Annotated in this window: 48 protein-coding genes (2 of these 48 cut by a window edge); 22 read left to right on the top strand and 26 right to left on the bottom strand. The window is 45.1% G+C overall.

Annotated elements, in window-relative coordinates; translation table 11 throughout:
- The 11 genes from F551_RS0108820 to F551_RS0108770 all read right to left on the bottom strand — a co-directional run.
- Window positions 1-536, bottom strand: the 5' portion of a protein-coding gene (locus F551_RS0108820; protein ID WP_018997137.1) for a GNAT family N-acetyltransferase. The gene continues 73 nt to the left of window position 1, outside the view; 536 of the gene's 609 nt are visible here — the first part of the coding sequence; its start codon is at window positions 534-536; its stop codon lies off the left edge, out of view.
- A 146-nt stretch (window positions 537-682) separates the two neighbouring features.
- Complete coding sequence (rpmA, locus tag F551_RS0108815; RefSeq protein ID WP_018997136.1) at window positions 683-958, bottom strand: 50S ribosomal protein L27; 276 nt, start codon at window positions 956-958, stop codon at window positions 683-685.
- A 45-nt stretch (window positions 959-1,003) separates the two neighbouring features.
- Entirely contained in the window at window positions 1,004-1,636 is a 633-nt protein-coding gene (locus F551_RS0108810; RefSeq protein WP_018997135.1) for a 50S ribosomal protein L21, read from the bottom strand.
- Between the two features lie 309 nt (window positions 1,637-1,945).
- Entirely contained in the window at window positions 1,946-2,884 is a 939-nt protein-coding gene (locus F551_RS0108805) for a peptidoglycan-binding domain-containing protein (protein WP_018997134.1), read from the bottom strand.
- 149 nt (window positions 2,885-3,033) lie between these two features.
- Window positions 3,034-3,939: a 5-oxoprolinase subunit C family protein gene (locus F551_RS0108800; protein WP_233355244.1), complete on the bottom strand. Its 906-nt coding sequence runs from the start codon at window positions 3,937-3,939 to the stop codon at window positions 3,034-3,036.
- A gap of 23 nt (window positions 3,940-3,962) precedes the next feature.
- Window positions 3,963-4,586, bottom strand: a complete 624-nt coding sequence (locus tag F551_RS0108795; RefSeq protein ID WP_018997132.1) for a 5-oxoprolinase subunit B family protein — start codon at window positions 4,584-4,586, stop codon at window positions 3,963-3,965.
- Window positions 4,576-5,337, bottom strand: a complete 762-nt coding sequence (pxpA, locus tag F551_RS0108790) for a 5-oxoprolinase subunit PxpA (protein ID WP_018997131.1) — start codon at window positions 5,335-5,337, stop codon at window positions 4,576-4,578. Before pxpA ends, F551_RS0108795 begins: the two co-directional genes overlap by 11 nt.
- Window positions 5,328-6,548 (bottom strand): Nramp family divalent metal transporter, encoded by a 1,221-nt coding sequence (locus tag F551_RS0108785; RefSeq protein ID WP_018997130.1) that lies wholly within the window; start codon window positions 6,546-6,548, stop codon window positions 5,328-5,330. The genes pxpA and F551_RS0108785 overlap by 10 nt, the downstream gene beginning before the upstream one ends.
- A gap of 9 nt (window positions 6,549-6,557) precedes the next feature.
- Window positions 6,558-7,709: a DUF2891 domain-containing protein gene (locus tag F551_RS0108780; RefSeq protein ID WP_018997129.1), complete on the bottom strand. Its 1,152-nt coding sequence runs from the start codon at window positions 7,707-7,709 to the stop codon at window positions 6,558-6,560.
- A gap of 79 nt (window positions 7,710-7,788) precedes the next feature.
- The gene (locus F551_RS0108775; protein WP_026296743.1) at window positions 7,789-8,400 is read right to left on the bottom strand and encodes a histidine phosphatase family protein; all 612 of its coding nucleotides are present in this window, start codon (window positions 8,398-8,400) and stop codon (window positions 7,789-7,791) included.
- A 1-nt stretch (window position 8,401) separates the two neighbouring features.
- On the bottom strand, window positions 8,402-9,217 hold the full coding sequence (locus F551_RS0108770) for a 3-deoxy-manno-octulosonate cytidylyltransferase (protein WP_018997127.1): 816 nt from the start codon (window positions 9,215-9,217) through the stop codon (window positions 8,402-8,404).
- Window positions 9,218-9,380: 163 nt separating this feature from the next.
- On the opposite strand from F551_RS0108770, the gene polA reads away from it, so the two are divergent.
- From polA to F551_RS0108730, 8 genes are all read left to right on the top strand, one after another.
- The gene (gene polA, locus F551_RS0108765) at window positions 9,381-12,245 is read left to right on the top strand and encodes a DNA polymerase I (protein WP_018997126.1); all 2,865 of its coding nucleotides are present in this window, start codon (window positions 9,381-9,383) and stop codon (window positions 12,243-12,245) included.
- A gap of 527 nt (window positions 12,246-12,772) precedes the next feature.
- Window positions 12,773-13,282: a hypothetical protein gene (locus F551_RS0108760; RefSeq protein WP_018997125.1), complete on the top strand. Its 510-nt coding sequence runs from the start codon at window positions 12,773-12,775 to the stop codon at window positions 13,280-13,282.
- On the top strand, window positions 13,275-14,060 hold the full coding sequence (locus F551_RS0108755) for a nucleotidyltransferase family protein (protein ID WP_018997124.1): 786 nt from the start codon (window positions 13,275-13,277) through the stop codon (window positions 14,058-14,060). The genes F551_RS0108760 and F551_RS0108755 overlap by 8 nt, the downstream gene beginning before the upstream one ends.
- Window positions 14,061-14,433: 373 nt before the next feature.
- Window positions 14,434-16,464: a methyl-accepting chemotaxis protein gene (locus tag F551_RS0108750; RefSeq protein WP_018997123.1), complete on the top strand. Its 2,031-nt coding sequence runs from the start codon at window positions 14,434-14,436 to the stop codon at window positions 16,462-16,464.
- 260 nt (window positions 16,465-16,724) lie between these two features.
- Entirely contained in the window at window positions 16,725-17,417 is a 693-nt protein-coding gene (locus tag F551_RS0108745; RefSeq protein ID WP_018997122.1) for a response regulator transcription factor, read from the top strand.
- 43 nt (window positions 17,418-17,460) lie between these two features.
- Complete coding sequence (locus F551_RS0108740) at window positions 17,461-19,083, top strand: stimulus-sensing domain-containing protein (protein WP_018997121.1); 1,623 nt, start codon at window positions 17,461-17,463, stop codon at window positions 19,081-19,083.
- A gap of 80 nt (window positions 19,084-19,163) precedes the next feature.
- Entirely contained in the window at window positions 19,164-19,565 is a 402-nt protein-coding gene (locus tag F551_RS0108735; RefSeq protein WP_018997120.1) for a PTS sugar transporter subunit IIA, read from the top strand.
- 8 nt (window positions 19,566-19,573) lie between these two features.
- Window positions 19,574-19,843 carry an HPr family phosphocarrier protein gene (locus F551_RS0108730; RefSeq protein ID WP_018997119.1) on the top strand — a complete coding sequence of 90 codons (270 nt, stop codon included), beginning with the start codon at window positions 19,574-19,576 and terminating at the stop codon, window positions 19,841-19,843.
- A 15-nt stretch (window positions 19,844-19,858) separates the two neighbouring features.
- Here F551_RS0108730 and F551_RS0108725 read toward each other — a convergent pair whose 3' ends face one another.
- Complete coding sequence (locus tag F551_RS0108725) at window positions 19,859-20,449, bottom strand: EF-hand domain-containing protein (RefSeq protein WP_155825881.1); 591 nt, start codon at window positions 20,447-20,449, stop codon at window positions 19,859-19,861.
- A gap of 225 nt (window positions 20,450-20,674) precedes the next feature.
- On the opposite strand from F551_RS0108725, the gene ahcY reads away from it, so the two are divergent.
- The 5 genes from ahcY (at window position 20,675) to F551_RS17515 (ending at window position 28,368) form a co-directional block, all read left to right on the top strand.
- Entirely contained in the window at window positions 20,675-22,072 is a 1,398-nt protein-coding gene (ahcY, locus tag F551_RS0108720) for an adenosylhomocysteinase (RefSeq protein WP_018997117.1), read from the top strand.
- A 112-nt stretch (window positions 22,073-22,184) separates the two neighbouring features.
- Window positions 22,185-23,240: an acyltransferase family protein gene (locus F551_RS0108715; protein ID WP_018997116.1), complete on the top strand. Its 1,056-nt coding sequence runs from the start codon at window positions 22,185-22,187 to the stop codon at window positions 23,238-23,240.
- 156 nt (window positions 23,241-23,396) lie between these two features.
- Window positions 23,397-25,841 carry a sensor histidine kinase gene (locus tag F551_RS0108710; RefSeq protein ID WP_018997115.1) on the top strand — a complete coding sequence of 815 codons (2,445 nt, stop codon included), beginning with the start codon at window positions 23,397-23,399 and terminating at the stop codon, window positions 25,839-25,841.
- A gap of 348 nt (window positions 25,842-26,189) precedes the next feature.
- Window positions 26,190-27,980, top strand: coding sequence for a hypothetical protein (locus F551_RS17520; RefSeq protein WP_018997114.1), 1,791 nt, complete (start codon window positions 26,190-26,192; stop codon window positions 27,978-27,980).
- Between the two features lie 133 nt (window positions 27,981-28,113).
- Entirely contained in the window at window positions 28,114-28,368 is a 255-nt protein-coding gene (locus F551_RS17515; RefSeq protein ID WP_018997113.1) for a hypothetical protein, read from the top strand.
- A 191-nt stretch (window positions 28,369-28,559) separates the two neighbouring features.
- Here the strand turns inward: F551_RS17515 and F551_RS0108695 are convergent, their stop codons facing one another.
- The gene (locus tag F551_RS0108695; RefSeq protein WP_033404901.1) at window positions 28,560-31,373 is read right to left on the bottom strand and encodes an autotransporter outer membrane beta-barrel domain-containing protein; all 2,814 of its coding nucleotides are present in this window, start codon (window positions 31,371-31,373) and stop codon (window positions 28,560-28,562) included.
- A gap of 166 nt (window positions 31,374-31,539) precedes the next feature.
- On the opposite strand from F551_RS0108695, the gene F551_RS0108690 reads away from it, so the two are divergent.
- The gene (locus F551_RS0108690) at window positions 31,540-32,808 is read left to right on the top strand and encodes a hypothetical protein (RefSeq protein ID WP_018997111.1); all 1,269 of its coding nucleotides are present in this window, start codon (window positions 31,540-31,542) and stop codon (window positions 32,806-32,808) included.
- Here the strand turns inward: F551_RS0108690 and F551_RS0108685 are convergent.
- Genes F551_RS0108685 through F551_RS0108670 form a run of 4 tightly spaced genes read right to left on the bottom strand, consistent with a single transcriptional unit; the run spans window position 32,775 to window position 36,026 of the window.
- Window positions 32,775-33,305: a GNAT family N-acetyltransferase gene (locus F551_RS0108685; protein WP_018997110.1), complete on the bottom strand. Its 531-nt coding sequence runs from the start codon at window positions 33,303-33,305 to the stop codon at window positions 32,775-32,777. The genes F551_RS0108690 and F551_RS0108685 overlap by 34 nt on opposite strands.
- Window positions 33,305-34,390 (bottom strand): N-acetylneuraminate synthase family protein, encoded by a 1,086-nt coding sequence (locus F551_RS0108680; RefSeq protein ID WP_018997109.1) that lies wholly within the window; start codon window positions 34,388-34,390, stop codon window positions 33,305-33,307. Before F551_RS0108680 ends, F551_RS0108685 begins: the two co-directional genes overlap by 1 nt.
- A 2-nt stretch (window positions 34,391-34,392) precedes the next feature.
- Window positions 34,393-35,241: an SDR family oxidoreductase gene (locus F551_RS0108675; protein WP_018997108.1), complete on the bottom strand. Its 849-nt coding sequence runs from the start codon at window positions 35,239-35,241 to the stop codon at window positions 34,393-34,395.
- Window positions 35,241-36,026 (bottom strand): cytidylyltransferase domain-containing protein, encoded by a 786-nt coding sequence (locus F551_RS0108670; protein WP_018997107.1) that lies wholly within the window; start codon window positions 36,024-36,026, stop codon window positions 35,241-35,243. Before F551_RS0108670 ends, F551_RS0108675 begins: the two co-directional genes overlap by 1 nt.
- A gap of 186 nt (window positions 36,027-36,212) precedes the next feature.
- Between F551_RS0108670 and pseB the strand changes: the two genes are divergently transcribed.
- Window positions 36,213-37,373: a UDP-N-acetylglucosamine 4,6-dehydratase (inverting) gene (gene pseB / locus F551_RS0108665; protein ID WP_033404868.1), complete on the top strand. Its 1,161-nt coding sequence runs from the start codon at window positions 36,213-36,215 to the stop codon at window positions 37,371-37,373.
- A 54-nt stretch (window positions 37,374-37,427) separates the two neighbouring features.
- Here the strand turns inward: pseB and F551_RS0108660 are convergent, their stop codons facing one another.
- The 4 genes from F551_RS0108660 to F551_RS0108645 form a co-directional block, all read right to left on the bottom strand.
- Window positions 37,428-38,372 carry a hypothetical protein gene (locus F551_RS0108660; protein WP_018997105.1) on the bottom strand — a complete coding sequence of 315 codons (945 nt, stop codon included), beginning with the start codon at window positions 38,370-38,372 and terminating at the stop codon, window positions 37,428-37,430.
- 77 nt (window positions 38,373-38,449) lie between these two features.
- A complete protein-coding gene (locus F551_RS0108655) occupies window positions 38,450-39,112 on the bottom strand; it encodes a MarC family protein (RefSeq protein ID WP_018997104.1) in 663 nt (220 codons plus the stop codon).
- A 222-nt stretch (window positions 39,113-39,334) separates the two neighbouring features.
- Window positions 39,335-43,894, bottom strand: a complete 4,560-nt coding sequence (gene gltB / locus F551_RS0108650; RefSeq protein ID WP_018997103.1) for a glutamate synthase large subunit — start codon at window positions 43,892-43,894, stop codon at window positions 39,335-39,337.
- An 83-nt stretch (window positions 43,895-43,977) separates the two neighbouring features.
- Complete coding sequence (locus F551_RS0108645; protein WP_018997102.1) at window positions 43,978-45,426, bottom strand: NAD(P)-dependent oxidoreductase; 1,449 nt, start codon at window positions 45,424-45,426, stop codon at window positions 43,978-43,980.
- A 292-nt stretch (window positions 45,427-45,718) separates the two neighbouring features.
- Between F551_RS0108645 and F551_RS0108640 the strand changes: the two genes are divergently transcribed.
- Window positions 45,719-46,567 carry an undecaprenyl-diphosphate phosphatase gene (locus F551_RS0108640; protein WP_018997101.1) on the top strand — a complete coding sequence of 283 codons (849 nt, stop codon included), beginning with the start codon at window positions 45,719-45,721 and terminating at the stop codon, window positions 46,565-46,567.
- A 37-nt stretch (window positions 46,568-46,604) separates the two neighbouring features.
- Window positions 46,605-47,663, top strand: coding sequence for an ankyrin repeat domain-containing protein (locus tag F551_RS0108635; protein ID WP_018997100.1), 1,059 nt, complete (start codon window positions 46,605-46,607; stop codon window positions 47,661-47,663).
- Window positions 47,664-47,736: 73 nt separating this feature from the next.
- Here F551_RS0108635 and F551_RS0108630 read toward each other — a convergent pair whose 3' ends face one another.
- From F551_RS0108630 to F551_RS0108610, 5 genes are all read right to left on the bottom strand, one after another.
- On the bottom strand, window positions 47,737-48,741 hold the full coding sequence (locus F551_RS0108630) for a complex I NDUFA9 subunit family protein (RefSeq protein WP_018997099.1): 1,005 nt from the start codon (window positions 48,739-48,741) through the stop codon (window positions 47,737-47,739).
- A gap of 102 nt (window positions 48,742-48,843) precedes the next feature.
- Window positions 48,844-50,019, bottom strand: coding sequence for an OpgC family protein (locus F551_RS0108625; RefSeq protein WP_018997098.1), 1,176 nt, complete (start codon window positions 50,017-50,019; stop codon window positions 48,844-48,846).
- Window positions 50,012-51,826, bottom strand: coding sequence for a glucans biosynthesis glucosyltransferase MdoH (gene mdoH / locus F551_RS16550; RefSeq protein WP_018997097.1), 1,815 nt, complete (start codon window positions 51,824-51,826; stop codon window positions 50,012-50,014). The genes F551_RS0108625 and mdoH overlap by 8 nt, the downstream gene beginning before the upstream one ends.
- Window positions 51,827-51,905: 79 nt before the next feature.
- Window positions 51,906-52,064: a hypothetical protein gene (locus F551_RS17440; protein WP_018997096.1), complete on the bottom strand. Its 159-nt coding sequence runs from the start codon at window positions 52,062-52,064 to the stop codon at window positions 51,906-51,908.
- The gene (locus tag F551_RS0108610) at window positions 52,045-53,652 is read right to left on the bottom strand and encodes a glucan biosynthesis protein (RefSeq protein WP_018997095.1); all 1,608 of its coding nucleotides are present in this window, start codon (window positions 53,650-53,652) and stop codon (window positions 52,045-52,047) included. Before F551_RS0108610 ends, F551_RS17440 begins: the two co-directional genes overlap by 20 nt.
- Before the next feature lie 547 nt (window positions 53,653-54,199).
- Between F551_RS0108610 and F551_RS0108605 the strand changes: the two genes are divergently transcribed.
- The 5 genes from F551_RS0108605 to lptB form a co-directional block, all read left to right on the top strand.
- Entirely contained in the window at window positions 54,200-55,315 is a 1,116-nt protein-coding gene (locus F551_RS0108605; RefSeq protein WP_018997094.1) for a LacI family DNA-binding transcriptional regulator, read from the top strand.
- A 144-nt stretch (window positions 55,316-55,459) separates the two neighbouring features.
- Window positions 55,460-56,074, top strand: coding sequence for a ribonuclease D (locus F551_RS0108600; RefSeq protein WP_018997093.1), 615 nt, complete (start codon window positions 55,460-55,462; stop codon window positions 56,072-56,074).
- Between the two features lie 89 nt (window positions 56,075-56,163).
- A complete protein-coding gene (lptC, locus tag F551_RS0108595) occupies window positions 56,164-56,805 on the top strand; it encodes an LPS export ABC transporter periplasmic protein LptC (RefSeq protein ID WP_155825879.1) in 642 nt (213 codons plus the stop codon).
- Window positions 56,806-56,852: 47 nt separating this feature from the next.
- Window positions 56,853-57,389 (top strand): lipopolysaccharide transport periplasmic protein LptA, encoded by a 537-nt coding sequence (lptA, locus tag F551_RS0108590; protein WP_018997091.1) that lies wholly within the window; start codon window positions 56,853-56,855, stop codon window positions 57,387-57,389.
- 64 nt (window positions 57,390-57,453) lie between these two features.
- Window positions 57,454-57,671, top strand: the 5' end (the start) of a protein-coding gene (lptB, locus tag F551_RS0108585) for an LPS export ABC transporter ATP-binding protein (protein ID WP_018997090.1). The gene runs 553 nt beyond the window's last position; the window shows 218 of its 771 coding nt (coding positions 1-218); the start codon lies at window positions 57,454-57,456; its stop codon lies beyond the right edge, outside the window.

Genomic DNA, 57,671 nt, shown 5'->3' with positions numbered 1-57,671 from the left:
CCGCCACGAGCGAGCGAATACATTGGGATGGTTTCTTTCGGTCCACCAACTTGCTCAAACCCTAATTTATACAAAATACGGCCAGAAGCGGGATTGTCTTCAAAATGTCCGGCGACAATCATATCAGTATTTAGCGTTTGTGTAGCCCATTCCATGAGTTTTTTTGCGGCTTCTGTAGCATAGCCTTTGCCCCAGTGGGGCTTTGCCAGCCAATATCCAAGTTCATATGGAGATTTGGACTGTCGTTTGAATACACCAACACCGCCCACTAATTCATTGGTGGTTTTGTCTGTGATGGCAAAATCAAACATCTCTCCACGCAGATATTTTCCAGTGCGGGCTGCAATAGAACCAAATGCTGTGTTTGGAAGGTATGGATAGGGTTTGGAGCCTGTCATTTTGACAACATCTTCATCCGCAAACGCTTTATCTACAGCAGGTGCATCCTCTAGAGTCCAAGCGCGCAAAAGTAGTCTTTCCGTATTCAAGATGGAAAGTTTGGGCACAGTTTGTAGCTGTTTTGGATTTTCGGCCATTGGCTTTCCTTTCTTGAGATTAAGATGTTTGCAAAATGAAAGCAAAAAAAAGGGGAGGCGGTCACCCGCTTCCCCTTTTTGGGTCTTATCGCGAGCACGTACTTCAAATCAGAAGCGGCTCGGTCTTGTTTCTCAGACGTCTACCGCTATTCAGCCGCTTTGGGAGCGTCAGCTGGAAGAACGTTGATGTATTGGCGGCCACCAGCACGTTTACGGAAGTTCACTTGACCTTCCACTTTAGCGAAGATTGTGTGGTCTTTACCCATACCAACGTTTTCACCTGGGTAGTATTGAGTACCACGTTGACGAACAATGATGTTACCAGGGATAACAACTTCACCACCGTACTTTTTTACGCCAAGACGTTTGGATTCTGAATCGCGGCCGTTGCGGGACGAACCACCTGATTTTTTGTGAGCCATACCGGCTTCTCCATGTTTAGGTGCGCTGTCAGCGCGACGTTACACTTAAGCTAGGTCTTTAGACTCAGCTACGATTTGATCAAAAGGTACACGACCTTTGAAAACATTTGTGTCTAACTCAGCAAATTGTGCGTCTGTCAGAGCAGCTAGTTGAGCAAAGCTTGTGAAGCCAGCATCTACCAACTTACCAGCTGCAACTTTACCAACACCTGTTAGTTTAGTTAGGTCATCAGCTTTTGCAGCGGCAGGAGCAGCTTTAGGCGCTGCAGCTTTAGGAGCGGCCTTTGGTGCTTCTTTTTTCGCTTCTGCTTTAGGTGCTTCAGCTTTCTTAGGAGCAGCCTTAGCAGCGGCAACTTTCTTACCACCTTTAGCAAGAATGTCTGTAATACGGACAACTGTCTGGTGCTGACGGTGGCCAAGCTTACGACGGTAAGTGTTACGTTGACGCTTTTTAACAGTGACGACTTTGTCGGCACGTGTTTGCTCTACAACTTCACCTACAACTTGAGCACCAGCCAATGAAGGCTCGCCCATGTCTACTTTTTCACCTTCGCCAATCATCAGTACGTTATCGAATACGAATTCTGAACCAGCTTTAGCAGCTAGTTTCTCTACTGTGATGACGTCGTCTTGGGCGACTTTATATTGTTTTCCGCCCGTTTTGATGACCGCGAACATATCTTAACGACCTTTTGCCTGTCGGTTGACGCGCTCGGGAGGCCTCTTGCCAGCCAGCGCGAATTTATCCAAAAACTTGAGACACTCTAATCCCCAAAATTAGGCATAACACCATCAGGTTAAAGAGCGCGAAGCGCGCATATAGACGACAAGATACAAGAAAGTCAAACGTTTCGTGACAATGAATCACGATTATCTGCTGTTTTTATGAAAACAAGCAAAAAAAACCTTAGAATCGCTTATATAGAGCCGTCCAAATGCGCAAGACCTCAAATGAGTTTACATCAGAAAATTCTGAGTAAATCGATATTAACTGGGGTTCACGCCCAATCTTTCCAATGTGCTTAATGTAAGCCCACCTGTTGCCAGTCCTTCACGGAGTTGGAAGTCACGAACAGCTGTAAGTGTTCTGCGACCAACGCGGCCATCAACACCGCCCACATCATAGCCTTGATTTTGAAGTGCTTGTTGCAGACGGCGAATAGTGTCTGGACGCGTGTTTGTTTCACACAAAATTTCACGCCATTCCATACGTTCGCTACCTGTTTGAACGCGTTGTTCAATTTCGTCATAAACTGGAGGAATATATTCCACCTCGGTTCTTTCAGGTTGAACTAAACGACGCGATTTGCGCGTGTCGTATTTAGCTGGAATTTCTTTGCGTTGAACTGTCGCTTGCTCAACGACGACACGACGGCGAACAGTGTCGTATTTTGCAGGAACCAGTTCTTCGACAACACGTTCAGGCTCTATCACAACGAGACGTTCAACTGTTTTGTATTCTGCTGGAATTTCAACACGACACATAATTTCGCCTGTTGCGTCATCTATGCGTTCTAGTGCGCCGCGACCTGGTTTCCATTCAACCCGAGCTGGGCGAACCATGACTTTTTCTTCCACGGTTTCAGTGCGGGCGGGAAGTACTTTCTTTTCTAACCGCTCAGGAGTCACAAGAACGCGCTCGTCGACATAATCGTAACGTGGAGGAACAGGTATATATTCAAAAGAGGCTTCTTCAACCAAGTATGTTTCTTCCACAGTTTCATATTGCGCTGGAATTTTTTTGATCTTCTGAGATTCTGGTTTCACCATGATCTGCTGTATTGAAACGCTATACGTAGCTGGAACCAGCACTTTGGCATAACATTCACCTGCACGTGCGTTAGGTGGCAGATCCACCTGAGCATAGGCTGGAGAAATAATAGCGCATAGGGACACAGCGGCGAGCGCTCTTGAAATGTGTTTCATCTTACCACCTACAGGTATTCTTAGAATTTTATATAATATATTAACTAGCTGTTAAGCACTACATCCGTCCAGCAAGTTCGTCAGATTGGTGTAATTGTGATCGAAATAGCTTCCCAAAAACAACAGATAGGGGATAATTATGCTTAACATTATGGCTGAGTAAGCTGATTGATAGCATTTTTCTTTTGTTTTAGAATTTCCACAGCCTCATCAGGCTTCGTTAGAATAAATGAAATTCCGTCATGAGGTCTTATCTGCCCAAGTCGGTGACGATCTGCTGAAATGACCTGAAGGATACGGGGATAACCTCCGGTGGTTTGAGCATCCGTGAGCAAGATAAAAGGGTTGCCATCTTCGGGACATTGAATTGTGCCGGGAAATACAGGTTCGCTTTTCATGCGTCCATCAGAGTTTATTTCAAGGCTGACATTATCCAGTTGAATACCCATTCGATTTAATCGGCTTCCAATTTTTAAATTTTCCCTAAAAATAGACTTTTGATTTTTGCTTGATAAAGCCGAAAACTCAGGACCTTTGCAAACACGCAATGGCCATAGATTGGAGAAAAATGGATGAAGCCGTGGAGGAATACAAATGGGGGGGGTAGTAGGCTTATTATTTAAGAATTCTATCGTGTCATTAGGCTTTAATTGCATGCCTTCATGGCCACCTAAATTTGCAGGTAGATAGGTGGAGGTACTGTCTAAGAATTTCTCTGCTTTAAATCCGCCGCTAATGGCAAGATAGGTACGCAACCCAAGTTTTGGGACGTCTAACTTTATGGCAGATCCTGCATCAGTATGATGTGATTTATAATAAGGAATTGTCGTTTCATCCAGCGATGTTGGGCAGGGTGCCCCTGTTAAAGCAAATTCAGTTGCCTTTTCAAATTTGGCTTCAAATCCACCTGCTGTTATTTCAATCACCGTTTCATCCAGTTTATTTCCGACCGCAATGTTTGCGAGCAAGGCAGAATGATCATCTGCCGGACCAGAAGCGGGCACGCCTTGGTGCCTGAAATTTTTTCTAGGTGCTCCTTGCAATGTGGATTGCATACCTGATTGAAGAATTTTGAGACTCATGACGCAACCGCCTCAAACTTCACTTGCATTTGCGGTGCTAAAATGAACGGATTTGTTCGGTCGGGATCAAAAAGCTTTTTTGAAGTTCGTCCGACAATTGGCCATCCTCCTGGGCCTTCTAGTGCATAAAGGCCAGTATATCCGCCGGCTAGACCGATGGAGCCCGCATTCACGCGGATTCTAGGTTGTTTGAGACGAGGTAAATTAAATGCCGCGCCGCCAACATATGCAAAACCGGGCGTAAAACCTATCATCTCAATTGTGTAGGTTTGTTGCGTATGGATATCAACAAACTCTGTCTGACTTACTCCCAGAGCCTCGCAGACTTGCTTCAGATCTGGTCCTGCTTCTTCATTATAGATAACCGGGATTATAAGCACTTTAGAAACGTGCGCATCAACCGCATGCTTTGCTTTGAGATTGGTTTCAAATGTAGAAATGATTTCTGTTGAAGATATAGCAAGGCAATCATATTGGATGACAAGCGTTTGAGTGCCTTCCACCACTTCTATTATGTGTGCCGTTTTGCGAAGTGCTTTAGCGAGGGCGCTACGGTTTGGGTTTGCAGATAGCGGGACGGAAATAATATCATCCGCAATCTGCGTGTATTCAAGTGTCATGGATATGTGCTTGAATTGTAAAGTGTGCAGATTTTAAAACGCGATTGATTGAAGTTGCGCTTTCAACGGCGGCTTCATCATCTCCATGAAGGCAGATGCTATCAACCCGCTTTGTTATGAAATTCCCGCTCGCAGTATGCAATGGAATACCCTGTGCGAGCGCTAATGCTTGAGCACAACGTTCTTCATTGTTTTCGATGACTGCATTGGGTTGTGCACGAGGCACAAGCTGTCCATCATCGTTATATCGTCGGTCCGCAAAACCTTCCGAAATGAATAATCGTTTTTGCTGTCTGCAGACTAATTCTAACTTACTATCTGGAAGGCCCATCAACGCTGCATGTGGTAATACTTCGCGGGCAATATTGACGATGTTCCAGCTGAGCTTTTCGCTGGTCGCTGCATCGTTATAAAGCGCTCCGTGTGGTTTGATGTGAACGATGGGCATGCCCATGTCCGCCGCAACACTTTTTATGAGATGCAATTGTTTGCGAAGGCTGGTCTCCAGATCATATTCAGTAATGTCTATGGATCTTCGTCCAAATCCCTCTTTGTCGGGGTAGGAAGGGTGTGCGCCGATACGTACATTGCTCAGCTTTGCAAGCGTGATTGTTTCTGCAATGCTTTCACGGTCTCCAGCATGACCGCCGCAGGCTATATTGCAGCTGGAAATATATGGCATGATCTCAGTGTCATTTCCGCAACCTTCGCCGAGGTCCGCGTTTAGATCGATCATTTGTGTCATGGCCATAAGGAAAATGCCTTTGCTATTCCACGTAATCCTAAGCCTAATGTAATAAGCAAAACTAAACTACCTGCTAAATTTGAAGCAATCGAATTGGCATATTGTCCCAGCAGCGCTTTCTTATTCATGATGTAGAGCAAGAATGCTGCAATTATGGGGAGTAGCAAACCGTTGGCTGTTTGAGCTATCAGAATAAGCGATATGGGTTTGATCCCAAGGACGTTAAAGATTGTTCCAATTGCTAGAATTGTCAGCGCGGTAACCTTGAAAATAAGCTGTTTCTTTTGCTCATCGGTTTGTGGCCACAGCTCGGTCACAACATAAGCTGTCGCCATTGGAGCTGTGATTGAGGATGTAAGCCCCGCCGCAAATAAACCAATCCCTATAAGGTATTTAGCTGCTTCCCCAAAACTGGGTTCTAAACTCATAGCTAAGTCTGCTGCATTGGAAATGGACGTTCCAGAGCCAAACATGGTTGCTGCTGCGGTGGTTAGGATAAGAATAGAAACCAAACCACCAAGACCAATAGAGATATAAGTGTCTGTTCGTGCGGCTTGAATATCTTCTGAAGATTGCCAGCGTTGACGCGCAGCCGCTGCATGCAGGAACAGATTATAAGGAACTATTGTTGTCCCTATCAAAGCGATTGTGGTGAGCAAACCATTATTCGGTATGCTTGGGATAAGGCCTTGAAGAATAGCCGTAAAATCCGGTCTGACCATTATAGCTGTAATCAGGAATGCTAAACTCATTAAAATCACTAGCCCAACTAGGATACGTTCTAGTGTTTTGTATTTTCCATAAAGCAATAGACAAGCTGAAAACACGGTCAAACTTAGTACCAAAATGCGTCGATCAGGTGGAGAACCATTGAAGAGAGCTTCCATGCCCAATGCGCCACCTGCCAGATTACCCGCTTCATAGGCGGCGTTTCCAATTGCCAAGGCTGCAAGGACCAATGTTGCAAGAACAATTTTCAAGGCAGGATTGGACGTGCTCTGCATAAGCGCTTCGCCTAAGCCAAGCCGCGCACCTGCGCCTAAGCGAGCAGACATATCTTGAAGGATAATAGTAGCGATAGTGGCAAAGACGAGTGCCCATATCAAAGCATAGCCAAAGTTAGCACCTGCCAGCGTACACGCAGTCACTGTACCTGGGCCAATAAAGGCCGCCGCCACTAAGGCACCCGGACCGATTTTAGGAAGTGAAAATTTCATTGTGAGAGCCTAGTCAGCAATACCGCGACGCGTTGTCAGATAGGTTGCAAAACTACCAAGCCAGTGGCTACCCGAATAATGCTCATCAGATACCGCTTTAATACCAACTTCCTTGTGAAGTTCAGCAGATCCAAGAAGACTTGCGCGTCTTGGATCATCTAAAGGAAGATCTGATGCAATGCCCTCCAAACTCCAAGCGCGAGAAAGGTTTACGCCATCCAAATGAACGAGTTTCCCATCAGTTGCATCCAATACAATACCCGGTTTCAACCAATCGGTATTTCCATCTTCTGGAATATTAGGCAGGAATGCACTCAGCCAGTTCGAAAAATCTTCTTGCGGCATAACACGGCGCATCAGGTCTGCTTCCATCAAACAAGGCGATAAAAAGTCTTCTCCTGATGGTTCATAGCTGATTGGGCAGTTTGTGTCCGATGAGTGGAATTCTAGTGTTTTCTGTACAAGTTGATTTTCAAACTCTGCATTTCCAACCGTACGTGCGTAATCAATCATCAAACCAAATGCGAATGCGCTCTGATTGTGTGTTCCCAAGTGAATAGGGTAAGCGAGCTTTTCCAGCCAATCTTGTGTTTGTGAAACAATCACATCTTCCAATGGACGCAGATTTTTACGCCATTCTGCGAAATTTTCTTCTTCGCTTTCTTCAAGTTCTGCGACTAATTGTAGTAACCATGCGCGGCCATACGGGCGTTCAAACGCGCCTTTGCCATTGGTTTTAAAATACTCCACTTCTCCTGCAATATTTTCAGCTGATAAGCTTTGTTCAAGTTTGGCTAGAATTGCTTCTCGCATTGGTGTGTCAGGATCAGTGTTCAAAATCCGCGTTAGCAACCAGTGACCATGCACGGAAGAGTGCCAGTCAAAACATCCATAAAAGCTTGGAAACATCTCTTTCGGAGAGCGGACATCTTGGTCTGCATTAAGGACGACAGAAATTTTGTTAGGATATTGTTGATGGACACAGGTAAGCGCAAGCAAAGCAAATCTGTCTTCAACAACATCTGCTCTAGCTGAGGGCAGCGCAATAGATTTTGCGGCAGTTTCTTTGGGTTTCGGTGGAGGGGTATCCGCAGAACAAGCGGTTATTCCAAAAGACAGAGCTAGCAGGCCCACAAGTGCTCGGTTGTATTTGAATGTCATTGATCCCTCCAATTTTGTCCAAGTCTGAACATGAAAGTGCTGACTTGCAAAGATAGAGGGAAGAAAATTCTAATTGCAATTATGGACGAGTATTCCACTCCACAATTGACGGGCCAGTTTTTGAAATTCTAACCACACCATATGCCCCTGTTTTCAGTTTAAGTGTGTGACCTTCAGACGCTTCAATTGCTTGTAAGGCAAAGCGGGCTACACCATTGGATGTGACGATTAGAATAGGATTTTTTGAAGCGGGCAGTTTTGAAATTCTATCAAACAAATCTTTCCAAGCTTGGATAAGTTCTGTCGGATCAACAATCCAACCCTTCGGCGGCACTGCTTTTTCTTCCCAAGCTCTCAGAGCATCTTCACCAATGCGGGCGACTACATCATCTTCGGGCTTGTTTTCATCCGGTCCATAATCAATTTCACGTAAGAACTCTAAAGCTTCAACTTCATAATCATCAAAGCTTTGAGAAGCCAGAATAGAGGCGGCGGTTTCCTGCGTACGTTTCAACGGGCTGCAATAGACTTTGTCAAAACCAGACACACGCTTGGCAAAATGGGCCGCTAAGGCAACTGCTTGTTCATTCCCTGATACGGATAAAGGTAGGTCGGTACGCGCGCCAACACGGGTGACTGTGTCACCTTTGTCAAAGGTATTGCCATGACGAACGATATAAATGTCTCGCATATCAGGCATTTCCTTCCATTGGGTCGCCATGTGTTGCAATCAGTTTTTCAGCATGTTTTGCATCGTCTTGTGTATCCACGCCCCACATTGCATTTGGGCCTGTTTCAACGGCAACCGTCATAATGCGCATACCGTTTTCAAGGAAGCGGAGCTGTTCTAGCCCCTCAAGCTTTTCATAATAACCCTCAGGCAAAGCTGTAAAGTGCTCTAAGGCATCGCGCTTATAGCCATATAAGCCGATATGACGCCAAACAGGGGAGAGAGCATCTGTGTCTCTCAATGCTTCTTCTTTGCGAATGGCAGGCAACACGTTTTTAGAAAACCACATAGCTTCACCATCTGTCCGGCGCACACAGCTTGTGCCTGAAAATGGCTGAACTTTCTTTTGCTCCCGCATTGTGTCCAGAGCATCCCAGGGCATTTGTAAAACAGGGGTCACCACATCTGCTGTGGATGTTTCTCCTGCTTTGATAATTGCGAGTACATGTTCGGCCGGCGTAAAGGGAGCATCGCCTTGAAGGTTCACGACAAACTCAGCATCTGGCACGAATAGGTTTGCAGCGGCCAAAGCACGGTCTGTACCCGATGGAAGTTCGGGATCGGTCATAACAACGGGTGCGCCAATCTCTTTTGCGTGGTCTTCAATGCGCGTATCATCGGTTGCTACAACGTAAGAGACATTTTCATCCATCGCGCAAACCTGCTTTGCAATATGAACCACGCGGGATAGCAATGTATGACCTGCTATCTTGTGCAGTGGCTTGGCAGGAAACCGCTTTGAGGCATAGCGCGAAGGAATGACGATAAGTGATTTCACGAGAGGCCTCATGGGTTTGCGGTCAAATACAAGTTGTTTGTGGAATGCCAAGTTAAAATAGGAAATGCAACATTATGTTGTTTTTTCTGGCATGGAATTAACCTTAACTCTTTTCCTGCTGGCAAACCCTGATACACCTTAGCGTCTGATAGGAGACGCTTTCATGCCAGTAACTCGCGAACTTAACGAAGACAGCCATTTGGTTTTGGTGGATGCATCTGGATATATATTCCGTGCCTTCCATGCATTGCCGCCGTTAACGCGTAAATCTGATGGTCTTCCCGTCGGCGCGGTGTCAGGTTTTTGTAACATGCTTTTCAAATTGTTAGAGGAAACCAAAGGCAAGGATGCAGCTACTCACTTTGCGTGTATTTTCGATGCGTCTAGCAAGACATTTCGAAATGACATTGACCCGAGGTATAAGGCGCAGCGTCCGCCAGCTCCTGAAGATTTAGTACCGCAATTTCCATTGGTCAGACGTGCGGCAATGGCGTTTGGTACACCTGCTATCGAACTAGAAAACTATGAAGCGGATGATTTGATCGCCGCATATGCGCGTATTGCTGAAGCTAAAGGTGCGCGTGTGTCTATTGTATCGTCTGATAAAGACCTCATGCAGCTGGTGACTGATAAAGTTTCCATGCTCGATACGATGAAAGATAAGCATTTATCCTATGATGAAGTGCAGGCTAAATTTGGTGTGATGCCAGACCGCGTAACCCATGTTCAAGCTTTGGCGGGTGATAGCGTGGATAATGTGCCGGGCGTGCCAGGTATCGGCTTGAAAACGGCAGCACAATTGATCAATGAATTTGGTGACCTTGAAAGCCTTCTTGCATTCTCAAATGAGCACACGCCTGACAAGAAAAACAAACCGCATGACTTGTTAACATTCAAACGCCACGAAAATCTGGTAGAGTTCACAGATGATGCGCGGATATCTTATAAATTAGTGACGTTGGATGTGGATACGCCTGTGCCCGTTGCAATTGAAGAATTTGGGACAAGTGACCCAGACTTGGAAGAGCTTGTACCTTTCTTAAATGAGATGGAATTTCGCACCATCACACGCCGCGTGACTGATAAGCTCGGCGGTGGAGCTGAGCTATCACAAGGGGGGAGCGAAGAGGGGGCAGCCACTATGCCAGTGGCTCAGCAGGCAGCTGCCATAGATGCTTCACTCTATACGACAGTGATCAAGCAAGATGACCTCATCGAATGGATGGAACGTGCAAAAGCGGTCGGTGTTATTGGTGTTGATACCGAAACAGATGGCCTTGATGCTATTGGCGCAAACTTGGTCGGTGTGTCTTTAGCGCTTGGGCCAAATGATGCTTGTTATATCCCGCTTGGCCACACTGGCGATGGCGATTTATTAGGTGATGGCGCGCCTGAACAGCTGGATATGAAGCTGGCCTTGTCCATATTGAAGGAAATGCTAGAAGATCCTAGTATTTTGAAAGTGGGTCAGAATTTCAAATATGATGTGAATGTTTTCCATAAAGCTGGCGAGCAATATCTGGATACGCCGATAAATCCATATCCTGTAGATGACACAATGCTGATCTCCGCCACATTGGAAGCAGGACAGCATAATCATGGTATGGATGTGCTTTCAGAACTGCACTTTGACCATAAACCTATTACTTTCAAAGATGTAGCTGGTACCGGCAAAAAGCAGATCACTTTTGATAAAGTGCCAGTTCCCGAAGCGACTAAATATGCCGCTGAAGATGCAGATGTTACCCTGCGTTTATGGCAGTTGCTAAAGCCACGCCTGTCTGCAGAAGGTATGATGACCTTGTATGAGACCATAGAGCGCCCCATGGTTGATGTCGTTGCGCAGATGGAACGCGAAGGTGTGTTCGTCGAGCGCGAAACCTTGTCACGTTTGTCGGGTGATTTTGCCCAGCGTATGGCGCAGTATGAGGATGAATCCTATAAACTCGCAGGAAGAGAATTTAATCTAGGTAGTCCCAAACAATTGGGTGAAATACTGTTTGGTGAAATGGAACTTCCCGGCGGTAAGAAAACCAAAACTGGCGCGTGGTCTACTGGTGCAGATACGCTTGAAGACCTTGCCGCAGAAGGTCATGAATTGCCCAAAGCGATTTTGGGTTGGAGATCTTTATCCAAGCTGAAATCGACATACACAGATGCATTGAACGAAAACATCGACAGCGTAACTGGCCGTGTGCACACAAGCTTTAATCTGGTGGGAGCACAGACAGGGCGTTTATCTTCATCTGATCCCAACCTTCAAAACATTCCAATTCGTACAGAAGAAGGCCGCAAAATTCGCGGTGCTTTTGTTGCCGAAGAGGGGAATGTCTTGATTGCGGCAGACTATTCTCAGATAGAACTACGTTTGCTAGCTCACATCGGAAATATTGATGCTCTGAAAGATGCTTTTATCAATGAAATAGATATTCACGCTATGACAGCATCGGAAATGTTTGGCGTGCCTGTGGACGGCATGGACCCGATGATACGCCGCAAAGCCAAAGCGATTAATTTTGGAATTATCTACGGAATTTCCGCTTTTGGTTTGGCTCGTCAATTGAGCATTCCGCGCGGTGAAGCCTCTGATTATATCAAAGCTTACAATGCTAAATTCCCTGGTATTTTGAAATATATGGATGAAGCCAAAGCCTTTGCCAAAGAGAAGGGCTATGTGGAAACCGCCTTTGGGCGCCGCATCTGGGTGAAGGGAATAAATGGCAAAGGGCCAGAGCGTAGTTTTGCCGAACGTCAGGCGATCAATGCGCCGCTTCAAGGCTCAGCCGCAGACATTATCAAGCGCGCCATGGTGAAAATGCCTAGTGCACTGGAGAAGTCCGGTTTGAAAGCTAAAATGCTGTTGCAAGTGCATGACGAATTGATCTTTGAAGCGCCAAAGTCAGAAGCGGAAAAGACAATCTCTGTCGTCAAAAAAGTGATGGAAACAGCCACTTTCCCCGTGATGGATTTATCGGTGCCACTCGTCGTTGAAGCAGAAGCGGCTTGTTCTTGGGCTGAAGCGCATTAAAGCCGCACTAAACATACCCGTATTCTCCGCCTACGTGGGGAATGCGGATAGGCAAATCACCTCCCAAACTAAACACCTCCGCCACGAAAATCCACGCGAGAGCTTAAAAATCCAAAGTCAAAGAGGGCGCAAGGCGCACATTCTGACAGCATGAGGTGCTGCCTCTAAAGTGAAGCAGCGAGAGTGCCGCCCGAAGGTGCGCCTTGCATGATGGTTTTAGCTTATTTCAAAGCTGCAAGAGGGGGGGCAATACCCCCAAAACATTGACACATGTGCTGTATCACTGCGCACGTGCTGGTTTCCCTCTCGCCGTGCCACCTAATTTACGTACCGGTCTCGTAAATTGGTTTGAACCAGCCCAACATTCCACTCCCCACTCGTCGGTCGCGCGCCGCCCATAGAGAATGGATGAGGTGGGAATTGGGAGAGGGGGATAAGAAAGTTTGTTTTGGTATTGAATTGTGATTTTTCCATCTTAAATATATGTTTCAATTTTACATTGATATTTTGTCAAAGCTGGAAACTTCGTGGATTTAATTTCTTTCTTTCAACACCCCTTTTTTAATATTGTAGGAGCCATTTCATCAATTGTGTTGCTTCTTGGTACATTGGTAAATGTGTTTCTTTGGTTCTCTGGTGTCTCGCCTGTTCTTTTGCGTTTGGGGCTAGGGCTTTCTAAGCGAAAGATTGCTGTGTTTTCGGCTGGTGACAGTCTGCACATGCTAAAAGACTGTATTGTGCGGACAGGACTCTTTAAGGAAAAAAATATTTCCGAAGTACGTCCTTTAGATTCGGATACTGCCAAAAAATGCAGTGTTTTTTTAGTTGATTATGCAGAATTCGGCCATTCAATTGATGAGATATTTAGCATGAGAAAAAATGATCAAACGCCTATATTAATTTATGCAGAGCCGGGTGCCATACCAAGAGAAGAAATGTCAAAAGTTGCAAATAAACCTTTGACAAATATTACGAATACGCGCGGACGGCTCGTGAATGATTTGATACTTGCTGTGATTGCAACTCGAAATGACTAGTGCGGCGGATCAATATTTAACATCGGTTTTACAAAATCATGAAGTTTTTGATTTGTCGGATTATAGAGAAGAGCTGGATTTTCTCTTCGATGTTCTCAAAGAATGGGCTCACGATTGTTATGACTGTATAATTATATCTGGTTCTAGAGCTAAGAACACTGCTGTCTTTCCTAGTTCTGATGTCGATATAGTAGTTTCACTTTCTAGCAAGTGCAATGACGGGAATGGAGGGTTAAGGGGTTTAAATTCAAGTTTTGTAGCGGAAATGAAGACCCATTATCCAAACTTGAGGGAACAAAATGTTTCAGTCGGCTTAAACTTATCTGGTTTAGCGGTAGATGTAACTCCAGCTCGAAAAGTGCCAAACTTTACACATAAGCATTGGATATATTCTACGAAAAAGCAATCTTACGTTCAGACCAATGTACGTAGGCATATAATTGACATAGCTAAATCAGGACGAACTAAAGAGATAAAATTACTGAAAATTTGGAGAGAGAAAAATAGCTTAGATTTTCCGTCTGTGTATATGGAATATTTGCTTACGTTTCAAATTCTATCGGGTAGATCATTGTCTAATTTGTCCGACAATCTGGGGCACGTGTTCAACGAATTAGCGCGGGACGTTTCTAATCCGCTTTTAAATTGTCGTATTGAAGATCCGTCAAACACCAATAATATTCTGTCAGATTTATTAACTACCGTAGAAAAAAGACGGATCATCAAATCAGCAAAGATCGCGCAAGCAGCTGATTACTGGGAAAGTGTCTTTGAATAAATTTACTTCCGTTTTCCCAGCCTTTGCTGGGGAGGCGTGTTTCGGTGGGGTTTGAACGCTCTCACGGGAATCTGCCGCACTCTCTTTCAAATCGCCTAAATTAAACCTTATATCAGTCAGCACTGGATGTTGATCCACTTGGAGATGGATACCCTGACGCTCTGCGTCGGGTATGACTTGAAGCATATCTAAAACTTATCCTCGCCTTCACAAAGCGAGCTAAATTCAATTCACCAGAGCGGGGAAGAGTAGGCTTTCAGTTCTGGTGATGTTTGACATTGTGAAAATTTGAGGTGCTAAGGAAAAAATCGTCCAGCATTTGCTTTTTGATAACCCTGGTTTGTTAGAATCTTTCTAAACTGTGAGGGCTTTCATGACAATTAGACTTAGACTGTTTATCGTTGCGTTCGTTTCACTAGCTGGGTTATTGGTGTTCGGATCTATCAATGCATTGAAAAGTTGGGGAACTTATTCAGGTGCACAACATGCTGTAGAGCGCATAGAAAATGCAGAGGTTTTGGCTCAGATTGCGCATGAGCTACAGAAAGAAAGAGGTCTGTCAGCCGGGTATATAGGCTCAAAAGGCGGGCGATTTGTTTCTGAGCTTGCATCTCAACGCAATCTCACAGATGAGACAGTGAGAAAAGCCCAGCCTGCGTTAAAATATCTAGCTGGCGAAGAAGATTTAGCTCAAGAAGAAAAGCTAATTGAAGAGCACCTTGAAGAATTAAAGACAGTCCGCAAACAGGTGGACAGCTTCAACTTCAATGTTGGTCAAATGGCTGCTTTTTATACCAAACTCATTCGAGAAAATTTATCCATTGCAGGTGGTGCTGCCTCAAAGATGGAAGATGGAAAGACTGTTTCCCAAAACATCGTATACTCTTCAGTGCTAATGGCGAAGGAAATGGCGGGTGTTGAGCGCGCAATGGGGGCGAATGGTTTTGGAGCAGGACAATTTAGTCAGCCAGTTTTCAAGAAGTTTGAATCTCTTCAGGGGCAACAAGTCGCTTATTTGCAAACAGCAATTGAAAACGCTTCGCCAGCGGAAGTTTCCAAAATAAACAAAGAATTATCTGGTCCTGAAATTGAGAATGTCGACAGAATGCGCAGCGTTGCACTGTCTGGTGTAATGAATGGAACCGGTTTTGAGGGTATTACAGGGCCAGCTTGGTTTGCTGCGTCGACAGCTCGAATAGAGAAAATGAAGAGCATTGAAGATTATGTAGGAAATGATCTGGTAAATGCTGCAACTCAGGCGGCGAACGATGCATTTAATCAATTTGTTTTTGCCGTTGTTTCCATTCTTGTTTTATTTTCTATTTGTATGATCACTGTATGGCGTCTCTCAAATGGATTGACGAAGCCTATGTCGGCCTTGGTGCATGAAATCAATAAACTAACAGAGGGCGAAACTTCGATTTCAATTACTGGAACGGACAGAAAAGATTCTCTTGGAAAAATTGCGAGAGCGATTGAGCATTTCCGTTTGCAAGCTATTGAGCGACGTGAATTGCGTGAAAAACAAAGCCTGCTCGATAAAAAAGAGCTTGAGCGCGCAACCATGATTGCAAAGGCAACTGAGAACTTTAAATTGAATGCAAGTCAAACTCTGAACAAGGTTCATGAAACATCTCAAAAACTGGGGCAAGTTTCAGGGTCGTTGATATCCGCGGCAGAAGAAGCTCGCACTAGCGCCAATGGTGCACAATCGGCGTCAAATCAAGCTACCTCTTCGGTGCAAAATGTGGCGGCTGCAGTAGAGGAGCTTTCCGCTTCAATTGGGGATATAAATCACCGTATGGCGGATGCTAAAAACGCCACTGATACGGCTTCTCAATCCGCTATAGACGCCACCTCTAAGGTGGATTCACTTACTGATGCTGCTGAGTCAATTAGTAGTGTTATTACCATGATTGATGAAATTGCGTCCCAGACAAATCTTCTTGCACTGAATGCCACAATAGAGGCGGAACGCGCAGGTGAATCTGGGAAAGGATTTGCTGTGGTTGCGCAAGAAGTGAAAACATTGGCGAGTCAAACTGCGCAAGCTACATCTCAAATTTCATCTCAAATTGCTTCAATTCAGACAGAGACCAAAGAAGCTTCATCAGGAATTGGTGCGATTGCCGAACAAGTTCAACACATATCGGAAGTTTCGCATGCTGTTGCTGATGTGATGAGCCAACAATCGGATGCTACGCTCTCCATAAGTGAGAGTGTGCAATATGCAGCGCAAGGATCGCATACGGCATTCGAAAGTGTTGAAGCTGTTTCTAAAACAACAGAATTGACCGAGAGTGACGCGGTGTTGGTGCGTGAAGCATCTGAGGAAATGGTTGAAACTTCTGAGCAAATCAAAGAAATAATCGATGATTTCCTTAAGCAGGTCAAAGCGGCCTAAGGCTTGTTGAGTGTTGTGCGCTTAAACGTTCAAAATGAGGCGTAGGTCCATCATTCCTAAAAAGGGAAGCTTTATTGTCTGATTCCCTAAGTGTTAGTCATTATGGAATGATTACGCTGCTCCATAGGTAATTCGACCTTTTTGCCTAAATTAAACCTTATAGCGGTCAGCACTTGGCCCGATTGGCGGTTGCGTTATAGTAGGCTAACTGATTTGCATTTTGATACGTGAAAAACGGTCAAAAATAAGGGGACACCCATATGACGACTATCGCTTTGGTAGATGATGACGAAAACATTGTTGAAAGTTTAAAACTGTTTTTTGAAGCTGAGGGCTATACTGTACGTGCTTACCATGACGGGGAGTCCGCACTGCAAGGTTTAGCTGAGCAGCCACCAGAGCTGGCTATTCTTGATGTTAAAATGCCGAAGATGGATGGAATGGAATTGCTGCGTCGTTTGCGTCAGACATCCAATTTACCAGCGATATTCCTTACTTCTAAAGATGACGAAATCGACGAAGTTGTTGGCTTCAACATCGGAGCAGATGATTTTATCCGTAAGCCTTGTTCTATGCGCTTATTATCTGAGCGTGTTAAAGCTGTATTGCGCCGTTCGCGCGGTGTGAATGTGTCTGAAGAGGGCGACAAGAAAACGATTGTTCGTGGTTCTTTGACGCTTGATCCAAATCGCCACGCTTGTACTTGGAAAGGCGAGGTTGTTCGCCTGACAGTGACAGAGTTTTTAATTCTGCAAGCACTGTCGACCCGTCCAGGTTATGTGAAAAGCCGTGATCAATTGATGGACGCTGCCTATGATGATCAGGTCTATGTGGATGATCGCACGATTGATAGTCACATCAAACGTTTGCGTAAAAAATTCCGCGACCAAGATAATGAGTTTGATTCAATAGAAACGCTCTATGGGGTTGGGTATCGCTACAAAGAAGCTTAAGGCTGGCTAGTGGTATCAATAGGTTTAACGAGGTTTAGCGCAAATGATGGATAGCAAACGGCTAGGCCTCTTTGAACCAATTTTAAAAAGTCTAAAATCACTTTTTACGTCTCGCATAGCACGATTGATTCTGGCATCTAATCTTGCAGGTTTGTTGGTGCTGATTGCGGGAGCTTTGTTTGTCAACGAAATCCGTGCTGGGCTCGTTCAAGCACGTACGGATTCGCTTGAGGCGCAGGCGCTCACATATGAGTCTGTGCTATCGTTGACTGCGACATCGGGCGTACCAAAACCAACACTAAATGAAAGCCTGTCGCGTTCTTCTTTGAAACGGCTTCAAGCGCCGGAAAAAACAAGAGTGCGATTGTATTCAGCTGATCTTGAATTGATCGCTGATAGTTTTCTGCTCGAAGAATTTATCAAAACGTCTGAATTGCCCCCGTTAAAAGAACCGGGAATGCTAGATAAGATGGCTGTTGGAATATCGCGCAATATTTCCAACATGATCAACAGGCGTAGTGAAAACTCAAGCGCCAATGCAGCGCAATCTTTAGAAGAAGAATTATCTATCGCTTTGTCTGGCAAAAACGCTGCTGCGCAACGTTTCACTGAACGAGGTGAGCGCGTGATCTCGGTGTCTGTGCCGGTCAAATATGTATCTGCCGTTGTAGGGGTACTGACCGTTGAGGCAAGTGATGTTGAGGATATCATCAGGGCAGAGCGTGCAGCTCTTGCTCCTATTATCTCTGTTGCCGTCTTGGTATCATTGGTCACTTCATTCTTGTTGACTGCTGGTATTGCGCGCCCTTTAAGGCGTCTTTCTATAGCCGCAGACCGGGTTCGGTCGGGAAAACTCAAACGTCTGGATATGCCGGTCATGTCCAAACGCAATGATGAAATTGGAGATCTCGCCAAAGCGCTTGAAGCGATGACGGGGGCTTTACATGACCGCATCGTTCTAAATGAACGCTTTGCAGCAGATGTTGCGCATGAGTTGAAAAACCCTCTGACGTCTATTCGTTCAGCCGTTGAAACCTCTGAAGTTGTTGATGATCCCGCGGTGAGAGATCGTATGCGAGCAGTGATTGCAAAGGATGTTGTCAGGCTTGATCGTTTGATCACAGATATTTCGAACGCATCACGATTGGAAGCTGAAATAGCGCGCGAAAAAGCGACCAATGTTGATCTTCAAAAATTGTTGGAAGACCTCGTGTCTATTTGGCAAGATACTCGAAAAGAGGGGCAGCCTAATGTTGTGTTGAATATCGACACGACTGAAGGCGCTTTGGCCTTGAAAGCGCGCGAAGGACCATTAGCACAGGTGATCCGAAACCTTGTGGAAAACGCCCGTTCTTTCTCTCCAGAAAACGGTACTGTAACCATTACGGCTGTGCGCGAATCTGAATTTATAACAATGACATTTGATGATGATGGGCCGGGTGTCCCTGAGGACAAATTAGAGAAAATATTTGAACGGTTTTATTCCGACCGTCCCAAAGGCGCTCAGTTCGGAAATAATTCAGGACTTGGCTTATCCATTGTGAAGCAAATTGTGGAAACGCATTATGGTCAGGTATTTGTGCGGAATCGTAAACAAAACAACGCCAACGGTTCATTAGGTGAGGTTTTAGGGGCACAGTTTGTCGTACGTTTACCTATTCGCTGATGAATCCTGACATTTTTGTCTTGACCCGAAGCTATTTCAGACGTCTGATTTTCTTCAAGAAGAAATTTGGAGAATAATTGATGATTGGCGTCGTCGTCGTAACTCATGGTGGTCTTGCCAGAGAGTTTGTAGCTGCAACTGAGCATGTATTTGGGCAGCAAGAAGCGTTTGAAGCTATTTGTATAGATGCCGATGATGACATGGAACAGCGTCGTCAAGAGATCATAGACATTGCTGCTAAGTGTGACTCCGGTGAAGGCGTAATTGTGTTTACTGACATGTTTGGTGGCACACCTTCCAATTTGGCCATTTCAGTAATGGGGCAGGCTAAGATTGAAGTGATTGCGGGGGTAAACTTACCCATGCTGATAAAAGTCGCGGAAGTGCGTAAAGACCGATCAATGGACGAGGTGGCACTGGCTGTACAAGAGGCTGGCCGCAAGTATATTTCCATAGCCTCGTTGGTTCTGCAGAAATCATAATAAGTTCAATGATCTCCCAAACGACAGAAATTTGTAACAAAAAAGGGCTGCACGCGAGAGCTTCGGCTGCTCTGGCAAGAGAAGCGCAAAAGCATGATGCACAAATAACCGTATCTCACGAAGGAGAAAATGCATCAGCCATTGCTGTAATGGATTTGCTGATGCTTGCAGCTTATAAAGGCTGTCAGGTTGAGGTCAGTGCTGAAGGTCCTGATGCAGAAGTCGCGTTGAACGCTATAGTTTCATTGATAGAGAACAAGTTTGGAGAATCTGAATAGTTTTCTATTAGAAACTTATTTAATTGAATTGTTCTGACGTTGCGGCCGATTGTCTTTGTTTTCTGTTCTACGTTTTTCGGACTTTTTCCCATTGGGTTTGATTAATAAGTCCGCAAACAGAATTTCTGTTTCACCTTCACTCATATATGAATTTCCTAAACGGATTAGCCCGGCTTTGAATTCGTCTGAAGTTATTTGACGGTCAATATTTGCATCGAAAGTGACTGTATTTGCGAGCGGTCCATCATCTGAGCCAACCGCGCGGGCCCAGTCTTGCTGTTCAAAAATAGAAAGAGTGCCGCTATTATTTGTATCAGCTCGCTGGAATGCGGATTCTGCGTTTTTTTCAATTTCTGCCAGAGAGACGCTGAGAGAGTGATCGTCATCGAAACTTGCAAGTAGCAATGCACCAGATCTGGCTACGCGAATACCTCTTAGATCACGACCTTTTCCAACGACCCTCTGAGGAATTAATTCAACGTTGCTTGTCGCTTCAATTTCTTGAGGAAGGGGCGTTGTTTCCACTGGTTCTACCTGTCCATAGGAAGGTGCTGCAATACATGCAGTTAGAGTTAAAACCATACCCAATCTTGAAGTGTTTTTCATAGCGCTTCCAGCGTGTTTTTCATTTGTAAATACAATCTTGGCATGGATTACGGCAAATGAAAGGCCTGAGCTGAAGTAATTTTCTATCGAACAATATATAAAGATATAAGGAAATCTTTATATCATTTGATATATGCTCTGAGCACTGCTATAGATGCACACAATTTCTCAATATGAATTCAGCGAAAAGCTGGATTTGGTTTTCGGATTTAGGAAAAATAAGTCATGGCATTTACTGATTACCTCGTAAAAGACATTGCTCTAGCTGATTTTGGACGTAAAGAATTAGACATCGCAGAAACGGAAATGCCGGGCCTGATGTCTATCCGGGAAGAGTATAAAGAAGAACAGCCTCTCAAAGGCGCACGTATCGCTGGCTCTCTTCACATGACCATTCAGACAGCAGTTTTGATGGAAACGCTGACGGCGCTTGGGGCAGAAATTCGCTGGGCTTCTTGTAACATTTTCTCAACACAAGATCACGCAGCTGCTGCAATGGCTGCAGCAGAAATTCCTGTTTTCGCTGTTAAAGGTCAAAACCTAGAAGAACACTGGGATTACCAAGACCGTATTTTCCAATTTGAAGAAGGTACAGCCAACTTGATCCTTGATGATGGTGGTGACGCTACATTGTATGTGCTTTTGGGAGCGCGCGCTGAAAATGGCGAGATGGAACTTCTTGAAAACCCAAAATCTGAAGAAGAAGAAGCAATCTTCGCTCAGATTAAAACTCGCTTAGAGGCATCTCCAGGTTGGTTTACTAAACAGCGTGATGCAATCCAAGGTGTTTCCGAAGAGACGACAACAGGTGTGCACCGTTTATATGAATTGGTTGAAAAAGGGCTGCTTCCTTTCCCGGCTATCAATGTAAACGACAGTGTGACGAAATCCAAGTTTGACAACAAATATGGATGTAAAGAGTCTCTTGTGGATGGTATCCGCCGCGCAACTGACACGATGATGGCAGGTAAAACAGCTGTTGTGTGTGGTTATGGAGATGTGGGTAAAGGCTCTGCTGCGTCTCTGCGCGGTGCTGGTGCACGTGTGAAGGTGACAGAGATCGACCCTATCTGTGCATTGCAAGCTGCTATGGACGGTTTTGAAGTTACGACATTGGAAAAAGCTGTTCCCGAAGCAGATATCTTTGTGACCACAACAGGTAACAAAGACATCATCCGTTTTGAGCACATGCGCGAAATGAAAGATATGGCCATTGTTGGTAACATTGGTCACTTCGACAATGAAATTCAGGTGTCGAGCCTACAAAATTTGAAGATGACAAACATCAAAGATCAGGTGGACATGTATGAAATGCCATCTGGTAATCGTATGATCCTGTTGTCTCAAGGTCGTTTGCTAAACCTTGGTAACGCGACAGGACACCCGTCATTCGTGATGTCAGCGTCTTTCACAAACCAAGTTCTGGCTCAGATCGAGCTTTGGACTAAAGGTGATGAATATAAAAACGAAGTTTATATTCTTCCAAAGCATTTGGATGAAAAAGTTGCGCGTCTTCACCTTGAGAAAATCGGCGTTGAGCTGACTGAATTATCGCAAGAACAAGCTGACTATATCGGTGTAAAAACTGAAGGCCCATTCAAGCCAGAGCATTATCGGTATTAGGTTTTTCTGAAACGGTAGATCACATTCGAAAAGGCAGCGCAGAAATGTGCTGCCTATTGGTACGAGTTTTGCTGTCTAAGTTTGTGGATTTCTAATTGATTGGGTTAAGGTGATGTTGGTTGGGCTTCAAAATTTAAGAGCAGTTGCTGCTTACTCTGTTGTAGTGTTTCACATACTAGCAGCTTTAAATACATCTGAACCCTGGTTGATAGGTAATATCTCGGTTGCTGCGGCAGGTGTGGATGTGTTTTTTGTACTAAGCGGCTTTGTGATGGTTTATGTTGCAAAGGATAATGAAAACCCTATTGCGTTTTTTGCAAAACGTATCGTTCGAATAGTGCCCATATACTGGTTGGCTACGTTGACTTTGGTTGCCGGAAGTTTATTGGCTCCAAGTTTCTTTGGAAGAGTTGAAAGTACTCCACTCAGTTTATTTAAGAGCCTTCTGTTTATTCCCTTTCAAGCCGAAAATGGTTCATGGGAACCAATACTGCTTGTCGGGTGGACTTTGAACATGGAAATGGTTTTTTATCTGATTTTTGCTGTCACTCTTATTTTGCCGCCACAAATTCGTTTAATAGGGCTGTCTGTATTAATTGTGGGAGGGTATAGCTTAGCAAGAGAATTTGGTGAGGGTACAATATTTCAGTTTTACGGGGCTTCAGTTGTGTTGGAGTTTTTAGCTGGAAGTTTGATTGCTTATGCCTTAAAGACACCGATGTTAAGTCAGGTGTGGAAAAACATTTCGCCTCTCTGCTTTGGGGTAATCGCTGTGTGTGGCTTTCTATATAGTGGCTTAAATCACAATGAGATGGATAGATTTGTAGCGTTTGGAGTCCCTTCAATATTTCTGGTGTTGGCGGTTGCTCAAAATGATTTGTTCTTTCGAGGATTTAAAAGAGGGGTTCTGACCCAATTGGGAGATAGCAGTTATTCAGCATACTTAATTCATGTTCCTTTGATTTCATTTGGTTTTTCTCTAGCATATATGATTTTTGGAAATAGTGAGATTACCAGTTTCATTGTTATTGGGTTTGTATTGATTGGTACTATAGTAGGTGCTCACTTTAGTTTTGAATTTTTTGAAAAACCAATGAATCGGTTATTGCGTAGTTTGTTGATTACTCAGAACAATCTTATTCTAAAATGGTTCTTTCAAAAGGCGTGAATCAAACGTGTCGAGATTTGAAGGACTTTGTTCACATCAATTAACGACGTGTTAACGGAAAATGCGCCATTCCGTTAATCTAGAAAATCCTCTATTAAGGATAGAGCCGATTTTATAGTTAACGGACAGAAAGCACGGTGTGACATGGAAGACGGCATGATCAAGGCTTTCACAATCCTCGTAGCGGGTGGGGCGGGTATCGCCATCGCTGCGTTGTTGTGGGCGCTACGTATTTCAGACGGAGCAAGAGGCGCTGCAAAGAAATACCGTGAACGTGCACGTGAGCTGGAAGAAAAACTTGCTCGTTCTGATAGTGTTTTTGGTGCCCACCCCGGTGTTGTACTGGTCTGGGAAGAAGATGAAATCCTAGAAGGCTCGTGGGGTAATCCAGGCGTTTATGGATCACACGTCGCGCTTGCTGCTGTATTGAATTTTACCGATGATTCCATGTCCAAAGACCCAGCCGTGCGTCTTTTGGAAGGATTAGGGGATCTTGAAGCGCGTGATGGTGCAGGCCGCGATGCGACTTTGCGCGAGCGCTTGATGCAGCTTCGTACTGAAGGTGCTCCTTTTTCACTGACAATTATCGGGCCGAATGGTCGTTTCCTTGAAGCCGATGGGCGAACAGCCGGTGGCCGCGCTGTGTTGTGGGTATCAGATTCAACAATTAAAGGTCTTGAAGAATCTGGTGCTCGTGGACGTTTGGAAGAAGCGCGTCAGATTATTGCACGTGATCCAACAGCATTCCTTGAAATGTTGGGTAAAGCGCCTTTCATTGCATGGCGTTTGTCAGGAGCAGGGCGTCTGCAATGGGTGAATGAGTCATATCTCAAAGCAGTTGAAGGCGTGAACCTTGATCATGTTCTTGATAAGCAGATCATGCTCGATCAAGACATTGCGAGTCAGGCACAGACAGTTCTGACTGAAAAAGAAGATTCTCGCGAAACACGCTATATTGTGATCGATGGTGAGCGCCGTGCAATGCGCGTTTTGATGTTCCCATTATCGGGCGGTGTTGCGGGTATGGCATTTGATGTTTCTGAAGAAGAAGCAGCTCGTGAAAAGCTGGAGCGCCACCAAAGAGCACACGATGACACGCTTAACCACGTATCAGACGCCGTGGCGATTTTCGGTGCTGACCGTAAGCTGAGTTTTCACAATAAGCACTTTGAAGAATTATGGGATTTAGATCCTCGCTTTTTGTTGGAAAAACCATCCCACGGTGAGTTTCTTGATCGTCTTCGCGAGAGTAAATTATTGCCTGCACAGCAGAAATATTCTGATTGGCGCACAAAAGAGCTAGATTACAATCAGGGTGGTTCTAAGCGTTCAATCGACGAAAATATGTGGATGTTGCCCGATGGCCGCACACTGCAGGTCACGCGCCAGAAGCACCCTCTGGGCGGTATTTTGCTTCTGTTTAAAGACATTACAGACGAGCTGAGCCTGAAAGCGAATTATAATGCGCTGATCAACCAACAAAAAGCGACATTGGACAAACTGAACGAAGCTGTTGTTGTTTATGGTGGTGATGGCGGATTGCGTCTGCATAACTCGTCATTTGAAAAACTATGGCAGATTGATCCTGAAAAACTGAAAAACTCGCCTGAGTTTGATGAAGTGGCTGAAATGAGTGCGCCACTATTCCATGATAAATCTGTATGGGCAGCGATAAAGGGGCGGGTGACAAACCCAACACCAGATGCACGTCAGGAATTTCGTGGTGAGATGAAGCGCGCGGATGGATCTATCGTGACCTTCCTGACGCAACCCTTACCAGATGGGGCAACGTTGATCGCGTTTGTAGATGCTACAGCCGCGCGCCGTGTTGAAAGTGCGCTTAGAGATCGAGCTGAAGCTTTCCAAGCAGCAGACCGTCTGAAAACAGAATTCGTTCAGAATGTATCATATCAATTGCGTTCTCCGCTGACGACAATTCTTGGCTATGCTGAGTTCCTTGAGTCCGGCAAACAGGGCAGCTTGAATGCGCAACAGATGGAGCATGTAACATCCATCCTATCTGCGTCTGACCACTTGTCTCGTTTGATTGAAAACATCCTAGACCTCGCCACTATTGAGGCTGGCCGGATGGATCTGGACTTAAAAGAACTAGATCTGAAAAACCTTATTCATGAAAGCGTGGATATGGTTGTGGTGAATGCAGCGGATACGAAAGTGTCCATCAAGGTAGATTGCCCAGATTCAATTGGAAATATCCATGCTGACGAGCGCCGAATTAAACAAGTATTGTTTAACCTGCTAACCAACGCAGTGCGCTTCACAGCGCCGGGTGACACGATCAAAGTGAAAGCTGAAAAAGCTGAAGGCGTTGTGCGCTTACAGGTAACTGACACAGGTAAAGGCGTGGCCTATGAACAGCAAACAGAAGCCTTTGATGCATTCACTAGCGGAGATAATCGCGGTGCTGGATTAGGCCTTGCGCTGGTGCGTTCATTTGTTGAGTTGCATGGCGGTTGGGTGGCTATGAAATCCAAGCCGAATAAAGGCGCCACAGTGATTTGTTGTCTGCCGGAAGTGGCATCACCAAAAGACATGCCTCCAACACTTGATCTGGCAAACCCAAGTGTAGCCGCGCAGTAAATAGCTCTGAAGAATTTGATGTCAGAAAGGCCGTCCTGAGAAGGGCGGCTTTTCGCCAATAACCGACACTTCACTCACCTACATGAATGGCTGTTATGCCGTTGCGTAAAGCCTCATGCAGAAAAGGTATTTTATTTCCCTTCGCAACCTGCCTTATTCAGCAGGCCTTGTACTTGTTCTAATTGCAAACGCGAGCATCGGAAACTAGCATGCCTTGGCTTATTAAGACACCCAATCAAGAGTTTAATAAGCCATTGCATATTTGGGTTTCCCGTTTTAGTTGATATGCTTGGTTAAGTTGTTTCACTAAATACCTCATTTGCGTGCTTAAAATAGGAAATCGGTCTGATGAAAAATGGATTGCGGTTGCTCGCTGCTTGTGCTGCTCAGGTTTTATTTGTCGGGTGCTCGGGAGGGGGAGATTCTACGTCCCCTGTTGCCTCAACTCCAATAGCAAGTCCCAGTCCCTCATCAACTCCCACGCCTACACCTACTCCAACAGAGGAAGTCGAGCTAAACATTATTGCTCCCGCCGAAGTGTGGGAAAACAGAAAATTCTGGATCGACCTTAGAGAATTAGCGGACAATGAAACCTATCGCGGTTTCGTCACACAAACTGAAGGGCCAGCAGCATATAACAAATTAGAAGTTCTGGTTGGACTATTTGAATTTGTTGCTCCAGACTTAATTGGTAATGAACCAGTTGAGTTGGTTTTTGAAGTCAGCGCTTCACGCCTGGGGAACGTTGAAAAAACTGAAACTTTTTCGGTTTTTGTGAAGCCCTCTCCTTCGGGTCCCGGTGAAATTCTAGACGTCGTCCAGCCCGCACTTGAGCTTAAAATAGGCGAACGAAAGTTTTTGTCTGAGGCCTCTAGCGGGATCGGAAGTGTTGGTGCGATTGTGGCAGTTCAACAGCCCAACCCTCTTACCAACGAAGATTATAGAGTCGTATTTTGGTCCGACTCTCTATTTGCTCAGAACCCGATCCATTATCCACTTGGGGATGTAGATCTAAAGGATATTTCTTTTATCGATGCTCCAAGCTTGAATTATCATGGATGTTGTTCAGAATTCGTTTCCTTGGGAGGGAATGAAATGACGATTCTTTCCCAAAATGAAGGTGCTTTAAAATGGTTTGGGGAGGATTATGAGAGATCATCTAATGGCGCGGAGTCTAGGCATTACGTCCAAAGGGAAGAAATACCATTTGAAGATGCATGTTTTGTGAAAGGTACGCCTGAGCAGGGAATTGATTTTGCATGGGTTGGGCATCGAGAAAGGGGCATATCCATCATGGGGATTCAGCCAAAAGAGCCAACTTACGGAGGCAACACGGCTTTGTCTTTTGAGTATGAAATCTATCAAACCCTGGGTGAAGGCAGGTCACTTTGTTACGTTTATCCAATTGATAACCAGTATTATCCGTTTGCTATGGAAACGCCTTTTTCTGCATGGAATTTTATAGCTGTCGATTATAAAAGCAAAGAGTTGGTTTTTTATGGCGGAGATGTCTCTGTATCCGAGAACGGATTGATTTACCCTTATCACCCCTATGAAGAATTGGGTTCTGTTCCGCTTCCAACTGGAGTTGAGGAAGATTTGGAAATCGTTCAAGTGGTTGGCGGAGGAGGCGCAAGTTCGACCCCTGATTATATGTTGATTCTGATGACTACAGGGGCAGACCCGGGGGAGCATTTGCTACTCTATTTAAAATTCCCGTCGGGCGAGAGTTTTAGAGCACAAAATCCGGCTGGATTTTCTTTTACAATAAATACTCTCGATATAGAGCACAAGCTATACCGTTGGACTGAAGGTGTACCGGTTCAAATAGTTGCTGGAGCTTTTGGCGGTATTCGGCCAGGTGACCAAACTCGTTTAGACCTAGCTATCATCACCAAGACAGGCGGTGAGGGGCTGTATTTTGAAAACATTTTGGACGACCACGCGGGGATTGCCGAGTTTCCAGTGTTTGAGGAACCCACACGTTTTGACAATGGTGTAGGGGCTGGGTCAGCGATTAGTGTAAGAGCTGAAGAAGTCGCGACAGAAACTGAAACAGATTTTACAAATTGGATTTTAGTCTCTTATCCAGAGACGGGCGAGATAAGGTATCTTCGAGCAGTTGATATTATTCCCTAAACATTAGATCCTTTCACGAGCAGGATATAGCCTTTTCAGAATTTAACGATCTCAGGTAATACTTTCACAGACATCAAAGAAGAAGTCGCTACTGTGTATTGTGGGGGGTAGAGATGAGAGTACTTTTGGATCTATGGTAACCGTTACTGACAACACGCTTACAAATGTTGGTAAACGGTCTACTCACAGATCTGGCGCATCAATGTACTTCCATGGTGTTCAGCGCTTGAATATCTCAGATACGACGTGGAATGATGGTGCGCCGCTAGAGCTATTTCTAACCAATGGTGGGCCAATTACGGTTATCGGAGATATCCAGCTTATCAACTCTGGAAAAATAGAAGCGAACAGCGAAGACTATTCCGTGACAAATATTAGCTACGAATAGAACCATTTGCATACCGAAAAGGGCGTGATGACCATCGCGCCCTTTTTTCAGCCAATAAACGTCCCAACGCTTTTTCGCTCCACTCTATGGATATTAGAAACCAGGCTACATATCGCCCAAAAGGGACCCATTGCCATTTTGGTAATGGGTCCCTTTTGGGCGATAAACGGCTCGATACCTACAAAACCTCCTTAGGCAAACAAACCTAATGTTCCACCCCCACCGCCGCCAGTTAGGCGATCTAGGCCGGCTTGGAGGTTGGCTTGTTGGGCCAATTGATAGGCTGATGCTTGCGTGCTGTTGGCATTTGTCGATGTATCAATTTTCAGTGTTGGATCATCAATTGCGTGGCGATAGGCTGTACGGATACTGGCCAAGGCGACATCAAACATTTTGAGCACATCTGTGACGGGTTTTTCTTTCTCGGTCAATTTACCATCTTCATCCACATCAAATTTGGCTGAGGCAGCGCTGGTTAGCGTAACTGCCGATTCTAAATCCAGCGAAATGAGGGGAGGTGCATCAGAGCTTTTGTCTTCATCTAGCAAAGACGGCTCATCATAGAGGAACCCTGCCGTTAATCCCAAGGCATTTAGAAGGTCGGAGCCCTTATCACCTGGGACAAGTTCAATAATGGTTTCTTCGGCGGGGCGAATGCTGAGTGCCTGAGCGCCGGTGCTGGAACGACGCGCGAGGGCTGTACCATCTTGTCCCAGTGCGGCGTTTAATTTGAAGGTAAGCGCGCGATACGTGTCTTCTCTTTCTAGCTCAATCTTGGTTTCTTTACCGTCGACAATGAGAGTGAAATGGTCGCCCACACGCGCTGCGGAATGATCGCTCACATAAGATGTGCCGCCCATTGTTAGCTTGCCATTGGGCAGACCAAATGCATCAAGGTCACTAGATCCAGTTGATGAAAGCGTCATGCCGGCACTGTTAGCTTGGCTACCACGCCCTGTTAGGCTGTTGACCCAGTTTTCGGCACCGGTTGATGCATCTAAAGACGCTATGATGGCGTGTTTTTCATCTGCATCAATGCTTTGGCTGCCAAAGGAATTCCCAGCTGTTCCTGATAGGTAAAGCGCGCCATCATGCGCGATAACTTCAGATATTCCCTGTTCGCCGCTGCCACCGAAGCCTTGATACCAATCTTCGGTCACAGTGGTGCTACCGCCGCCATCTGTGACATTCAGTTTGATCGCGAATGCGTCATAATCAGTGGAAGCTGTTCCACCAAATTCATTGGCTGTGCGAGTAGGGTATCGTGTTGAACCGCCTAGATAGAGGGCGTCACTATCGAAATCCATTGTCGTGACACTGGCTTTTCCAATATCATGCGACCAATCTGATGCACTAAAGCTCGCGCCTGTTACAGATTGAATAGTTGTTTCTTCGCCATTGCGTGTGGCGACGATTGGTGTGCCATCATCAGCAATTGTAATGGCAGTTACTGTATCATCTTCTGCGGACCCAAATTGATTAATCCACATTCTGTTGCCCAGCACATCCAGCTTTTCAACGTAAGCATCTACACCGCCAGCATTTCCATTGCCGTCAATGTTTCCTGTGGTGCTGCCACCTATGTAAAGTGCACCTGCGGAGTCAAAAGCGAGAGAGGTAATTTTGTCTTCAAAGCGGGTGGCTTCTTGATAAACAGATGTTTCAAGGCCATCTGCGTTATACATTATAACGAAGCCATCAGTGCCACCACCAAATGCAGTGGAATCAAATTCGTCGGTTGTAGATCCAGCTATCGCAACGCGGCCATCTGGTGCGACCGCTAAATCGGTTCCTGTGATTTCGGCCGAATTACCGACAATGCGTGTCCAGAGCTCTTTTCCTGTGCTGTCATATTTGACGAGTGCCAGATCATTATCGCTCAGAATTTTTTGGCCATTCACATCATTTTCAACATTCGCCAGCGCGTAAATAGATCCATCTGGTCCGGCTTTGGTTGCGATGAATTGAGAGTCATTGTGCTCTGTTAGGTCAATTTCGTCTTCGTCTTTTGCCTCTTGTGTGACCGTAGATTCAGCAAGGAAAAGATTTGTTTTAGTGCGGGTTGGTGAGGCCTCACTTAAACCAGTCCATTTAGATATTTGCGCAGATAATGTGTTGTCGTCTCCTGCTGCACCGCTACCTCCAACCATGAAGAGGGCAGGCGCAGAAGTATTGGCTGTGAAGGATAGGTGCTCTCCTTGTAAGCCTTTGATTTTCATTCCCCAATCATCACCCGCATATACGCCGTATTCGTTTTTCTCACCGATTTGTTGCGGATAAAATTTTGATGATGCCCCAACAGACTCTAGCTGTTGGTTGATTAGGTCGGTCACGTTTTCCAGCGTACGTTCATTATCCGCTAGAGAAGAAAGATCGATGTTGAGAGTGTCAGATTGATTGACACGATCAACCGTGATCGAAAAACCGGATATACCCGCCCATGCCGTGACTGGGTCATCTTTAGCGCCCGAGTGGGTTATATCTGTTGTGTATTCATATGAGGCGCGTGCAATGGTAACTTCAGACGTTGTTTTATCTAGTTTGGCACTGGCCAGCATAGTAACTGAGTCAAAATCCGAGCTTCCAATAAACTCAGAGATCTCTGCAATGCCTTCATTTAGCCGCTTTTCTGCCAACTCGTAGTAAGATTCTTTGAGTAGTCCTTTTTCCACCGCCGTTGCGATTGTTTGCAAGGATTCAAGTGCTTCATACGCAATGAACAGTTTGGTGGAATCGTCTTTGGCCTCGAGAGCTGTTCTTTTATCAGAGGCAGAAATGAAATTGCCTGATTTTAAAGAAGCAAATGCTGTGGAAAGGATATCGTCATCGGATTGAGTTTCTTCAGCTGCTTTCCAAGGTGGAGTACCCGCTGCAAGCTCATCAGTTGCTTGCGCAGAAGGAGCCTGCTGCGTAGAATTGGCTTGAAAGCTCGTGCCAACAAGACGCTCGTTCATACGAGCATTCATGTACGCACCTACAAGCGAAAAATCGACATTTACAACCATTGCGACACATCCATTGACGAAACCCACAGAAATTACCGTTTAGGCGGGAATTCACTCTTGAATATAATCGAATGTCGTGACGAAATAGCTAACAGGATTAAATTGATTTTGATTCCTGTGTTATCCTTGTCTGATCTGTGTCCAAGAGTTGAGTGTCAGGTTGCAAATGTATCATAAACGAAAGCGACCTGCTCCTTTTGCTTGGTTAAGTGCTGCGCTCTTTTTAGCGCTTTTGGCACTAATACCTCTTTTGGCAGCACGTATTGTTTCTGATACTTTTAGTCGTCACGGTATGGATTTTGACGTTACGCCTGGTTCTCTTGCTGAGACACGAGATGTGATCGATCAACGTTTCCAGTCTCTAATGTCTGGTCAGGGGTCTCGGCGTGAAACTTGGTCGCGATTGGTGAAAGAGCAAGTTGAACGTGGGAATTTGAGAACAGCACATGGCCTGTTGTTGGCAGCTCCGAACATGTTGGATGAGAAGAATTCAGCATCTTTGCTTGTATCGGCTAAAGTTCTCGAGGTTCAAGGTGATGCCGCGATTGAACAAGCCGCGTTAAAATACCTCGATGAAGATGTGCGATATTCATATGAGCAAGCCATTTCACCTTTGAGGGCGATTTGGCGTGCAGCTACGCAAACAGCCGACCCGCAATCAACATTGAGTGAGCAAAGTGACGAAATTATCGATAGAAATGCTTCGGCCAATGCAGGGCTAAACGTACTTGGTGATGAAAGAGATTTGGCGCTACAAGCTGCTCAATGGGTGAGAGGGCAGAAGATTGACAGTTTTGCTTTTACTCTGTCTGGAATCGGTCTTAGTGCCCTTGGAGATAAAGAGCGTGCTGGTGCTTCAATCGTTCGAGCAGCCGACCGTTCGGGCAATATGAATGAAGATTTTAGAAGGCATTTCCAACGTCGATTATTTAATGTTGCTCCGCCCGAACGTATAAAACGCGATCTAACAGTTCGTTTTTCGGGTGCATTGGGAATTGCAGCTAAAGGGGATGTCGTTCTTGATATCATCCGTGAAGGAATTGATGTGAGGGAATTGGAGGGGCTGGAAGAACAGCTGCGTTTAATTCACAGTGTTTCTGAGAAAATTTCTCCACATGCGACCATTCGTTTGCTTTCATATGTACGAAACGATTTGGATCTTCAGCGCGCAATTTTACTTACCGAAGCTGGTGGAGATAGAGCTTTAGCGTTGTTGTCTATGGAAGGTGGATCGGCACTTACGGCAGCACAAACACCAGTTAAATGGACTTCTAAACTTCGTGTGATGATGACGTTGTTAATTGGTATGGGATTAACTCTGGTGTGGTTAACCCTAGATACTTTTTTTCGGTCTATTCGCCGTGGACGCCAAGTTCGCCGAAGTGCGGTTTATGGATTGGATCAGCGCGCTTGGGAAGAAGAAAGCAATCCATAGAATAAACTATTTACCCATTTACCCTCAGTGAAATGTGTCTCGCGATGAGTGCCCTCCAGTTCAAATCCAAGGCTTGGCAAGAATGCTTGTTTGGGTTCATCGATGGAATAAATCTCAGCCCAAATACGATGTAGATTTAACTCTTCAAAGCCGTATTGGATCAGAACTTTACCAGCGTCAGAAGCGAATTTTTCGTCTATATAGAGATCGTCAATTCCCAAATAAATTGAAAAATCCGCATTTTGGTTGATCGCATCTATATAGCACAACCCGCAAGCACCCATGAGTGCGGAATCTGATTTGCGTTCAATCGCAAACATGCGTGTCCGAGGGTCGTTTAGAACATGGTTTTCAAACCATTTTTGTTGCATCTCTGGTGAGATCTCTCTGTACTCTCTGAAGAAGCGACGCATTTCGGGTTTGTTTCGCCATTGACGCAATGGTTCGAGGTCTGTTTGCTCGATGGCGCGTAAATTTACAAATTCACCTGACAGCATTAGCTTTTCGCCTTTGTGTTATCCGGTGTAAGTGCATCTCCAAAAACGAGATCGTCCAGTAATTCACGGCCAATTACAGTATCCAATGCATGAGGTTCATAAGCATTGCGGGGGGCTGGGCGTAGAGCTTCAATATCATCTTGCGATAGAACATGACCTTTAGGTAGAGCATGTTTTACGCGCAAACAGCGACGTTGAACCACGATGCTATCTCCCTCGTTGGGTTCCACGCGTTTCACACCATCCCCAAGAGCGGATTCTAGTTCTCGCGTACGATCCACCATGTCGCGCCATGTGGTAGGTGTCATGGAGAAACCATGATCGGGGCCTTCGCGATTATTGTCATCTGTAAAGTGTTTTTCAATCGCGCGGGCTCCCAATGCAACAGCCCCCAATACAGCAGAATGCCCGGGTGTGTGGTCAGATAGACCAAGCGGCAATCCGGGAAAGGCCATGGCGAATGCTTTGAGAACATTCAAATTCACATTAGCAAAATTATCGTCGCTGCCTGTATAGTTCGTATTACACTGCATTAAGCACAGCTCGCGATTATGCGCGAGAACAGCTTCGGCAGCGCGTATGGATTCTTCCATGTCAGATGCACCAGTGGCAACAAACATAGGTTTTCCGCGTTTGGATACTTCAGAAATGAATTGCGGCCAGCTAACATCGCCAGACCCAATTTTCCAAGCACCACAAAGGTCATCATTCATATCAATCGCAGGGATATCATAGGGAGTCGTCATATAATGAATGCCAGCTTTTTGGCATGTTTCTGCGAGGGTTGGTGTCCATTCACGGGGAAGGTGGAATTCGTCAAAAATATCATAGACTGACTTTTTCCATTTGGACTGGTGCGCCATCTGCCCGCCTAGTTGTTTAAACCCTCGGTCTGACACAATATCTTTGGCTAAGAAGTGTTGGAACTTAGCGCATTCAGCACCAGCTTCTTTTGCTTTCCAAATCAGGTCCTTAGCGCGTTCTAAATCGCCATCGTGAGAGGCAGCAATATCAGCGATGAAATAGGTGGGCTGGTCTAGGGCAATTTCGCGATCATAGACTTTGAAATGATTATTGTAGCGCATGTCTATAATGCCTCATTTGCTAGTTTTTTTGCTGTTTCTTCCAAAGTTGGCAATTGATAGCCGAGCGTGGATTCAGCTTTTGATACATCAAGCCCCAAGCACATCGCGCGTTTGGTAGCTAATTGATGTCCTGTTCCTTCTATCACCCAATCTGGATTGATATTCATGGCTTTTGCCACGGCGTATATAAACTCACCTTTGGATGATACATCTCGTGAGCTGACATTATATATTCCGTTTGCTTGCTTTTGGGCCAAATCCAAACTGATACGAGCCATATCTTGCACATGCAGAGGTGATGCAAAGAAATCCATAAACAGAGTCATCGGAGCTTTGTTCAAGAGGCTTTCTTTCACCCAGCGGCCGTGTCCCTTTTGTGCGCCAACGATATTCGTTCGCAATACTAAAGCTTTAGGCGCTGTCAGGGCCAAATGTTCAGCGAGGTATTTTGAACGTGCATATTCATTGACTAAATCAACTGGAGCATCTTCAGATTGAGGATTGTTGCCACCCTGAGTAAAGTAATGATCGGTTGAGACTTGCAACAGAGGCTTGTCATTTTCACGGCTCCAATCTGCTAGAGTCGATAATGGACGTGTGTTTAGTAAATATGAGCCAGCAGGATCATTTTCACATAAATCTACATAGATATTGGCCGCGCAATTTATGACGCTATCTGGTTTTGTATCTTCGAGAGTTTGATGAAGTTGACTTTGATCTGATAAATCAAAACAAACATCTGCATTTGAACGCGCCGCTGTAATAGCCTGATATCCACGGTCTTTGATTTCTTTGACGAAGCAGGGGCCCAATAGTCCCGTTGCACCAAGAATGAGCCAGCGTTGTGACATTAAGCAGCTATCTCTAATGAAACGGGTGATGTTTCAATGTGGGCATGTTCAGAGAGTGCTAATCTATTTCTATTGATATGTTTCTCGTTGATGGATTGAATATCAGGGCGCATCAAACACATGCGTGCGTATTCAGCTGCGCTAGCCGTTGCAGCTCTGTTTCCCATTGCTTCGTACAATGCCTGCATAAAGAGCAGATCTTCTTTGTAATCGAGCGTCCAGCGCAATGAAGCCAAAGGCTCGCCGGGCCCTTGAAGAGAGGCGCGTTTTATACCTTTTTTGGAGCGTATCCATGGTGTCACATGTTCTCTATCGTATTGCGTATTTGCTTGCTTGTCTGCTTCATACAAATGCTCGGCAGAGAATGCATCACAATCTAAACCATGCGGGAAACGCGCAGGCATATTATTGCAAGCGTAACCAACCCCCTGGCGTTTCAATAAGCTAAGCACACTGTCACATATTTTTGGGTCAATCATGGGGCAATCTGAAGTTACACGCATGACTGTAGTTGCATCAACTTCGCGAGCGGCTTTTGCATATCTAGAAAGAACATCATCTTCCGACCCTCGAGAAACAACATAACCCCAGCTTGCCGCAGCTTTTGCAATAGGATCATTTTCTGCGGTGTCTGGTACAGCACATACCACGACATCAGATTGCGGAATTTGATCGCATCTATCGAGACACCTTTTCAGAGCGGGAGCTCCTCCAAGATCTTCAAGAATTTTACCTGGTAATCTACTCGAATTCCAACGCGCTTGAACGATAATTGCGAGCGTCATGGATACCTCGGAAGCCTTATATGGGTTGTGATTGCTAAATCCAATATCTGCAATCTGAGTAAACCCGAAATTGAAGCTTAAAAATAACCTGCATCCCGTAAACCAATGCTTAAGCCCTTTAAGAGAGTTTGATTCTTAACAAGGCCTTTATCATTTATGTGAAATCTTACAGATTGAGTATTGATCATGACTAAATCTTTCTTCCGAGACTTTATGGATTCTTCTCCTGACCTGAATGGCAAGAATATTCTGGTGACGGGTGGAACGGGAAGTTTTGGAAAAGAATTTGTCAAAATCGTTTCCGAACGTTGGACGCCTAATAAGCTAATTGTGTTCTCTCGCGATGAGCTTAAGCAGTATGAAATGGCGCAGATGTTCCCTCCAGAAGATTATCCATTTATGCGGTACTTCATTGGAGATGTAAGAGATGAAGCGCGTCTGGAAATGGCAATGCGTGGTGTTGATTATGTCATTCACGCTGCCGCGCTAAAGCATGTGCCGATCGCAGAATATAACCCGATGGAATGTATTCGCACGAATGTGTTTGGGGCAGAAAATGTGGTGAATGCTTCCATCAAAGCTGGTGTTAAAACCGTCGTTGCACTCTCGACTGATAAAGCGGCAAACCCGATCAATCTCTATGGTGCTTCCAAGCTTGCAGCTGACAAGGTGTTTGTGGCAGCAAACAATCTATCTGGTGCGAATGGAACAAAATTTTCTGTCGTACGATATGGGAATGTGCTTGGTTCCCGTGGTTCAGTCGTGCCCTTTTTCCGTAAACTCATTTCTGAAGGAGCATATCACCTTCCAATTACAGATCAACGCATGACACGTTTCTGGATTACATTGGAGCAGGGTGTGAACTTTGTGTTGTCAGGCCTTGCGCAAACACGTGGAGGAGAGATTTTTGTACCTAAAATTCCATCATCCACAATCGGAACGCTTGCATCGGCGGTTGCGCCAGATCTGCCTCAAAAAGTTGTCGGCATTCGTCCCGGTGAAAAACTGCATGAGATTATGGTGCCGGAAGATGATGGTCGTTCAACGGTTGAAGTATCTGATCGATATGTAATTTTACCGGCTGGTCGTCAGCGATTAATGGATGATTGGATTGCCGCTGGTGCAAGTCCTGTTGCTGACGGTTTTGCTTATTCATCTGATCAAAATGATGAAGTGTTGGATGAAGTCTCAGTCCTAGAAATGCTCGCGCTGACTTTCCCAGGTGAAAGCCTAAAAACAATGGCTAACAAAATGAAACGCCGTGAGGGTGACACACCTGAATCTCTAGCAGATACAGATATTAGCGTGTCTGGTGCGCCGAAGAAGCGTAGACGGAAAAACGTTTAACTTCGGTCTCGTATTGTAGAGTAATTTCTATCGAGATTTTTTAATTTAACAAATTTAGTTTATTTGGCTAAGCCAACTATAGTAAGAAGCTTTTTCAGCATATTGTTGCTTCAAATGTTCTGAGTCTGATTTTTCTGAAATGACTTGGTAGAGTTCAGATTTCATTTTCATAAAAAGGGATTTCATGAATTTTCCATGTTCAATCCGATAGTGAAATGGTTCTCTAAATTGTAAGTTGTATGGAAGAATTGCTGGCTCTTTTCCATGAAGAGAAGCTATTCGAGTATCGTCAATTCTTTGAGCTAAGAGTTTCAAGAATACAATTGATCTCATCCTGTAACCATATGTAGTGCATATTGAAGACCAGTCGGGGTGATAAGTTGAAACCATCGGATGTTGGGCAGAGGTAAGCAATGATAATGCAGCTGAATGTAGTCTTTTTTTGCATTCAGCTATGAGAATTTCAGGAATAGAGATCTCATTAATTGTTCCGAGAATTGTGGCAGCAGTGCAGAAATTTAATCTATGTGTTTCGATGACCCAAGGAGGGTCACGCGTTGATAACTCATGGAAAAAGCCATATTTTAATTCCTGTAAAATTTGATTCAATGTGTCTACGGGGAGATAAAACTTTTTCTCATTTTCGTGATTTTTTGAACGCGAATTTAAAATGTCCATTTCATGGGCAATAGCAATGTTGGCGACCCAATTCATCATCGAAATTTGACTGAGAGTGTCCCTATTTGTTGGTTCCGTATTTAAATAAAATTCAGCAGCTTTCTGATTAAGTGATTTAGGTCCTAAATGAAGTATTTTGTGTAAATTTCCATCAACGGCAGTCCAGAGATATGAAACATTTTGTATTTCGATGTCGTTGGGAAATGGTCCAATTAGTTGTAGATGATCTAATTCACATGGATCAGGCGTTGGTGAAGCCTGAGCTTCAGATGTAGCCAACGCCAATGCTAGTAGCAACGGAAGACCTAAAAAGAATTTCATAATTGAGCCTTGTACAAAGTTTTGGTGTAAGAGGCCGATATTAACGTTCTTGAAATGGGTGATACTCAAGTTGAAATTCAATGCCCAACGCCAACTAGGCCGAACGCACCTTTGATACCGTCGATCAATAGCTGAACGGAGAGGGCGGCGAGGATAACACCAAAGATACGTGTGATCGCACCAGCAACGCTGTCTCCCATCATGCGGATAAGCGGGGCCGCACCGAGGAACACAAAATAACAGAGCAGTAGGTTGGCTAATATTGCGCCAATGACAATGCCTTGCTCAACGGCGTTGCCGCTGGAGTTTTGCATATAAAGCATAGCCGTTGCGATGGAACCGGGGCCCGCAAGCATAGGTATTCCCAGAGGGAAGACGGACACGTCATCTAGCTCTTTATGTTCTTCATCTTCCAATAGTGCTTCTGCACGGCTTTCGCGGCGTTCTTGGCGTTTTTCAAACACCATATCCAAAGCGATTAAGAATAGGAGAATACCACCGGCTGCTCTGAAAGCATCGATGGATATGTGCAAAGCCCCGAGTAGCCAAGCACCACCAAAAGCAAACCCCACAATAATTATTGCTGCAACTATGACAGATTTAAATGCCATTTTCCGAGCAAACTTGGGACCACCGGGTGCAGTCAAAGATGCGAAAACGGGCGCGACACCGGGAGGGTCGATCAACACAAAAAATGTGACAAATGTGGCGAGTGCGAGGTTCAATAATTCTTGGGTCATTATTCGCGCATATATGCCAAATTAAATAATGGCAACACTAAGCACGGATGAATGCGAGCAAAAAATTGTTTCAGATTGTGTCTAATATCTAAAATTTTTTATGGTTATTGCGCATTCGTAAGAGTTTTGTGCCGATTTGATCTATTTTCAGAATTGAAACAAAACAAAGCGCCGACAGATGTCGACGCTTTGTCTGGGGTCTATACCACAAGCTTATGGAGTTTATTCCGCGGCTGTTGCTGTGGCAGAGTCATCAAGAGGGTTTTCAAGACGGGAGAGCATTTCTTTTGGGCAAACCTGTTTGAAGTTGGAAAGTTCCAATTTCCAATTTGCCAAAATAGAATGGGCAAGCTCTGAACCTGTGCGAGATTGGTGCTCTTGAATGAGGCCTTTTAGTTCTTTTTCCCAATGCTTGGATTTGATTGTATCCCAAACAATTGCATCAGGGTTTGCTAATACGTCGAATTTATCTTCGGGGTCATATATGTAGGCCATTCCGCCTGTCATACCCGCACCGAAATTATCGCCGATTGCTCCAAGGATAACAGCTCTACCACCTGTCATGTATTCACAACCATTGGAACCACACCCTTCAATGACTGCAGTTGCACCAGAGTTACGAACAGCAAACCGTTCTGCAGCCTGGCCGGCGGCGAAAAGGTATCCTGATGTCGCTCCATAAAGACATGTGTTTCCGATGATGGTGTTTTCGTGTGCTAGGAAGCGCGCACCAGATGACGGACGCAGAATAATAGTCGCTCCTGACAACCCTTTTCCTACATAGTCATTGGCGTCCCCGATAACTTCAAGTGTGAGTCCTTTCACACAAAAGGCACCAAGAGACTGACCAGCGGAACCATCCAGAGTTACCCATAAACGGCCTTCCGGAAGTGGGTCATCTGCTCCAAATTTGCGAACAATCGCTGATGAAGCACGTGTACCAATCGCACGCTGAACATTGCGAACTTTATAGTCCACTTGCATTTTCTCGCCTTTTTCAAAGAATGCAGAAGCATCACGTAGGATTTCGGCATCCAATGAATCAGGTACATCATTGCGAAGTGTCGGCTTGTACTCGATTTGTTGATCTGCATCCGCGCGGATCAATAGCGGGTTTAGATCAAGGTCATCAAGGAATTCTGATCCTCGAGACACCTGTGAAAGAAGATCAGTGCGCCCAATAACTTCATCAAGTGTAGAAAAGCCAAGTTCCGCGAGGATATCACGAACTTCTTCAGCAATGTGAGTCATTAGGTTGACCACTTTATACGGCTGGCCAGTGAACTTCTCACGCAGATCATCACGTTGAGTACACACACCGACTGGGCAAGTGTTTGAGTGACACTGGCGCACCATAATACACCCCATGGCCACAAGAGAAGCTGTTCCGATACCGTATTCTTCAGCACCAAGCATCGCAGCCATTACGATGTCACGACCAGTGCGAAGGCCACCATCCGTACGCAATGTAACTTGGTCACGTAGGTTGTTGAGGGTTAGAACTTGATGTGCTTCAGCTAGACCGATTTCCCAAGGTAGACCAGCAAATTTCACTGATGTTTGTGGGCTGGCACCTGTACCTCCAACATTACCTGCTATGAGGATGATATCAGCTTTAGCTTTCGCCACACCAGCAGCAATTGTCCCCACACCTGAACGCGCAACCAATTTCACACATACGCGAATATCAGGGTTGATTTGTTTCAAGTCATAGATGAGTTGAGCCAAGTCCTCGATGGAATAGATATCGTGGTGTGGTGGCGGTGAGATCAAAGTCACGCCGGGTGTTGCATTCCGGTTTTTCGCAATAAATTCCGTTACTTTAAAACCCGGAAGTTGACCACCTTCACCTGGCTTAGCACCTTGAGCGACTTTAATTTCAACTTCTCTACATTGGTTGAGGTATTCGGCTGTTACACCGAAACGACCAGATGCAACCTGTTTGATGGCAGAGTTCATGTTGTCGCCATTCGCCATTGGCTTATAGCGTTCGCGAACTTCTCCACCTTCACCAGACACAGATTTTGCACCAATGCGGTTCATTGCAACGTTCAGCGTACCGTGTGCTTCAGGGCTAAGCGCACCTAGAGACATTCCTGGTGTTACAAAGCGTTTGCGGATTTCGTTGACGGATTGGATGTCTTCTTCTGGAAGTGATTTTCTGGGTGAGTCAAAATCAAGCAGATCACGCAATTGAATTGGGTGTTCTCGGGCTTCTGATTTGATCGCTTCAGAGTATTTTTTCCACTCCGAGTAGCTTCCTGTATCACATGCTTTTTGTAGCTGGTGGATAAGGTCGCCTGTCAAAGCGTGACGTTCACCTGAACGACGAATGCGGTAAAAACCACCAACTGGCAACGCAGTGACTTGTGAATCAAATGCTTTTTCGTGCAGTCCAAGGGCCTTCTTTGCCAAACCATTTAGACCAATACCAGATATCTTTGATGTAAGACCTGGGAAGTAGCTATCAACAAGTGCACGCGAGAGGCCCAACGCTTCAAAGTTATAACCACCACGATAGGACGAAATAACCGATATACCCATTTTAGACATGATCTTAAGAAGACCTGCATCAATGGCTTTTTTGAAGTTTTGAGACGCTTCTTCAAGTGAAATATCAGCGATCAAGCCACGTGCATGGCGGTCTGCAATTGTTTCCATTGCAAGATACGCATTCACACATGTTGCACCAACACCAATGAGTACTGCGTGATAGTGTGTATCCATACACTCTGCAGAGCGTGCTGTGATAGAACAGAAAGAGCGAAGTTCTTTATTGACCAAGTGAGAGTGCACAGCACCCACAGCCAAGATCATTGGAATACCAGCATTCTCAGCGTTTAGAGCTTCATCAGAAAGAACAATGTGTTCTTTACCTTGAGAAACTGCATCTTCAGCTTCAGTACAAATACGTTCCAATGCGGCATGCAAAGTTCCACCGGCCGCTGAGTTGGCTGCGTCTACATTGAATGTACAGTCGATGACAGCAACGCCTTCGCCAAGTGTTTCCACCAGTTTGTTGTACATACCCGTTGTCAAAACAGGGCTGTCTAGAATGAACACATTTGATTGTGCTTCATCATCAGCAAGGATGTTTCCGAGGTTTTTAAAACGTGTTTTCAAACTCATTACACGATCTTCGCGTAACGGGTCGATTGGTGGGTTAGTTACCTGCGAGAAGTTCTGACGGAAATAGTGAGAAAGAGGGCGGTAGCCTTCAGACAATACGGCAAGCGGGCTATCATCTCCCATAGATCCGATGGCTTCTTTTCCACCTTCAATCATTGGTGATAAAATAAGCTCTGTTTCTTCCATTGAGAAACCAGCTGCTGTCTGGCGACGAAGCAATTCATCTTTGTCAAATGTCTTTGGTTCTTTGCCTTCTGTAACACGCTCGTCCAGCTCGATCACATTTTCCAGCCACTCGTCATAAGGGTGTTGAGCAGCAAGCGCGTCGATCACTTCCTTGTGGGAGTAAAATTTGCCTTCATCAATGTTGACGGCAATCATTCCACCAGGAGCTACACGCCCACGGCTTTCAATGCTGTCAGAATCAAGCGGGCACATTCCTGTTTCTGATCCACATGCTAGAATACCATCTGTTGTCAGTGCGTATCGCATCGGACGTAGACCGGAACGGTCTAGACCAGCGACAGCCCACCGGCCATCAAACGCACATACTGCAGCTGGCCCATCCCATGGCTCCATCACAGCATTCGCATAAGCATAAAGCCCTTGGTGCGCTTGAGGCATGACGTCTTCACGCTTGGACCAAGCTTCAGGTATTAGAAGCGTTTTAGCCATTGTTGCTTTTCTGCCCGCACGTACGAGTAATTCAAACGCAGCATCAAGAGCAGCTGAGTCTGAAGAACCTTGCGTAATGACAGGACGGATATCGTCTTTGTGACCTTCAAAAGTGTCTGAAACCATACGGATTTCGTGAGACTTCATCCAGTTCATGTTGCCGTGAATTGTATTGATTTCACCATTGTGAGCCAACATACGGAAAGGTTGCGCCAACCACCATTGCGGGAAGGTGTTGGTCGAATAACGTTGGTGATAAATCGCGACAGAAGAGATGAATTTTTCATCTTGAAGGTCAGGGTAGAATTTGTCGATATCTTCGGCAAGGAACATCCCTTTATAGATGATCGCCTTTGCAGAAAATGAACAAATATAGAAGCTAGGAATGCCCGCTTCACGCACGCGCTTTTCAATGCGGCGGCGACATACATAAAGTATTTTTTCTAATTCAGCTTCGTCGCGTCCTGTGGGGTCACAGAACATAATTTGCTGAATTTCTGGACGAGTGGCATCAGCTTTTTCACCAATCACAGATGTGTCGATGGGAACTTGGCGCCAACCATATACCTGAAAACCAAAACCAACGACTTCAGTTTCAACAATTGTACGTGCGTGCTCTTGAGCGCTTAGATCTTCGCGCGGCAAGAAGATCTGACCAATACAGATAGGTTGGTCTTCGTTGGGCGCATGACCTGTCTTCTTAATCTGCGCTTGGAAGAATGCTTGCGGTACATCCAAACGTATACCTGCACCATCACCAGTCTTACCATCTGCATCTACAGCACCACGGTGCCACACATTTTTAAGAGCTTTAATACCAGCTTCAACAATTTTGCGGTTTGGTGATCCATCCATTTGGACAACTAGACCAACACCACATGCATCATGTTCATCTGCAGGATTGTATGCGTTTGCATCCATTAAACGCTGACGTTTAGCCAGATAGTCTGCTTTATAATTGTTGTTTTGTTCGGTCATCGGTTTTTACCTTATTAGGTAGGAGAAGAAAGATAATCTTCCCCAAAAAATCTTGTGCAATAGCGAGTTGTTTAAACTCGATTTTATTCGGCTGCGACTTTCTCTGACGCGGCATTACTCTTCATGTATTTGTGCATGTGTTCTGCTGCATCACGTCCGTCTTTTACGGCCCAAACAACCAGTGAAGCACCGCGCATGATGTCACCAGCTGCAAATACGCCGTCTAGAGAAGTCATTAGATTTGAGTGGCTCACTTTTAATGCGCCCCAACGGTTCACAGTTAGAGCATCTTCGTTGAAGAGTTTTGGCAAATCTTCAGGGCTGAAGCCAAGAGCTTTGATCACCATGTCGGCTTTAACTTCATATTCTGAATCTTCGATTGGCTCAGGTGAACGGCGGCCAGAAGCATCGGCAAGTCCAAGTTTCATGCGAAGAGCTTTTACAGCTTTTACGCCACCAGTTTTCTTTTCAACGACTTCTTTAGGTGCTGAAAGCCAGTCGAACTTAACACCTTCTTCTTCAGCATTTTGTACTTCTCTCTGAGAACCAGGCATGTTTTCGCGGTCGCGGCGATACATACAGGTCACGGCCTTAGCACCCTGACGGATTGCGGTACGAACACAGTCCATAGCTGTATCACCACCACCAATTACAACAACGCGTTTACCTTCGGCATTTAACTCGCCGCTTTCAAAACGTTCGACCTTATCACCGAGGTTTAATTTGTTGGACGTGATCAGAAAATCCAGAGCAGGGTAGACACCGTCTGCATCTTCACCGGGCATTCCAAGTTCACGTGCTTTATAAACACCCGTGGCGATTAGGATTGAATCATGCTTTTGGCGCAATTCCTGAATTGTGATGTCTTCACCAACATTCGTGTTGTAGACAAATTCGACACCTGAATCTTTTAAGTATTGTTCGCGGCGAAGAACGATTTCTTTTTCTAGCTTGAAGCCGGGAATTCCATAGATAAGTAGACCACCCGCACGATCATAGCGGTCATAAACTGTAACTTGATACCCATAGCGGCGTAACTGTTCTGCTGCTGCAAATCCAGCAGGGCCTGCACCAATAATTCCAACAGATTGTTCGCGCTCTTTTGGCGGCTTCACAGGTGAAACCCAACCATTTTCAAATGCTGTATCGGTGATATATTTTTCTACAGAACCGATAGTCACTGTACCATGACCGGATTGTTCAATTGTACAGCTACCTTCACACAGTCTGTCTTGTGGACAGATACGGCCACAGATTTCAGGCATGTTGTTTGTAGAAGAAGACAATTGATACGCTTCTTCCAAACGACCCTCAGCAGTTAGCTTGAGCCAATCTGGGATATTGTTGCCAAGCGGACAGTGTTGCTGACAAAAAGGAACACCACATTGTGAACAACGAGACGATTGCTCTTCTGCTTTCGCATCAATGTATTCAGAGTAAATCTCGTGGAAGTCTTTTTTGCGAGCTTTTGCGTCACGTTTTTTAGGCATCTCTTTATCGAGTGAGATGAATTTTAGCATTTTCTCAGACATGACGAGCTTCTTTTTATCGGTTTTATTGCGGGAGGAGTGTCATAATGCGAAGAAAACAGGGCTGCAAGTGGCAAATTGAATTAATTGGAACCATATGGATCATATAACTTGCCTTTTTGGAAGAATTTCGAGCTAGATGAAAATCGTTCTCAAAAATATATATCTCATATGGTGCATATCTGGGGTTTGGCTTACAAATTGCAGTTCATCAAGCTGTAATAATTGCAAACTATTAGACATGTTCTGTGTTACGAGTTTGCATATTCGTAGAGTTTAAAGGCTAAATAACAACATGTCCTATTTGCAATTGGCTTTGATCGCTTTGGTTCAAGGTATTACCGAGTGGTTGCCTATTTCTTCATCAGCTCATGTGCTGCTGGCAGCAGACTATTTCGGGCTTGAAGGTCCGGAAGAATTGTTGATCAATGCAATGGCGCATTTGGGGACATTGTTTGCGATCCTGATCTATTTTTGGCGTGATTTTGTAAAGGCTAGCATTGGAGGTGTGGAGCTTTTCGCTTCTCCTATGTCGAAAAAGCCGCTTTCCGATGGGGCGCATCTGGCTCTGATGATCATCGTGGCAACGCCACTCGCACTTGGAATTGCTGCTGGTTGGGAAATCTTAGCCAGCGATGCGATGAAGGACAGTATGCGCAATGCATATGTTGTAGCGGGATCAACAATTTTCTTTGGTGCACTTTTATGGTGGGCGGATGCCAAAGGTAAAACGCATCGCACAGAAAAAGATATGTCGATTAAGGATGCTTTCTTGATTGGTTTGACACAATGTGTTGCAGCGTTAATCCCGGGCACTAGCCGTTCTGGGATCACAATGACAGCTTCCCGGGCCCTTGGTTTTAGCCGCGAAGAAGCCGCGCGTTTTTCGATGCTGATCGGAGCACCTATGCTTGCGGCTGTGGGATTATATGCATTCCTTGAATTATCCCAAGCGGGCGGGAATACAGGCGATGCAACGTTGATGGACGGGCTTTATGTGGCTGCGCTGTCTTTTGTGTCGGGTATCGTATCTATTGCAGCATTGATGGCAATCTTGAAGCGTATGAGCTTCTTGCCATTCGTGATTTACCGCTTCGCACTCGGCGGCCTATTGTTGTTCATGGCACCACATATTGTGGGGTAGAGAGACTGTTAACGGCAACATCAGGTAAAGAAGTTTTATGACACCAGACGAATTTTACGCCAAGCAAAAGCAAGCCAAATTGGACCGAATTAGTCAATTGATTGGTAATCGAGCAAACTTAGATTTGAAAGATTCTACATTAAATGATTATCCAGTTTTTGTTGCTATAAAACTTGATTTAGTCGAGAGTTTGAAAGCACTAATTTTAGCTGGTGCAAATGTGAATTTGGTTGATGAAGAAAGAGGTGGATTTCCTCTATTTATTGCAACTGAAAATAGTCGAGTAGAGTGTATAGATTTACTGTTGTCAGCTGGTGCCGACATTAGAATGAAAAATTCTATGAATGGAAAATCTCCTTTGCAGTCGATCTCGGGTCCTCACTTATTTGAATGTATGCGTTCATTAATTAATGCGGGCGCTGAAGTAAATTTGACGAATCTAAACGGGCAACTTCCACCTTTATCGATAGCAGCGCATTCCGGAAATGTTGAAGCGGTGCATTTGCTTCTACGTGCAGGTGCGGACGTAAATTTCTATGATCCTGAAGATCAATTCTCGGCAGTTCATATTGCAGCTGAAGCTGGGTTTGTCGATTGTTTGCGCGCTTTAATAGAAGCAGGTGCAGATGTTAATTGTGGAGAGGAAAATAACGGCACTTATCCAATACAGTTAGCAATTGACTGGGGGCATTTGGAATGCGTGAAGATATTGATAGATGCTGGTGCTAAGTTGAATTTTGAATCAAATGCACAACCACCACCTATGATAGGTGCGGCAATGGCAGGCAATTATGAGTGTTTAAAGCTCCTTCTTGAAGCCGGAGCGCATGTAAATTTTGTCGATTCATTGTTTCGCTGGTATCCTCTTTTACAGGCGGCAGGCAATGGTCACTATGAGTGTGTTAGGTTGCTGATTTTATCAGGCGCGAACGTAAATATTCGCAATGCACCTAATTTATTGGAGCATTGTTTGAATGTTTTGCATGCTTCTCAATATGAAGAGATGTCAATCAGGATGAAGAATTGTATTAAAATCATTATGGAAGCTGGAGCGAAACTTCCTGATGGCACGATTCCAGACTTGAATAATGTTTAACTCAATATTGTAATACGTTGTTGTCTACATCAGGTTTGTATTGGTTGACGAAGCATCTTTTATAGGGGAGGCGTTAAACATCCACGCGCGAAACATCATCTTTCTCTTTGACGTGGAATTGGCCGTATTCTCTGTGTCGCCATAAATAGTTTGGAACGATGGCTTCAATTGTTTCTAGCTCGGTGATACCAAGTTCTGAGATCGTTCCAAAATTTTGATCTGTTTCCAGCCCAACTATATTGTCAGATTTAAGCAAGTAGACCTGATCGCGTGTCAGAGGTGGTGCGTGGAATGGCCATAGTTTGAACAGGCCAGCAAATAGCAACCCTTTGAATTCTGCTAAGAAGAACGGGATAGACATCAAGACGCGTTTGCGGTCAGTTTGTTCGCCGATGAATTCCAGCAATTCTTTGAATGTATATGTTTTGGGACCGCCAATTTCATATGTGCGGCCTTGTGCAGCTGGATTGTTCAAAGAAGCAACAACTGCATCCGCTAAATCACCAACAAATATCGGCTGAAACTGTGTTTTGCCTCCACCTATAAGTGGGAGGAATGGCAAGAATTTGGACAGGCTAGCAAATTTATTGAAGAACTCATCTTCTGGGCCGAATACAAGCGAAGGACGTAGTATTGTGGCCGAGGGAATTTGGTCTAAAACAGCTTTTTCAGCTTCAGCTTTTGTGCGGGCATAATTGGCTTGGCTGGTAATATTGGCACCAATCGCAGACATTTGAATGAATTGAGTGATACCAGCTTCAGCGGCGTATTTTGCAATATTTGCAGCACCTAAAGCTTGCGTGCCGTTAAATGTGTTTTTGCCGGATTGATACAAGAGACCAACAAGATTGAGGACAGCATCTGCACCTTCTAACGCGCGAACAATGGAAGGGCGATTTCTAACATTAGCTTGGATGATTTGTACTTGGCCGACTTCAGGGCCTACTCGCATGTCACCAGCATTCATTGGATTACGTACAGCTACGCGGACTCTCCAGCCGGCATTACAAAGCGCTCGAACAGCATAACGTCCAATAAAACCTGAACCGCCAAATACCGTGATAAGCTTGCCTGACATGCCATTTCCGCCTGTGTGAATCACTGTTTATACGAATATACACACAAAATGGATTAACAGAAGCCAATCGCTATCAGGGTTTAAGCTAGATAGTTTGCTGAGTTAGGCGATAAGTCCATTTGGGGATTTGGCAGTTGTCGGAGAGTTTCTTTTCTTATTCTTGCTGGCAAAAATAGCGACCTGATATTGTATCCAAATGCCAAGACTAAACAGGATGGCATCCATCCAGAATGTAGGCGGTACGATGGAACGGAAGCATTGTAGAAATATGGATAAAACTGTGCCGACGGCGAACACGGGTAGTCCATGCTTGCCCATCAGTTCCAAGCCATCCCAAAGACGTGTAGCTCCCAACCAACTGGGCCATTTGGTGAAGATGACTAGATAAGCCAACGACAAGACATGAAGCAGGCGAGGCAAGGAGAGGTAAGCTTTATTGAAGTCTTTCATAATGGTGGGCAGGTGGTCGTTAAACGGTAATGCACCCATGCGCTGATTGATCCAATAAAAAGCAAAAATTGCGTAGGCCAAAGCTAAGCCGTAGAGGATGGGGTTGAATGAAGTAAAGGCTTTGCCTGTACGTGCACCCATGCCGCCAAGTAGTCCGATAACGAATATGAATTGCCATGCAAACGGATTTAAAAACCATCGTCCATTATGCGGCCAGTTTGGCATATTGATATAAATGCGTTCGTAAAACAGGGCGTGCAACGCATACCAAACCAAGCCAGATATAAGCAAAAGAGCCCACTTATTTTTGGTGGCAATCCACATAAATCCAGGGGCCATCAATAGCAACATCATATACAGCGGCAATATGTTTACATAGCCGATCTGATAGGTGAGCAACGCGACACCGATAGAAGCACGCGCAGGATCCTCGATAAGTGGTTTTAACGAGACTGCACGTATCATGCGTTCAGCATCGAAAACACTTATGGACACAGCCAAAATAACAAAACATGCTGCGACCACGAGTAAGTGTGACCAATACAGCTTGAAGGCACGTTCCCACATTTTCTTTAAGCCGACAAAGTTTTCGCCGCGCAGAAATGTTCCTGTGTAAGCAAGGCCGACAGCAATGCCTGACATTAGCACAAAGGCCTCTGCAGCGTCTGAAAATCCCCAATTGCGAGACGTGTAGTGCTCAAAAGCATTTCCGGGGACGTGGTTGATAAAAATAGTGAGGACGGCAAATCCTCTAAAAATGTCTAGTCGCCTATCTCTCTTTGCAGGAGGTGGTTGTACCCTGTCATTTGTATCAGACTGGCTAGACATGAGTGGCTGAGCCTAAATCAGAGTTATCAATCGTGGTAGAGGTGTTTTCCGTTTCAGGAATGATTGGCGCATTCCGCCATTCATTCAAGATTTTCTTTTGCAATTGCAGTACATTGGAAGGAGCATACTCCATGGGAGTCCAAAATGCTCCGAAGAATGCTGCTAATGTACCGCTCGTGCGCGTTGAAGAGAGTGTGATCAAAACTGGTGCAAGGATTTGCGGTAAAGCAATAGGCATAAACCAGTAAATCAATTGGGGAGCGACATACCAAACGGCGCTCATAATTATGATGCCTGTGAGCGATATCCACCATGATGCCAAGAAGCTTTCCTTTAAGCCCACTGTATTTGCTTCGCGATTAGATGATGGCCAGCCACCATCACGGCCTGATACAATTTCAATGAAGGCACGCGTTTGAAACATGAGCATTATTGGGGCAAAGATAGATGACCATATAATCTCGATTAATGTGCTCCAGAGTGCTGTGAGAGTACCGCCAAAGCTTTTGTTTTCTCTTGTTAGAAGGCCGCGCAAGGTGATCAGGAATTTGGGGCCGATTAGCAATACGATCACCCCAATAATCAAAGCGAAAGCTTGTGTTTCAGCAGAAACGGGGAAGACCGGTCTTTGGCCAGGAACAGGGAAATAATTCGTCGTTGTTTCAACAAGTGTTGGTGCAATGATGGAAGCGATGATGAACAACGCCCATATTGGAGATGCAAGGTAAGACATGATCCCTTGAGCGAAGGTAAAACGACACCAAGTGGTGAGGCCAGGAGCGCTCACGAGCCTTACATGTTGCAAATTACCCTGACACCATCGACGGTCTCGTTTGGCAAAATCGATGATGTTTTCAGGACCTTCTTCATAAGATCCTTCAACTTCTGGATCGACTATGACTTTCCAGCCAGCGCGGGATAGAAGGGCCGCTTCGACATAATCATGGCTAAGGATGTGTCCGCCAAAAGGAGGCTTTCCTTTCAGGGCTGGAAGACCGCAACTTGTGGCGAAAGCATGTGTACGAACAATAGCATTGTGGCCCCAGAATGGACCTTCGGTTCCTTGTGTACTGGCAAGCCCGCGCGCAAATGAAGGGGAAAAATAATTGGCCGCAAATTGAATGGACCGTCCAAACCATGTGCGAGCACAGATGACTTTGGGAAGAGTTTGAAAGAGACCGATGTGCTTATCTTCTTCCATACGCTCAACCATTTGCAGGAGTGTGTCACCCTCCATTAGGCTGTCTGCATCTAGAATGATGAGATATTCATATGCGCCGCCCGAGGTGCGAATGAAGTCTTCAATGTTACCGGCTTTTTTGCCTTCATTGTTTTCGCGGCGACGGTAGAAAATATTGCATTTCTGGCCATATTCTTCGGAAAGTCGGTCAAACCATTCTTCCTCTGTTGAAATGGCATCCGGAGTGTTTGAGTCTGATAATACAGCAAAATCAAAGTGCTGTCCGGAATTGGTGGAAGCCAAAGATTCAACCATTGCGGCGATATGAGAAAAGGTTTTGGAGGGCTCTTCATTATACACCGGAACCAAAACCGCAGTTCGATGATTTGGATTTATAGGTTTGCCAGACGATTTAACTGGTGCTGCAGGTTTTGGGGCTAGCAAGCCGCCCAATGCCATTGAGCCACCCCAGGCAATCCATGCAGATGAAATGCCGAGTAAGGCAATCCTGACGTAATCAAGCCAATCCTTGCCATCTGCAAAGAACACTTCCGCTGACAAGCGCGTGGCCGTCAGCGCGATGACTAATGCATAAGCAATTGATATGAAACGACTGATGAATAGCATAAGGCAACCTGTGAACTTCTTGCCTTACGATTTGGCGTTAGACTTGTTGAGAAGTTAGACGTCTTTAACTCTCATATATTTACTTTGTCGCCAAACGTCCAGCGAAGGGCAATAATGTCGTTGTACGGCGTTCGCGACGGCGCTCAAGAGATTGAGCTGGCATAGCCATTGGCGCATTGGGGAGGCCGCGCATAGATGATTTTGAACCTGAAGAAAGTTTATTCGTGACGTTTTTCATCGCCTGATCTCCATTGATATAGCCAGACTTCTGAGAGCCTTTTTTCCCCATTTTTCAAATAAGCATTGAGTTCCATGGGAGCTTGAGAGTTTGGTTGTGCGTCAACGACTAAGCGCCAGACATTGCTATCGCCAATGCGAGACAATGAAGTGCTTACGAGGTCACCGCGACTAATATTGATGACTGATTTTACATCGCTGCCTTCTGGAAGGGCGCTCAGATAGCCACCTTCAAAGTCGACAACGAATTTACGAAGTTTAGTAATTCCAGCTGTTCCAGAGACACCGCCCATGCCACCACGAAGTCCGATGACTTGGGCATAGTTTTCTGTGTACTCTTCTATCTCTTGCTCGGGACGTTCAACGTCTCCCCAGCTAAGGCGATAGGCATATTCACGACTTTCACCAGCTTTGGGTGCTACAGCAGGTGTCCAGAAGGCAACAATATTGTCGTTAATTTCAAGGTCTGTCGGGATCTCAACCAGAGAAACATGCCCTTTACCCCAATCACCAATTGGTTCAACTAACAAAGATGGTCGACGTTCATAGTGGGCTTCTGCATCTTGATACATATCAAAATTGCGATTGCGCTGCATGAGACCAAAAGCTTTGGGGTTAGTTTCAGCAAAGTAAGAATTGGCGAGCTTTTGAGGATTGTTCAGATTGCGCCAAAGGACATCGCCATTTTCGCGGATAATTTTAAGGCCGTCGCTGTCGTGAACCCGGCCACGGTAATCATCAAAGCGGTGATTAGTGTCCGAATACAGATACATGCTTGTAAGAGGAGCAACCCCCAAGCGGGCCACATCGTTTCGAAAGTATAGACGGGCTGTGACATCCATTACGGTGTCTGGCCCGGGAGTGATAACAAATTTAAAGGCACCTGTTAGGGACTTGCTATCCATTGCCGCATAGACAGTGACATCTTGTGCATCAGGTTTTGGTGTTTCAATGTAAAAATCTGTAAAACGTGGAAACTCTTCACCAGATTTAGTTGCTGTGTTTACAGCAAGACCGCGCGCTGAGAGGCCGTAAAGGCTACCCTGACCAAGAGCGCGGAAATAGCTTGCACCAATAAAAGAAACGAGCTCGTCTTTGTATTCGTCTGTGTTTAGAGGGTAGGCTAGGCGGAAACCTGCAACACCCGGCATTGTGAAGTCTTCAAAATCCGTTGGGTTCAGAGGCGGACGGTAGATGAAGTCATCTGATGTAAAACCAACCGGCTTCACTTTTTTGTTTGAAATCTCGTAAAGACGTACCGTTTCCCAGAATATGCCACCCAAATGGAAAGCTTGCATTTCAAAAGGTGTTTGATCTTTCCAGTATGCACGCTCTGGATTGTGACGAATAGCGCGGTGTTCGTCATATGTCATGCTGCTGAGTTTTTCAGGCAGTTCATCGCGGGAAGGAGCTTGGTAAGGGGCCTGAGCGCGCGACTCCATGACTTGAGATAACAGATCAAAAGTAAAAGGAGCATCCGCAGGAGCAATGATTTTCTGCGCGCCAGCAGGAGCAGAACTTGCAGGCAAGCACGCTGAAAAAGAGATCAAAATCCAAGCTAGGATAATTTTGATAGTTGGGCGCGTCATTAAGATTCTGTTAACCTTCAGGATACTTTGGAGCTGTTTAATTGTTTGCGGCGAGAGCCAGTTTGAAAAAAAATTGCTGAGTTTTGGGGAACTATCCGAGGATATAATATCAAGTGACTTTTCGGGACGAAGTGGTGCACCAATCTGATGCTCTACTTTGAGTCCTGAGTTTAGCTATTGTCATCATGAAAATAGCGAAGAAACTCTGAAATATTATCTGCCTCCTATTAACGTTAATTGTCTAATGCAGGATTTTTGAAAAAATTTCATGTGAAAAATCAGTAAGCTGGCGATAGAACTTAATCTAAATTTGGTAACCTACGCTTATTATTGAAGATTCTTGTCATCATGAAAGTTTTGTTAGTATTGATATCAGGGTATTTATTGATAGAAATTGCTATGTCAGAGGCTTGATGAGCTGGGAATGAATGTAATTTCTGTAATGTATAGAGAGCGTTATTAGCCATTTATTCTTATTGTTGATGGAATGCATGGCATTTTGTGATTGAACAGAATCGTTTAGGTTGTGAATTGGGCGATTTCGTCGGTGAAATTGTCTGTAGACGACTGTGTTGTTTGGATTTGTGAGGGAAAATTTTTGGCATCTGATCGGTCACGTTCAAACTCTATAACGCTGTCTGATGTCGCGAAGGATGCTGGCGTTTCACCTATGACGGTTTCCCGCGTTATCAATGGTGAGACGAGTGTACGTGAATCAACCCGAAAATCTGTTCAGGAATCTATTCGTAAGCTGAATTATCGTCCTAATATTGGTGCAAGGCGTTTGGCTGGCGCTAAGGTTGCTCGTATTTGTCTTTTATATGGGAACCCTTCCAGTTCTTATCTTGGTGAATTGCTGGTGGGCGCGGTTGAGAAGGCTGGTCATTTGGGGCACCAGCTTGTTGTTATACGCGCAAGTGAAGATCTCTCTGCAGAAATGTTGGCGGAACAATATCGCACACAATGGGATGGAATTATATTGCCATCGCCAATGGGTGATGAAGCTGCAACGCGAGACGTAATAGCGAAAGAAAAAATACCTGCCGTATTTACAACAGGTAGCGTAGGCAAACGTAAAAAGAACAAAGCCAATATGTTTGAGCTTGGTATTGATAATCGCGCAGCGGCGAAGGCGATTACAGAAAAACTGATTGAATTGGGCCACTCGAGAATTGGTTTTATAAAAGGACGAAAAGATCAAGCGGGGACTTCTTTGCGTTACAAAGGGTTTTGTGACGCGATGGAGGCGGCCAATTTGGAAGTAAATCCATTGATGGTGGAGCAGGGTGATTTTACATATTTGTCTGGAATGCAAGCCGCCGAACGTATGCTAACATTTGATCCACGTCCAACCGCTATTTTTGCAGCTAATGATGACATGGCGGCGGGGGTTATCGGAGCAGGGTCTCGCCAGGGGCTAATTCTTCCGGGAGATCTTTCTGTTGCTGGATTTGATGATTCGCCAATAGCAACAAGTATTTGGCCTAATTTAACGACAATTCACCAACCGGTTTCTGAGATTGGTGCTTGCGCTGTTGAAATTTTGGATGAGATGATTTTTCCGAAGGAAGAGAAATCAAAACTGTCCCAAAAAGGTCATCAATGGTTGGAATACACATTGATCGAACGTGCATCTACCTCTTCACCAAACAGATTCAGCTAATCTGATATAGAAGTGTGTGATTTTTACAGTGTTTTTGCCTGATTGTGTGATCTCTAGGTTTATTGGGAACTAGACTATGGTCAAACAATGATTATCTAAGTTAGATGCGTGTTGTATAATGTAATATATGGTGAAGGACACAAGATGGCGATCAAATATCACGATGGTGATCTTCCAGACGGATTGAAATTGGGTAACATCATTGCGGTTGATACAGAAGCAATGGGGCTGGAGTTACACCGTGATCAATTGTGTGTTGTTCAATTATCTGATGGATCAGGCGATGAGCATGTCGTGAAATTGAACCGTCAGACATTTGATTGTCCAAATTTAAAAAAATTGATGTCTGCTCCTGACATTCTTAAGATTTTTCACTTTGCACGTTTTGATGTGGCCATGATGAAAAAGTGGCTGGGCATCGAGTGTGCTCCAATTTTCTGTACTAAGATCGCTTCCAAACTCGTTCGCACTTATACAGACCGTCATGGATTGAAAGATGTCACTAGAGAGTTGGTTGGGGCAGATATGTCCAAGGCTCAACAATCTTCTGATTGGGGCGCTGATGAACTAAGCGACGCGCAGCTAGCCTATGCTGCATCAGATGTTCTTTATCTTCATGAAATTCGTGAAAAGCTAATTGTTATGTTGGAGCGTGAGGGACGTATGGAATTGGCGCAGGCGTGTTTTGATTTCTTACCGAAACGAGCTGAGTTGGATCTCGCTGGATGGCCAGAAACAGATATTTTTGCACACAGTTAATTAAACTGTACTTTTAAACACAGTAGAGACATCGTTTTGTCTTTAAGTTGTGAAATGTTGAATTCTAACGATCTTTTTTGGGGCCTATATTGAGCACAATCGCACAAAATAAGATGGATTTATGGGAGCCGCGCCGCGTTACTACATTGGCGCAGGCGCGCTTTCGCTCCAGTCTTGTCGGGCTTTTACGTATGCTCTTTATGGCTGGCATTGCGATATCTGCGGGATGGTTGATTGGACCTGTCATTGTGCATGGCTTCACTTCAGGTAATGCGACTGCAACTAGTCCAGTGAGTGGAGTCACTATGCTGAACCCACGGTTCACTGGACGTGATTACAACGGAAACGCTTTTGTATTGATTGCAGGTACGGCGCAAAGACGCCTCGATGAGTTGGAGGTTGTGGACCTACAAGATCCCATTTTGGACGATGGATTGGGCGGACAGGTGCGTGCAAAAACAGGTGTGTATGACCGCGGAAAGCAAATGCTCACATTGACTGAAGAAGTTCACTTTGTTGATGCAGAAGATCACGAGATACGTACTCAAGAAGCAACTGTCTACATCACAGAGAACAGAGTGGTGGGGGATGTATCCTTGCGTGGGACAGGCCCGCTAGGTGAGTTTCGAGCCGACAAGTATGAAGTTCTTGATGGTGGAAAACGCACAGTGTTGACTGGAAATGTTTGGACATTGATTGAGAATGTCTCTTCCGAGGAGGAGAATAACTGATATGGTAGAGTTAAATGCTTTTGTTAGCAGTCAAAAGGAATTTCAGTATGTTTAAATTCAAAGATACGGCTCTTGCGTTGATTGCAACAATGGTATTGGCAAGTCCATCTGCTCACGCTCAATTGGGTAATGATCGCGGACCAATAGAAATTACAGCCGACCGTTTTGAATTGGATGATGTGAAACATGAAGCCATTTATTATGGAAATGTGGATGTGATTCAGGGGCAATCGCGCATTCGTGCAAATGAAGTCGTTGTGAGCTATTGGAGCAAGGAAAGTCAGCAACAATTGGGTGCTGCTGCGACAGGCTCAATCGGTGCGCTCAAAGAAATTCGTGCAAATGGCGAAGTTTATTACATTACACCAGCGGAAAAGGTTAAGGCTGATCGTGGTGTTTATGTCGCTGCAAAAGAGCGAATTACGCTTTCTGGCAATGTATTAGTGACAAATGCTGAAGGTGTAATTGCGGGGGCGCATCTAGTGATAGATATTCCAAAAGGGCGGTATAATATGGATGGCGGCGGTGTTGGTGGCCGCGTAACATCTGTATTTGAAACGGTAAGTGAGCCGCCTATCCAATAGATTAATGATGTCTACAAAGATTTGTAGGCAAGTTCTAACCTGATTTTAATGGTGTTGAGTTCTAATGACCGAACAGACGATTATTCAATCGAATACTGATGGGGAAGAAGGCGGGGGTGGCCTTCAGGCACTAAACATTGCGAAGTCCTTTAAAGGACGGAGTGTTGTTAAAGACGTTTCTCTTTCTCTTCAGCGCGGTGAAATAGTCGGACTGTTAGGGCCGAACGGGGCGGGTAAAACCACCTGTTTCTATATGATTATGGGACTCATTGCTGTGGACAA

This window comes from Hirschia maritima DSM 19733 (assembly GCF_000378345.1).
Taxonomy (GTDB): domain Bacteria; phylum Pseudomonadota; class Alphaproteobacteria; order Caulobacterales; family Hyphomonadaceae; genus Hirschia; species Hirschia maritima.
The sequence above is the reverse complement of the archived record's forward strand: the minus strand, read 5'-3'. Positions and strand labels throughout refer to the sequence as shown.

Excerpts from the sequence above, each read along its gene's own strand:
- rpmA (WP_018997136.1), bottom strand. The coding sequence starts at position 958 with ATGGCTCACAAAAAATCAGGTGGTTCGTCCCGCAACGGCCGCGATTCA.
- F551_RS0108810 (WP_018997135.1), bottom strand. The coding sequence starts at position 1,636 with ATGTTCGCGGTCATCAAAACGGGCGGAAAACAATATAAAGTCGCCCAA.
- F551_RS0108805 (WP_018997134.1), bottom strand. The coding sequence starts at position 2,884 with ATGAAACACATTTCAAGAGCGCTCGCCGCTGTGTCCCTATGCGCTATT.
- F551_RS0108800 (WP_233355244.1), bottom strand. The coding sequence starts at position 3,939 with ATGCAATCCACATTGCAAGGAGCACCTAGAAAAAATTTCAGGCACCAA.
- F551_RS0108795 (WP_018997132.1), bottom strand. The coding sequence starts at position 4,586 with ATGACACTTGAATACACGCAGATTGCGGATGATATTATTTCCGTCCCG.
- pxpA (WP_018997131.1), bottom strand. The coding sequence starts at position 5,337 with ATGGCCATGACACAAATGATCGATCTAAACGCGGACCTCGGCGAAGGT.
- F551_RS0108785 (WP_018997130.1), bottom strand. The coding sequence starts at position 6,548 with ATGAAATTTTCACTTCCTAAAATCGGTCCGGGTGCCTTAGTGGCGGCG.
- F551_RS0108780 (WP_018997129.1), bottom strand. The coding sequence starts at position 7,709 with ATGACATTCAAATACAACCGAGCACTTGTGGGCCTGCTAGCTCTGTCT.
- F551_RS0108775 (WP_026296743.1), bottom strand. The coding sequence starts at position 8,400 with ATGCGAGACATTTATATCGTTCGTCATGGCAATACCTTTGACAAAGGT.
- polA (WP_018997126.1), top strand. The coding sequence starts at position 9,381 with ATGCCAGTAACTCGCGAACTTAACGAAGACAGCCATTTGGTTTTGGTG.
- F551_RS0108755 (WP_018997124.1), top strand. The coding sequence starts at position 13,275 with ATGACTAGTGCGGCGGATCAATATTTAACATCGGTTTTACAAAATCAT.
- F551_RS0108750 (WP_018997123.1), top strand. The coding sequence starts at position 14,434 with ATGACAATTAGACTTAGACTGTTTATCGTTGCGTTCGTTTCACTAGCT.
- F551_RS0108745 (WP_018997122.1), top strand. The coding sequence starts at position 16,725 with ATGACGACTATCGCTTTGGTAGATGATGACGAAAACATTGTTGAAAGT.
- F551_RS0108740 (WP_018997121.1), top strand. The coding sequence starts at position 17,461 with ATGATGGATAGCAAACGGCTAGGCCTCTTTGAACCAATTTTAAAAAGT.
- F551_RS0108735 (WP_018997120.1), top strand. The coding sequence starts at position 19,164 with ATGATTGGCGTCGTCGTCGTAACTCATGGTGGTCTTGCCAGAGAGTTT.
- F551_RS0108730 (WP_018997119.1), top strand. The coding sequence starts at position 19,574 with ATGATCTCCCAAACGACAGAAATTTGTAACAAAAAAGGGCTGCACGCG.
- F551_RS0108725 (WP_155825881.1), bottom strand. The coding sequence starts at position 20,449 with ATGAAAAACACTTCAAGATTGGGTATGGTTTTAACTCTAACTGCATGT.
- ahcY (WP_018997117.1), top strand. The coding sequence starts at position 20,675 with ATGGCATTTACTGATTACCTCGTAAAAGACATTGCTCTAGCTGATTTT.
- F551_RS0108715 (WP_018997116.1), top strand. The coding sequence starts at position 22,185 with ATGTTGGTTGGGCTTCAAAATTTAAGAGCAGTTGCTGCTTACTCTGTT.
- F551_RS0108710 (WP_018997115.1), top strand. The coding sequence starts at position 23,397 with ATGATCAAGGCTTTCACAATCCTCGTAGCGGGTGGGGCGGGTATCGCC.
- F551_RS17520 (WP_018997114.1), top strand. The coding sequence starts at position 26,190 with ATGAAAAATGGATTGCGGTTGCTCGCTGCTTGTGCTGCTCAGGTTTTA.
- F551_RS17515 (WP_018997113.1), top strand. The coding sequence starts at position 28,114 with ATGGTAACCGTTACTGACAACACGCTTACAAATGTTGGTAAACGGTCT.
- F551_RS0108695 (WP_033404901.1), bottom strand. The coding sequence starts at position 31,373 with ATGGTTGTAAATGTCGATTTTTCGCTTGTAGGTGCGTACATGAATGCT.
- F551_RS0108690 (WP_018997111.1), top strand. The coding sequence starts at position 31,540 with ATGTATCATAAACGAAAGCGACCTGCTCCTTTTGCTTGGTTAAGTGCT.
- F551_RS0108685 (WP_018997110.1), bottom strand. The coding sequence starts at position 33,305 with ATGCTGTCAGGTGAATTTGTAAATTTACGCGCCATCGAGCAAACAGAC.
- F551_RS0108680 (WP_018997109.1), bottom strand. The coding sequence starts at position 34,390 with ATGCGCTACAATAATCATTTCAAAGTCTATGATCGCGAAATTGCCCTA.
- F551_RS0108675 (WP_018997108.1), bottom strand. The coding sequence starts at position 35,241 with ATGTCACAACGCTGGCTCATTCTTGGTGCAACGGGACTATTGGGCCCC.
- F551_RS0108670 (WP_018997107.1), bottom strand. The coding sequence starts at position 36,026 with ATGACGCTCGCAATTATCGTTCAAGCGCGTTGGAATTCGAGTAGATTA.
- pseB (WP_033404868.1), top strand. The coding sequence starts at position 36,213 with ATGACTAAATCTTTCTTCCGAGACTTTATGGATTCTTCTCCTGACCTG.
- F551_RS0108660 (WP_018997105.1), bottom strand. The coding sequence starts at position 38,372 with ATGAAATTCTTTTTAGGTCTTCCGTTGCTACTAGCATTGGCGTTGGCT.
- F551_RS0108655 (WP_018997104.1), bottom strand. The coding sequence starts at position 39,112 with ATGACCCAAGAATTATTGAACCTCGCACTCGCCACATTTGTCACATTT.
- gltB (WP_018997103.1), bottom strand. The coding sequence starts at position 43,894 with ATGACCGAACAAAACAACAATTATAAAGCAGACTATCTGGCTAAACGT.
- F551_RS0108645 (WP_018997102.1), bottom strand. The coding sequence starts at position 45,426 with ATGTCTGAGAAAATGCTAAAATTCATCTCACTCGATAAAGAGATGCCT.
- F551_RS0108640 (WP_018997101.1), top strand. The coding sequence starts at position 45,719 with ATGTCCTATTTGCAATTGGCTTTGATCGCTTTGGTTCAAGGTATTACC.
- F551_RS0108635 (WP_018997100.1), top strand. The coding sequence starts at position 46,605 with ATGACACCAGACGAATTTTACGCCAAGCAAAAGCAAGCCAAATTGGAC.
- F551_RS0108630 (WP_018997099.1), bottom strand. The coding sequence starts at position 48,741 with ATGTCAGGCAAGCTTATCACGGTATTTGGCGGTTCAGGTTTTATTGGA.
- F551_RS0108625 (WP_018997098.1), bottom strand. The coding sequence starts at position 50,019 with ATGTCTAGCCAGTCTGATACAAATGACAGGGTACAACCACCTCCTGCA.
- mdoH (WP_018997097.1), bottom strand. The coding sequence starts at position 51,826 with ATGCTATTCATCAGTCGTTTCATATCAATTGCTTATGCATTAGTCATC.
- F551_RS17440 (WP_018997096.1), bottom strand. The coding sequence starts at position 52,064 with ATGAAAAACGTCACGAATAAACTTTCTTCAGGTTCAAAATCATCTATG.
- F551_RS0108610 (WP_018997095.1), bottom strand. The coding sequence starts at position 53,652 with ATGACGCGCCCAACTATCAAAATTATCCTAGCTTGGATTTTGATCTCT.
- F551_RS0108600 (WP_018997093.1), top strand. The coding sequence starts at position 55,460 with ATGGCGATCAAATATCACGATGGTGATCTTCCAGACGGATTGAAATTG.
- lptA (WP_018997091.1), top strand. The coding sequence starts at position 56,853 with ATGTTTAAATTCAAAGATACGGCTCTTGCGTTGATTGCAACAATGGTA.